Genomic DNA, 55,525 nt, shown 5'->3' with positions numbered 1-55,525 from the left:
CGCCATCATCCTGTCTGCCCTGGCGCTGATCTATGAGGTCATCATGCGCTATGGCTTCAATGCCCCGACCAGTTGGGCGCATGAGACGGTCATTTTCCTGACGGCCATCACCTTTGTTTATGGCGGGCTCTATGGCGTTGCCATGAACAAGCACATTCGCGTCGTGCTGATTTATGACATGCTGTCGCCGAAGCTCCGCCGCATCTTCAATATTGTCATTTCTCTTGCCTGCGCCATTGCCTCGATGCTCTTTTCCTGGGCGGGATGGCTGGTGGTTCAGCGGGCCATCTTTACCCCCGCCGGTGACTTTCGGCTTGAGACATCAGGCTCTGCCTGGGATCCGCCAACGCCGGGTCTTCTGAAGCTTGCCTTGCTTGGCATCCTGATCGTGATGTCCGTGCAATTTCTCATTCTCACTTTCAATTATCTGAGACGGAAATGATGGACCTTCTCGCTCTGTTACCCGACCTCAAGGCGCTGGGCATTGAAACGGCGACGCTTTTGATGTTCGCATCGCTCCTGTTGCTTCTGCTGACCGGGATGCCGCTGGCATTTGTGACCCTGCTTGTGGCGCTGATCTTCGCGCTTGGCTGGTTTGGTCCCATGGCCATTCCGCTGATTGTCAGCCGCATTTTCAGCTTCGTGAATTCATTTGTCTTTGTCTCGGTGCCGATGTTCGTGCTGATGGCGGCTATTCTGGATCGTTCCGGCATCGCGAAAGACCTGTTCGACGCCATGCGCCTGATCGGTGGTCGGCTGCGCGGTGGTGTTGCCATCCAGACGCTCTTGGTGGCAGTGGTTCTGGCCGCCATGTCCGGCATTATTGGCGGCGAGGTGGTCTTGCTGGGCGTGATCGCCCTGCCGCAAATGCTGCGGCTTGGCTATGACAAGCGACTGGCCATTGGCGTTTGCTGCGCCGGTGGCGCATTGGGCACCATGATCCCGCCATCCATCGTGCTGATCATTTATGGTTTGACGGCAAGTGTTTCCATTGGCGATCTGTTCACCGCATCCTTCCTGCCGGGCTTGATGCTGGCCAGTATGTATGCGGTTTATATTCTGGTACGTGCCTATACCAATCCCTCTGTTGCGCCCATTTGTGAGCCGGAAGATATTCCAAGTGCCGAGAAGTTACGTCTTCTCAAAGGGCTGGTTCTGCCCATTCTCGTGGTCATCTTTGTTCTGGGATCGATCTATGGCGGCATTGCCAGCGTGACCGAAGCCTCCGCCCTCGGGGTTCTGGGCGTGGCGCTCTCCACCATGCTGCGCCGCGAATTCTCGCTCGGCCTCTTGATGGGTGCGGCCCGTCAGACCTTGTCGACGGTTGCCATGATTGTCTGGATCGGCATTGGCGCATCGGCTCTGGTTGGCGTCTTCAACCTGATGGGCGGTATTCGCTTCGTTCAGGCCTTGATCACCGGCATCTCGGACAATCCGACCATCGTTATTCTGTTCATGATGCTGATCTTGTTCATTTTGGGCATGTTCCTGGATTGGGTTGGCGTTGCCTTGCTGACCATGCCGATCTTCGTGCCCATCGTGACCAGCCTTGGCTATGATCCGATCTGGTTTGGTGTGTTGTTTGCCATGAATATGCAGGTCAGCTTCCTGTCGCCACCCTTCGGCCCCGCTGCATTCTATTTGAAAAGCGTGGCACCGCCCGATATCAGCCTTGGTGAGATTTTCCGCTCGCTGTTGCCTTTCATCCTGTTGCAAATGCTGGCGGTTGGATTGCTCATCCTCTTCCCAGGTCTTGCTTGGCACTAAGGTCTGCTTTCAAAGTTCCGGGCCAGCCCTCTCCCCCTCCCAAACCACCCGTCATGGTACCCTCGTGGGTGGTTTGGGAGGGGGAGAGGGCCGGTGATGCGGCCAAAAAGATCAAAGCCTTTCCGATGATGGGATATTCATCGGGAAGGCTTTTCTATTGGGCTGGGCAGCTTTTGCGACATGTTCAGGAATTGAAAAATTGTTGCTGATCTTTGAAAAACAATGCCGATAATGTGGTTTACTGTCAAATGCACCACTCCGTCTGAACCACCCAAAGCGCGTTCCTGAAAAGCTGCAGACTTTTCGGATAAGAACTCGTTTCAAAAAAGATAAAGCCTTTTGCGCTGATCAAAAATCACGAGAAAGGCTTTTAGCGCAGGATCGCGACCATGAAGATATTGTTGTATATGGCCCATCCCCGTCTTGATCGGTCCGAGATCAATCGACCGATGTTTGAACTGGCGCAAAGGATGGGAGGCATTACATGCGTGGATCTCTATGCCGATTATCCGCAGCTTTGCATTGATGTCGATAAGGAGCAGTCCCGTCTGTTGGCCCATGATGTGATCATCCTGCAGCATCCGCTTTTTTGGTATTCCTCTCCCGCTATCCTGAAAGAATGGCAGGATAGGGTTCTGGAATATGGGTTTGCCTATGGGCATGACAGCCATGCGCTGGAAGGCAAATATGTCTTCAATGCTGTCAGTTGCGGTGCGATGGAAGAGGCCTATCAGCCCAAAGGGGCCAATGGGGCGGATGTCCGCACTCTGTTGATCCCGTTTGAGAAAAGCTTCGATCTGTGCCGGATGACCTATCTGGCCCCCTTTGCGCTTTTCTCATCCGGCCGGGCGCGGGAGATGGGCAGCGACAAACGCCATATGCAGCAATGGCAAAATCTTCTGATCAGCCTTCGTGATGGCACGCTGGATCTGAAAGCGGCGAAATCTGCGCGCTCGCTCAATCAGATCCTGCCCCGTCCAGCCCTGCAGATGGAGAATGCCTGATGGAATTGCTTGCCGCTGCTTTTGTCTATCTGGTGGCTGCCGTGGTTGCGGTGCCTGTGGCCAACAAGCTGGGCCTTGGCTCTGTGCTTGGCTATCTGATTGCCGGTGTCGCCATCGGACCCGTGCTTGGTCTGGTCGGGGGCGAGACCGCCGATCTGCAGCATTTTGCCGAATTTGGCGTGGTGATGATGTTGTTTCTGGTAGGGCTGGAATTGCAGCCCGCCGTGCTGTGGCGCATGCGCGCGCAATTGCTTGGGCTTGGTGGCCTGCAGGTGGTGGGCACGACAGCTGTCCTTGCTGGCATTGCTCTGGCTTTTGATCTGAGCTGGCAAGTGGCGCTGGCGCTTGGCATGATTTTGGCGTTGTCTTCTACGGCCATTGTTCTGCAAACACTGAATGAAAAAGGCTGGATGAGCAGCACTGGCGGCAATAGCGCCTTCTCGGTTTTGCTGACGCAAGACATTGCCGTGATCCCGATGCTGGCCTTGATGCCGCTTTTGGCGGTGCAGGCAGGGCCGATGATCAATGGCGACGCTTTTGCGCCGCTGTTTGATGCCATCAGTTTGGGTGTGGCCCATGCCGCCGGCGGCGGTTCCGATGGCGCGCCGACCTGGTTCGATAGCTTGCCGGGCTGGGCGCAGGGGCTGTCGGTGCTGGGTGTGATCATTGCCATCATCCTTGGCGGGCGCACCATCATTCGGCCGATTTTTCGCTTCATTGCTCAGTCTCGCTTGCGGGAGATCTTTACCGCTGCGGCTTTGATGCTGGTGATAGGCATTGCACTGGCCATGAATTATGTCGGGTTGTCTCCGGCGCTTGGTACATTTCTGGCCGGGGTGGTGCTGTCTGATAGCGAATATCGCCATGAGCTGGAAGCCGATATCGAGCCTTTCAAGGGTCTGTTGCTGGGGCTCTTCTTCATCACTGTTGGGGCAGGTATTGATTTTCAATTGCTCTTCTCCAACCCACTTGGGCTGGTCGGTCTGGCTGTGGGTTTGATGGTGGTGAAGGCGGCTTTATTGTTTGTCTTGGGCACCATCTTCGGTCTGTATGGGGCGGACCGCTGGATGTTCTCGCTGGCCTTGGCGCAGGCTGGCGAATTTGCCTTCGTTCTGTTTGGCTTTGCCACGACTGCCGGGGTGCTGGATGCCTCCATCGCCAAGCCCATGACTTTGGTTGTGGCGTTGACCATGCTGTTCACGCCAGCCCTGATCATCTTCTATGAGCGGGTGATTGCACCGCGCGCTGTTACCTCTGCCGACAGGGACGCAGATGTCATTGATGAGCAGGGCGAAGTGGTGGTTGCCGGGTTGGGACGTGTCGGGCAGATCATCACCCGTATTCTGGTGACCAATGGTTTCAAGGTGACGGTGCTCGATCATGATGCCGAGACCATCGAGAACCTGACCAAGGTCGGCTTTCGCGCCTATTATGGCGATGCCACGCGACCGGATCTGCTGCATAGCGCCGGGTTGCACAAGGCCGATCTGTTCATTGCGGCACTTGATGATCGCGAGAAGCAGACGGAGATGGTGGAGCATGTCTCCAAGACCTATCCGAACATCAAGATCTTTGCCCGAGCTCGAGATCGCCATCATATTTATGAGTTGGAAAATGCCGGAGCGCATCATGTGGAGCGTGAGACTTTTGAAGCGGGTCTTGCCATGGGCTGCAATGCGCTGGTGTCACTGGGTTATCATCCGTTTCGGGCGGAAATGGCTGGGCGCACTTTCCGTGAACACGATCTGGATGCTGTGGCAAGCCTGCGGCAAAGCTGGAATGAGGATGGGGTCTCGGCATCCTATATCGATGCCATGCGTGCCCATGCCGATACTCTCTATGAGCTGATGAAAGCGGACAGGGATGATGCCTCTGAGCGGTCCGAGCGCGGCTGGACACCCCCGCCAAAAGGGGATGCGAATTCATAGACAAGGTATGGATTGAGGATGGATCACATATTGAGCGAATTACGAAAGGCCAGGAGGCCTTTCGTAACTGTCGCCAGATGATTGAAATCCGTGATGACGGTTCAGACTTGCTTGGCGTCATATGGATATAGATGGCTCAATTTAATCGTGGCAACCATGGTGTTTACAGGGCCAGTCGCTGCAGGACATTGCCCGCGTTTTCCTGCTTTTGAGCGCTCCAAAAAGCGGTGCATGCGTCGGAATGGCTCCATTCCTGCCAGAGGGTGATTTTTTGGTCCTCTCCAAGCAGAACTTTGACACTCAGACAATCTGGTTGCCGGCGTAACGTTGCCAGCAACTGTTTTGTCTCGGTCGAACCTGCTTCAAGCGATATCATGTGATGAACGGGGCCGTTCTGAACCGCGCTTTTGGGGGAGGAAAGCGCGCTTGCAAAGGACATCCTTGCCAGGGTCAGACTGGCAGGAATAGCGCACAGCCCGACCATCAGGTTCCTGCGCGACAGGGTGGCAACAAAGTGCTCTGCCATTACATCACCAGTCTGTTGTAATAGGTAACCTTTGGTGCTCCTTCCATGAAAGAAAGCAGAGTTCCCATCACGCCTTTTTCTTCGATGAACTTGAGATAGGCCTGATGATGTTGCTGACTGGACCATTCCTCCTGGAGCAGGAAGCTACGGCTCGCCTGATCATAATAAAGTGTGACCTGCAAAGCTCCGTCAAAACCGCGAACATTGGGCAAGTTGGCCTTGAGAAACTCGCTTAGCTTGTCAAATGCACCTTCTTTGACGGTCATTTCCAGTGTTACCCAGATACTCATAAAAATCTCCTGATTATCAAAGTCTTGATGATGATCAGTATTGTCGGTTTTTTGAGAGGCCCATAGAAAGTGCAGATTAAAAATAGTGATTTTGGCTCACTAATTCGAGTGTAGTGCGGTTTTGTCGGTCTATTCTGCCAAACTGCGTCTCAGCTGCTTTGGAGTTGCATCATAGCGTGCCTTGAAGGCCTTGATGAAATGAGAGGCATCGGCATATCCGACATGCTGGGCAATTTCCAGAATCGGGGTGGGGCTTTCCAATACCAACTCACGAGCTTCTTCAAGTTTTGCATTTCGCATCCATCTGCTCGGCGATATGCCGAAATCTCGTTTGAAGTCGCGCTTGAAGGTGGAGAGAGAACGTCCGGACAGGCGGGCAAAATCTGATACCGTGAAATTCTTGATGGCATGTTCGCGCATGATCTGACGAATGTTGCGCCGGGTATGTGATGCATTTTGCGTTGCAAGGAAATCCACCAATTGTCCTGTATCATGATGATCAAGCAACATGAGAAGTTCGAGCAATTTCAGCTTTACCAGAGCTGCACTTGACGAGAAGGTGTCATAGACCTGCGGCAATGCATTGATATAGGCGGTGAGATTGACCGATCCACGGAACAGGGCAGGGGAGCTTTTTCCAGAACGTACCTCGGCAGCGGATTTTATCTTCAAGAATTCCTTGATGACGTCATCGCTGAAGCAGAACAGGAATGCTTCCAAAGGACCGTCTGTACTATGGAAATCGGAAATCATATAATGATGACGTGGCAGCAGGAGCGTATCCCCTGCATGAATGATAAATTCCTCATCATCTGCCGAATAGAAGGTTTCCACACCTCGAACGACATAGGCCAGACAGGGCATGTTGGTGAAAAACTCTATTCCCGTCATCTCCCGTGAAATGAGCTTATGGAATATTCCAGAATTTCGATGGGCCATGAGAGGTGTGGCATCAGCAAGACCAAACAATCCGTCCGGCACCAGAAGTACGTTTTCGTCGCAATATTGAGGAAGCGTGGTGACTGTCATGGCTGTTGTCCTTCCTGCATCGATTTCTCAAGTCCTGAATGGATCATCGGTTTGTCTTGATGTGAGGTCATGACAATAACACCTGTTTCAATTCTCGTTTCACAAGAGAGCGGAACCAGATGTCTGCATTGTCGCGCTCGCGTATGCGATGCCACATCATCTTGATCGGGTAGGGTGGCAGATCGATAGGAGGTGCACACATGGAGAGATCAAAATCCTGAACAAACCGGGCCGCCACATAATCGGGAACGGTGGCAATCAGATCCATGGCCTGAAGGAGCGGGGGCAGGGCCATGAAATGCGGCACCACAAAACTGATTTTGCGCATTCTGGATATCTGCTGCAAGGATATGTCGACAATGCCTTGGGCATCGCCGACGACAGAGACAAGCGCATGACGGGCCTGCACAAAATCCTCCAGATCTTGCGGATCTGCCAGAAGGGTTTCTGGCGCGAAAACACAGGCAAAACGCGTGTCTCCTACTATATCAATGCTATGCCAGGATTCTTGTGGTTCTTCATATACGGTGACAGCAAGATCGATTTCATTCTTGTCGATTGCTTCACAAACCGTTTCATAGTCGATGGATTTCACAAGGATCTGGGCGTTTGGTGCTTCTTTTGCAATAGCATTTGAGAGCGAAGGTAAAAGTGCCAGTTCCAGATCATCTGGTAAACCGATGCGAAATTGTCGCTTTGTCTTGCGAGGATCAAAAGAGGGAGCGTGATTCAGGATGACTGACAGACGCTCCAGCATTGGTTTGATTTCCAGCAGCAATTCCTGAGCGCGCGGTGTCGGCACCATATCGCGACCGGAACGTACAAGGACCTCATCTCCCAGCATATCGCGAAGTCTTGCCAACATACCGCTGGTGGCCGACTGTCCTCGCCTCAGCCGATCAGCAGCATAGGTGACGTTGCGCTCTTCCAAAAGCACCACGAATGCCTTGAGAAGATTGAGATCGATTCCTTTGATATCGTTCAAATCAATACCTCCGAGCATAACAATCGATTTTTCCGCATATCTTTTCGATGACATACTACAAGTCTCTCAATCATTCAAAGGAATTATCATGAATTCTTCAGAGCTTGTCATCGCCTGGTATGAAACACGGGATCCCGCTCTTTTTGCTGACACTGTCAGTTTTTCTATTTGCGAGAGTTTCCCCTGTGCAGGGGTCTATCAAGGACCAAAGGATGTCTATGAGAATTTTTTCGCAAAGTTGATGCCCATGTTTTGTGAGTTCCGTGTAGAGCGTGACTTGATCCTGGAAGAGAAAAACAAGGTTGTTGTCATTGGTCGCTATATGGGACGCGTCAAGGCAGAAAATGAGGAATTTGCTGTTCCGTTCACCCATGTTTGGACGCTGGATGGCGGATTGGTCACCAGCGTCAAGCAGCATGCTGAAACCGGTCTTCTGGACAGAGCCTTTGCTGCTGCCTGATCTTTTCATTCACCTATTGATTTTCATGATTGGAAAGGCTGATCATGCCTGAAATGCCAAACAAGATACCTGTGTCTGCATCAGGGCAGGCGAGCATATTTGCAAATCCCTTGAAAGGTAAAATCGCTCTTGTTACGGGTGCATCCCGAAATCTGGGAGCGGGCTTTGCCAGAGCATTGGCGCAAGCAGGTGCAGATGTCATTATTCATTATCATAGCAATGCGTCGAAGGAAGATGCTGCCAATCTGGAGCAAAGCCTTCGGGATTTTGGTGGACGGGTTTCCTCGATACAGGCTGATCTGACGTCGCTGAAGGAAGTCGAGTTGTTATTTGATCATATTGAGGCCGACTATGGTGCTCTTGATATCCTGGTGAATAACGCAGGCAAGATGCATAAAGCACCAATGCATGAGGTGAGTGAAGCACAATATGATGCACTCTTCCAACTCAATACCAAATCTGCCTTCTTTCTGATGCGTGAAGCGGCCAAACGTGTAAGCAATGATGGGCGCATCATCAATATTGGCACCAGCTTGCTTGGTGCTTTCACCGGATATTACAGTGCCTATTCCGGTTCCAAGGCACCTTTGGAGGATTTCTCCAAAGCGTTGGCAAAGGAGGTGGGATCCAGAGGCATTACGGTGAATACGGTGTGTCCGGGTCCATTGGATACGCCATTTCTCAGAGACGCTGAAACAGAAGAAACACTAGCGTGGTTGGCCAGTGCCAGTGTGACCAACCGACTGGGAAAGGTCGAGGACATCACCCCCTGGATTGTCTTTCTTGCCAGTGATGCGGCAGGTTGGGCAACCGGACAGACTTTCTTTGTCAATGGCGGGTTTGTGACGCGATAGATTGATGAAAGCTGCCGGGGCTGTTTGTGCCCCGGCAGCGCTTTGAGAATGCACCATATTTATGAGTTTACGTCCTAACTGATCTGCAAATTGCTGATGAAGGTCTCAGCCTGTTTTATACATTGATCATCCAGAAGATGTCCGTCGGCATTGATGAAACGGATGTCATTGATACCCACCATCTTGAAGGCGGTTTGTAACCAGGGGGTGGCAAAGTCATATTCTGAGCCCACAGGGACGCCGTCGGAGGCAATGATGACCCAGGTAGGCCTGTCCTTGAGTTTGCCAACAGGCCAGCCGTCTTTATATTGGAACGTGCGCCCCGCCATGGCAATCTGATCAAACCAGGCCTTGAAACTGGCTGGCATTCCGAAATTGTAAATTGGCAGGCCGATAACGAGACTATCAGCCCATTCCAACTCGTCAATCAAAGTGTTGCTTGTTTTTCGTGCCAGATCATCATTGTTGATCCAGTCATTGGTTACAAAGGGGATGCCCTCGGCCAGATTGCGGGTAAGCACCTCGGTTTTATGGGCCGTGGTCAGTTGTGCAATCATCTTTTGTGTCAGGGCGCGGGTGATGGAGCCTTCGGAACGGGCCGATGCTTGAATTTCCAATATCTTCATCTTGATTTTTCCGGGATTGAGGGATGAGCGAGGGCGCTGCATCAGGTTTGGAGATCAAGGAAGGATCGAGATTTCGTGCATGGTCTGGCTGTTCAATCTCATGAATTTCATTGAAATGGCAGACAGCAAGACATGGTCTCGATCATTCCTTGCAAGATGCTTGAACAATGGAGCAGATGCTCGAGCCGGGGTAGAAAGTTTGATCCAGAAATATGGATTTTGGATCATCAAATGATCGGCTGGAAAAGAAAGGACAATATTCTTCTTCATCCGATGATGACCATTGGAAATATGCAGCTTTCGAGGTGGTGGTATTATGCTGGCTTATAGATATGGTGGGACTTTCCCAAAGCCCTACCATATTGATTTTGCAGATGAGGTATTAATCGTCGAGAGTGACGATCAGTGGGTCGTCATCATCATAGATGTCGGGATTTGTGATGATGACATCCGGTTCAGATCGTTGGATCACGATGACTTCGTCCGACTCATCATAATAGTCCTCTTCGGGCACCTCAATGATGACGGTGCGACGAGGGGGAGGGGGCGCGACATAGATGGGCTCTTCGTCATAGACATCCAGATATCGGCCGGACACCCAACCGATGCGATGGCGGAAATTGATTTCGCACCAGCCATTGCGCACGCATTCTCTGATATGGACCGGCTCGCCCGGGCCCAAGGTTGCTATTCTGTGAAATCTTGCTCCGGGGCCAGTACGCACATTCAGTGCAGTCACGGCTTCGGCAGGGTCGGCAAGGGTAGCACCCGCGCCCGCAAATAATGACAAGCTGGCTGCCATCACCAGAAGGGTTGATCTTATCAATACAGACATTGTTCTAAACCTTCATGCTCTCATATCAACGAGGGGAAGAATTAAGAAGGCAGTCTGTCCGATCTTTGCGGCAACTTTGGGGTCTTGGAGCCGTAGTTACATCATTTGGTGATGATTAGATTGTCAGGATCTTTGAGGCGATAGAGCATGGCCGGGCGGTGGGCTCCGACAGACTTCTTTTCGCCTGTCTCGATCAGGCATTCAAGCCCGAGCAGCCATTTGCGAAAATTGCGCTTGTCTCGCTCCTGTCCCGAGACAATTTCATAAAGAGATTGCACTTCGGACAAGGTAAAGCTTTGCGGCATGAACATGAGGCCGAGCGTGGAATAGTCCATTTTGGCGGTAAGCCGTTCGCGGGCAAGCTTTATGATCTCGTCGTGGTCGAAGGCCAATTTGGGCAAGGCATCAATATCAAACCATCTGGCATCTGCAGCATCCGATCCCGATTTCAGCTCCACGCCTTGCAGTGGCATCAGGGCATAATAGGCGATGCTTATAACGCGTTCGCGAGGGTCGCGATCAGGTGCGCCAAAGGTGTAGAGCTGTTCGAGGAAGATATCTTCAAGCCCTGTTTCCTCTTTCAACTCTCTTGCGGCGCAGGTGTCGATGCTCTCATCAATATCCAGAAATCCTCCCGGCAAGGCCCAATTCCCCTGATGAGGATCGAGTTTTCGTTGGATGAGGAGAACCCTCAATTTGTTATTTTCTACTGTAAAAACAACGATGTCTGTCGTTACCGCAGGGTGAGGATAGGCGTAGGTATAGCTCATGATAGCTGCTTTTCGAGTAAGTGTATTGACAACGCAAACTAGATAGTGTTATTTCAACACCAATTAAGTTAGTGTTGCTGTGACACTAACATTGGGATAATGCATCGACAAGAGCAAAGTCCTGATGTGGGTGACAATTTGCCAAGGAGTAAGACAATGGCACAGATCAAGACCTATCCGTTTGTAAGACAATTGCGCGCAGATGCATCTTCCTACATCCAGTATTTCCGCAATGGACAGCGGGTTCAGGATGGTCGGGGTCTGGCTTTCTGGTTTGCTCCCGATGGTGCATCCATCACCGAGGTGCCGCTTGATGACCGGCACATGCCGTTCATACTCAGGGGGCAGTCTGAGGACTTTCAGGAATTGACTGTGCAGGGTACTGTTGTTTGGCGGGTTCTGGACCCGCAAATATTGGGTGACCGGGTCGACTTCACCATTGATTTGAAAAAGGGCTTACCCACGCGCAGGCCTCTTGATCAGATCGAGGCCGTGCTGATGGGCTTGGCGCGGCAAGCGATCTTTGCCTACTTGCAAGAGCAGGGCGTGCGGGCGCTGCTAAGTGCCGGTATTGCGCCTTTACAAGAGATGGTGGCAAATAGTCTGGTCAATGAACAAAGTCTGCTCAAGATCGGTCTCGAAGCGGTAAGCGTGACCATATCCAGCCTTGCCCCAAGCAGTGAACTGGCCCGTGCACTGCAAGCGCCCACCTATGAAAGCCTTCAGCAACAAGCTGATGAGGCCTCTTTTGCCCGGCGAGCGCTAGCAGTGGAGAAGGAAAGAGCCATCGCCGAGAACGAACTGACCAACCAGATTGAATTGGCTGCCCAGCAAAAGGATCTGATTGACAGGGAAAGTGCCAATGAGCGTTTCCGGGTGGAGGCTAGCACTGCTACTCGAAAGGTCAGTGCTCTGGCTGATGCAGAGATGAAGACCGTTTTGGCCGAGGCTGAAGCTCAGAGCATTCGGGCGGTGGAAATGGCCAAGGTGGAGGCGGAAGGCGCGCGCATGCAGATCTTTGGTGATGTCCCCTCTGATGTGCTTATGGCCATGGCTGCTCAGGAATTTGCAGGCAGCGTGAAGACCATCGACAATCTGACGGTGACACCCGATATGCTGGCCGGACTGATTGGCCAGTTTGGTGGCTTGCTGAGCAAGGATGCCGTTCCTAAAGACATGCGAGCAAAGTCATGACCAGTCTGGCCCCCCGTGTTGTTCTGGTCACGCGGCCTTCCGAGTTCGAACGCTTTTTGGCGTTGCATGGCACACGAGGGCAGGCGGAGTTCTTTCTCAAACAGAGAGGACAGAACCTTGCCAGATTGGAACAGCAAAGCGAGCAATTGGTAGCGGCATTGACCGCTGCCAAACAAGCGGTACCGGAGGAATGGACGATCACTCATATCATGCGAGATGACCTGGACCGATTTCTGTTTTCGCAGCGTGATATTGTGATTGCAATCGGACAGGATGGACTGGTCGCCAATCTTGCCAAATATCTGTCTGGTCAACCGGTGATAGGAGTTACACCAGCCCCCGGTGAGAGTGAGGGCATCTTGACTTCGCTTGGTGTGGAACGATTAAAGAGCCTGTTGCCCAAAGTGGCCCATCAGGACATTGGTCTGCAGCATCGGGCCATGGTGGAAGCAAAGCTTGATAATGGGCAGTCGCTTGTTGCGCTGAATGAATTGTTTATCGGGCATCAATCGCATCAGTCTGCGCGCTATCTCATGCAGTTTGATGGCAGGGAAGAATATCAATCTTCCTCAGGTGTGATTGTCTCTACTGGCACCGGTCTGACGGGGTGGGCGAAATCGATCCTGACTGCGACCCATCGAACCATCAGCATAGCGCCAGAAGACCAGCGGGCGGTCTATTTTACCCGTGAACCCTGGCCAAGTAGCACAACAGGTAATGATCTGGCCTTTGGGGAAGTGGATGGACAGGGGGGTGTCGCTCTGGTCTCGCGCATGAATGATGGCGGCACCATCTTTGCCGATGGTATCGAACAGGACTTTCTGCATTTTGACTGGGGTGTTCAGGCCCGTATAGGCCTGTCCGATCAGACCCTTAATCTGGTGATGGATGGGTGAGGCGTTGCCCATCCTGAGCCTAACGGCATGGAGTCAATTTGCCGGTGCAGGTCATTTGGCCGCCACGCTGGGTGCATTCATAGGTGCGGATGGTTTCGGTGTTGCGATGCTCCAGATCGCTCAAGGAAAGGCCGCCAGCTTGTTTCTTATACCAGCCATTTGCCTTGTCAGCGCTTTTGGCCCAGCTGTCAAAATGCCGCTGCAGGCACATGGAAGTGTCCTTGACGAAGGGACGACCCTTGCGAGCGAAGATCTCGTTGCGGGCGATATAGAGCTCCCAGCCGGTGAGTGAAATCAGATCCTTTTCTTCGATTGCCCGTTTGTCTGATGCAGGTAGCACGAAACCGCTTTCAGACAGGCGCAGCTCGTCTTCTGGGATTTCGGACAAATAGGTGGGCACATCGTCGGAATAGAGAAAAGGTATGCCCAGTACCAAGCCAAGGCCAAGAATGGCGGCACCGATCATCATGCTTTTTTGACGGCCAGACAGCTTTGGTTTTTGCGGCTGTGGCTGGGCTTCTTGTGAGGTGGTGACTGAGGGCTTTTCCAGCAGGCTCAGCAGCTCCGCTTGCTGATCTTCGGATAAGTTCAACGCATCCAGCACCAATTGAAAGCGTGGATCATCCTTGGATCGAGGGGCGCTTTTGCCATTGCGCCAATTGCTGATGGTGCGGCGCTGGATGGTCAGCTTCGGACCATCTTCCTTTTGGCCTTGCATGGCCTTTCGAACCAGCTGTTCATCTGAGGAAAAGCCACGCTGGCGTATCAGTTTGGTCAGGCAGGCACCAAAAGCTTCATAGCTGGTGGATTGCTTGGAGTTTGAGGGATTGGCCATGCTGGAAAAGGGTCAAGTCTACAATTGGAAAGAATGGAAATTTCCGGAAATTATGCGTCTTTTCCGGTCATTTACAAGCGCAGGTCTGTTAATATGCGTATTTTTACGAGAATGTGATTTCGACTATCCGGTCTGATTATGCTTAGACTTGGGTAATTATGAATATGTCTGTTTTTTTGTTTGAGGTTTGTCTGGACGCCCGATTTAAAAGTCTGCAACTTTTCGGGAACACGCTTTAGGCCCGCATCACCTGCCTCTCCCATCTGTGCCCTGCCTGTGAGGTATCATGACGAGTGGGATGCAGGGGGAGTGGGCTTGGCTCAGGACGTTTAATTCAAACCTTCAAGATCTCGCCGGGGGATAATGTTTATCAAAGCCCATTCTTTCATGGTGCCGGTCCGCACCGTGGCAGCATCCATCGCGACCATCTGTTTGACATTGGGTGCTGGTCATGTGTCCAGCGCCAGGGCACAAGTTCAGCCGAACAATGAAGTCTTGTTTGTGCTGGATGGCTCCAATTCCATGTGGGGTCAGATCAATGGCCAGTCCAAAATTTCCATCGCCAAGGATGTGATGACGGATCTGATTTCTGACTGGGATGCGAAAGTGCCGGTTGGTCTGATGATTTATGGCCATCGGCGCAAAAAGGATTGTCAGGATATCGAGCTGGTGTCGATGCCTGGCAAGGTGGACAGAAAACGCCTGATCAGCAAGGTGCAGTCGATCAAGCCCCAGGGCAAGACGCCGATCAGCCTGTCTCTGACCATGGCTCATGCGCAATTGCTTTTGAAAAATCTTGGCAAATTTCCAAAGCCGAAATCATCGCTGGTTCTTGTCAGCGACGGTCTGGAGACCTGCGGCAGTGATCCATGCGCCAATATCGACAAGCGGGAGGTAAATGATCCGGGCACCGAAGTGCATGTTATCGGCTTTGATCTGACGGATGCGGAATCCAAAGCCTTGCGCTGTATTGCCGATAAATCCGGTGGTAAGTTCTTTCGGGCAAACAACGCCAACGAGCTGCAAAAAGCCCTGCACGAGAGTGTGAAGATTGCTAGTGGTGGTCAGCCCTCTGCTCCGCTGCAACCGGCCCCGCCAGTGCCTGCAGCCACACCTGCCAAGCCAAAGCCAGCGCTGCTGTTGTATGGCAAGCTTTGTGAAAGCTGCAAGCGCCTCGAACCTTTGGATGTGAACTGGACCATTCAGGGAGAGACGGGTAAGCAGATTTATTACGGTCTTGGTGTGTTATATCCGCGCCATCCGAAATTGGCACCGGGCACCTACAAGGTGAAAGCACGCTACAAAAGCAGCGTTTTGGTCCGCGATGCGGAGCTGGTGATTGGCAAGGATGGCAAACAGGTCGGCGCGGTCAATTTGAAAGGCGGTGCCGCCAGCATGTTTGCCTATGCGACCGATGAAAAGACGATTGCTGCCAATCCGATCTTCTATCAATTCCATCCGATGAAGAATGGCAAGGCTTCCGGTAAAGCTCTTGATGAAGCCGTTGTTTCCAAGGAGCCGGTCTGGCTTCCGGCTGGCCGATATAAGGTCGTGGCAAGCCATGACCAGATCAAGGAAAGCACCGAGATCGAGATTTTTCCGGGTGAGACAACAACCTATGACTTCGATATGCGCGTCGGGTATTTTCAGCCGTCAGCGGTGCTGGCTGAGGGTGGCAAGCCGCTGGGGCGCTTCATGGATTATGCGATCTTCAAAACCGAAGCTGACGCCAAAACCAAACGGACCATCGATAATATCGGCTTCATGCTTGGTACATTCAAAAAGAAGAAGCCGCTCAAACCGGGTCGCTATTATGTGAAAGCCATGCTGAGCTATAACCGTGGCACGGTGGTGACTACCAAGATTTTCCCGTTCGATATCAAGACCAATGAGGTGACAAAACCGGTCTTTGATATGCAGGCCGGGGTGCTTGACCACAAGGTGAAAAGCAAAAGCGGCAAGCGGATCAGCAATATCGACTATGTTCGCGAAAGTGATGGCAAACGCCAGGCATTTTATAATCTGGGCAGCTCCTTTGCGACCGCTTTGCCAAAGGGGCGCTATTTCCTGCGTGTTCTGACCTCCAGTGGCGAGAAATACAATACCAAGCCTTTCGAGATCCAAGCGAACAAGAAAACCACTTTGGAGGTGGCAGTCCCATGATGACATTCAATCTTTCAAGATTGGCCCTGTTGGCTGGACTGGTCGTGGCCATGTTTGGTTTTGTTACTGCTCTTCAGGCGGCAGGGGCCAATGAGCTGGACAAGCCGGTGATGGAATATGCCAGCGATGATCTGGACACTTGCGCATTGGGGCAGGTCATGGGCCTGAAAGCTGATGGTGATGGTTTCCTCTCAGTGCGCTCGGGTCCGGGCAGCAATTATACCAAGCTCGATGAATTGCAGAATGGCGACAAGGTCTGGCTGTTCGGGCGAGAAGGCAAATGGATCGGTATCGTCTATGGGGTGGGGGAGCTTTCCTGCAGCCCGATCAGCGAAGATCGCGTGGTTCCACATGATGGCAAAAAGGGATGGGTTCATGAGAATTGGATTGAAATCATTGCCGGGTAAAGGCCTCTTTGTTGTGGCGGCCTTGCTGCTGGGAATGGTGATGCCATTCTCTGATGCAATGGCCGAGACCCTGCCCAAAGTGAGTTGGGAGAACCGTGTCTCCACGGAAACTGCCAATGGCGATATCCTTGATCAGCCACCTTATGTGAGCGTCAATGACATCAGGTTGCGAGCTTTCTCGGATATGCAATCCATCAATCTGCAACATACGCTCACCATTGACCACGGAGATTATGGGCTGGAGACATTGCATGTCTTTACCGTCTGGCAGGGCGGGGCCAGTCAGGGCGAGCAATTGATGCTTTTGAGTGTCACATCAAACGGCATTCTTGTGGTTGGACCGCATGATCAGGATTTTGAAAATGTGCGCGTCAATCAGATCAATTCTGACAGTGCTCCCAGTTTTGATCTGATCGGGGCAGACGCGAGCAAGCCTTTGGCGCGTCTTGATTATTTTGATGGTCGTTTGATCAAACAATAAAATTTAGAGGGTAGGTGACACATGTCTTGCCGAACTTTGAAGTTATTGATGGCCTCGAGCCTGGTGGCCGTTCATCTGGTTAACGGTCTGTCTGCGGCTCCTGTTGAGAAAAGTTCTTTCGAGCTGGCCGAGGACCGATGGCTGAAGGCCAAGACCTATCTGAAGGAAACCGATCAGAAGATCAAAGACTATGATGCCATGACGCCGGGTGTTGCAGCATCGCTGATGAAGCAATGGACGAATAATTGGCGGCTCTATGACAAGAAGCGTGCCTCGCAAGGGGTGGAAGCAGATCTGCTCAATGAGCGTTTGCGTGATCTGCGACGGCATATCGGCCTGACCATGATCGTTGCCGCCTTTGCCGATCAGCAGATCAAGTCCGCCAAACTGGCGCTGGAGATCCTGAAGCGTGAGGACAGCTGGGCTCCGAATGATAAGCAAGATACCGGCCGCGAGGTGCGGAAGGCCAAGAAAAATGCCATCAAATATCGCCTGTCTCTGGCGGGTGAGCAGAAACGCAATGCCAAGGCGCAGCTCGATCAACTGACGCAAAATTATCAGAGTGCTCTTGCCAAGCTGAGGACAAAGGTTCGGCCCATTTCTGTCTTTCATCCCAAATGGGATGAGATGGTCAAAGCTCAGGGCAAGCTGAAGAACGCCATTGCCGCCAGCGCCATTGCCAAGACGGATATGACCTTTGCCGGTGAAAAGGCCATCGCCGCAGAGCGGGTGAATGACGCCAATTATGATTATCTGGTAGAGCTTCTGAATAGCGGGCCCGTGCAATTGGACAAGATTGATGTCCATTTTGATGACAAGCCCTGGTATGTGGTTGAACTGAAGGACAGCAAGGCCGTTGAAGTGGCCAAGGGAGAGATCCCGCCCGACATCCGCATGAAAGCCTATAAAGATGTCTTGAAGCGGCTGGATGAGGATATGCTGTCGCTGGAATTCCAGATCGATGATGCCACCAAGCTGGTCAATGAGCTGGGGACCAAATGGCGGAAAGAGGCCAATATCTCTTTTGATCTGGACAATTCGATCGCGCAGCTCAAGGTCAATGCGCAATGGGTCAATCTTGGCGTAGAAATGAGCTTCATGGCCATTGGCATTCTGGCCTCTGGCGGTCTGTCCGCCGTGCAATATGCTCCCAATGTAGTGGAGTCGGTTGCGACGTCGCTTTCCAAGAAAGTGGTCACAACACCCAATTATGTGGATCCGCTGACCAAGGCGGCCCGGGCGGCCATTGGTGGTGCCGTCAGTCAAGCGCCAAAGGCTGTGCGTGAGCTCTCTTCGCGTGTGCTGGAGGCTTCGGCCAAGGCCATGAATGATCCTTATGTGAAGCTGTCTTCTGACGCGATCAAGCGATTTTATCGCTTCAAGCAAGAGCAGTTCCAAGCGGCAGTCAGGAGAACCGCGAAGGAAGTCTATTTTGTCTCTCTTCCGGCCAAGAATATTGCGTCCGGACTGGGAGATAATGAATATTTTCTGGGGGATTATATCGAATTGTCAGGTGCTCAAGGCATTGTGGTTGCGGATGTGCTGGAAAGTGTCATCACCAATGGCGGGTTTGATGATGCCCGCTATGCTGCCCAATTGGGTCGAGCTGTGGCCACAAACCAATTGAGTGCGCTCAGCGCCGAACAGGTCAAGGGCATGAATGCAGCAGGTCTTGCCATTGCCAGTACGACGGTGAAGGTGGCCAATCAAATGATCACCGATCTTTTGGTCGAGGACTGGCAGAAGGATGCCATTGTTGCCGGGGCAAAGGCCGGGGTCTTCAAGGCTGAATATTTCAAGATCCTGAATGTGCGCAATGCCATGCAGGATGAGCTGGCCGCCAAGAAGACTTTCAAGAAAAGCGTCGAGACATTGCTGGCGCAAGGCCCGCAAGCCCGCGAGTATAAGGTGCTGGCCGACAATGCTTTCTCGCGGGAGGAGTTCGATCAGTTTGGCCGCTATCAGATCAAACTGAGATTTTCCCGCCCCCTGTTATGGCCCCCTGTGCTCAAGGCTGATGGGATGGGTTTCTCGGCTGGAAAGGCTGAGAATTTACCCCACCGGGAGTGGATTTTTTATGTTGATCATGCCCAATTGCCAGAGGATACAAGACAGGTCAAATTGTCCATCGAGCTGGACCGGCGCGAGCCTTATGGATTGCTGGACAGCAACACCAAAACCCCACCGCAATTGGTTCGGATAGAGCGCAATGGCTGGACTGGCTATGAACCGGGAGCAAGCAATCACATTTTGCGTATCAGACCGGATGATGAAAAACCGGGAAATTTGGGACTACCTCAGGATCTCGGGCTACCCCAATTTCCCCGATATTCGCTTCTGAACGTTGTTCTGCATCAGGAATTCATATTCAATCCCAATGGGCCAGCTCGAATTGCTGTCGAATTTCAGGGAAAGAGGTCCGTCTTTGCTACGCAAAAAGCAGCAACAGACTATACCGAAAGCATTCAGCGCAAATATGTTTATCTGCATGACGTTGCCACGAGCGAACCCAAATTGATGCTTCGCAGTGAAGCGGAAAAGATAATACGAGCTGAACATAAACGAGTGAATGCGGCCAATAATGAATTGCAGGGCAAATTTCTTGAACTGCAAGAGCGTGCCCGTCGCTCCGCTGAAAAGTTAAAGGACGTGCTTGGACAAGATGCTCTGCCAAAAGGATTGCCGGGCTTACCTCAATTGCCTGACCTTCAGGATGCCTTGCCTGCTCCGGACACTACTGAGCCAGCGCTTCCCAATATTGATGAGGGTCTCAACCTGATGCCCGATCTGCAGCCGCTGAATGAGAAGCCGATAGGGGAGTGAATTAGTAATATAAGGTTGCACTCGTCAGCGCTGCCTCTAAAAAACGGGATGGCGGGCATTAAGGTCTATTCTTGATGCCCGTTAAAACAGTGCGCAAGTGCTCAGCATGTCTCATTATCGTTGGCATTGGGAGGCTGAAACTGGTCTATCTGATCACGGACACCATCGACGATATCTGCGACGCTGGTCTGCTCCAATGTGGTAGTGAATACTTCTTGTGCAGCAGTTAGCGCGTTTTTCGTGGCCTTGTTGGCGGCGCGCTCCAGTAAGCAGGTCGGCGTGTCATCCGACTGTCCGATGGCAAACAATCTTGGCTGCCCCAATGCGTCATAAACCTGTGCCAGGGTGATCTCTTTCAACGGTCTTACCAGATACCAGCCTCCGCCATGGCCCTTTGTGGAGCTTAGAAATCCGGCATCTCGCAAGCCCGCCATTGTTCTGCGCACCAAGGAGGCATTCATGCCAAGCATCTGGCCGATCTGGTCTGATGTCATGGGGTCTTTGTTGTCCTCAAGATGCAGCAACACATGGAGTACGCGGGGGAGTCTGTTGTCGGTTCTCATTGAGCGCCCTTTCTCCCACGCAGTCTAGCGCAGCAGCGTATATGCAACAAATGAAAGCACGAGATATTGACACAAGAAATTACGTTACTTTATAAGTAACGTGAAATGTCATTATAAATTCAGCAGGTGTATGATGATCTCATCCATGGCGAAATCTGGTGCGCAGAAGGCTCCCTGGCTCATGGCTTCGGTCTTGTTTCTGGCGGCTTTCATGAATTTGCTCGACGCAACCATCGTGAATTTGGCGTTGCCGGAAATTCAACATACGCTGAATGCGAGCTCAGCCCAATTGCAGTGGATCATGGTCGTTTACATTGTGAGCTTTGCGGCAGGGCTGCTCCCCTTTGGACGTTTTGGTGATCTGTTCGGGCGGGATCGCATGTTCCTTTGGGGATTGGTGGTTTTTCTGATCAGCTCAGCTGCGTGCGGCTTTGCCTCAAGCATAGAACTTTTGATTGCCTATCGTGTCTTGCAAGGCTTTGCCTCGGCTATGATGGTGCCGCAAGTGCTGGCGATCATTCATGCGACTTTCCCGGCAGAGAGCAAGGGCAAGGCAATCGGATTCTATGGCATGATCAGTGCGCTTGGTGCTGTGGCTGGGCCACTTGTGGGTGGGTTTTTGATATCAGCCAATTTGCTTGATCTTGGCTGGCGACTGATCTTTCTGATCAATATCCCTCTTGGTTTTGTGGCCATGATTGGAGCATTGTTTCTGGTTCCCAAAGTTCGGGCAACAAACCGTATCTCCCCCGACTGGTTTGGGACTGTTCTCTTCGCATTCATTATCATTGGCCTGATCTTTCCGCTTATCGAGGGAAGTAGCTATGGATGGCCTGTCTGGATGATTGGCTTGATGCTGTGCTCTGCTGGGCTTGCGGTCTGGTTTGTGCAGAGGCAAAAGCAGCTTGAGGGGCAGGGCAGGGTGCAAACCTTGCCAGTCAATCTGATGGCAGATGGTTTTTTTGTCTCTGGACTGGCGGCGGTGACGGCCTTTTCCGCCGGAATTGCGGGTGTCTTTGTCATGATGGCTATTTTATTGCAGTCGGGATTGGATTATTCAGCCGCTGAAACAGGCCTTGCCTTGGTGCCACATCCAGCCAGTGCGATGGTGGCATCCTTGCTGACCGGCAGGCTTGGGCCTCGCTGGTTTGATGCACGTATCGGCACGGGGGCCTTGTCTTTGTTGCTGGGAATGATTTGGCTCTATTCGGTTTTATCCGGCGTAGGGGGTGCCTTGAACAGCGCGGCGTTGGTAGGGCCATTTGTTCTTATCGGGACTGGGATGGGAACCACAATCGTTGCTCTTTTTCAGGTCACCTTGTCCCGTGTTGCCAACAGTGATGCAGGGGCAGGTTCGGGTATTTTGCAGACGTTTCAACAGATCGGCATTGCTTTGAGTATTGCAGTGATCGGGCAGATTTTCTTCTCTCATCTTGGCGTAGATACATCTCAGCTCACCTATGTCAATGCTGCGCAAACCGCGCTGCTGTTGCCGATCCTCATCTATGCCGTGCTCAGTGCGCTCTATCTTTATCGCGCAGTCTTGCACAGGGATGGCGTCATTAGTCTACCCCGTTAGAAGAGGCAATCTTGTCCTGCTCGGCCAGTTCCTTGAAATGACTGGTCAGGGTTTTGGAACCATGGGGTTTTCCGACCATATCCATGCCGAATGCGGTGAGGAACATCAGCGCCGGGCCATGGATATGTTTGGGTGTCACCCAAGGCAGCAGCCATAGAGCCAGTTTGCGTAAACTATCGGGCAAATAGGTGATTTTGGTGGGCTTGGATTGGATGGCGAATGCCAGCTCGGCGATGTCGCGTTGAGAGAAGATATCAGGTCCACCGATTTCGCTCATGTCTTTCTTTTGTGCGATGGCATCGGCGAGTGCGACTGCGAGGTCTTTGCCGTCGATTGGGTTCAGTTTGTGTGATCCATCGCCGAACAACCAAATGCGACCAGACTTGGACATGGCGTAGAAATCGGCCATATCGGAAAAGAAGCCGCTGGGGCAGATCAGGGTTGAGCGAATAGGAGCTGCCTGAAGTTTTTCGGCAAAGGCCTGCTTGGCGTCGACCATTGGTACGCCCTTCATGGCTTTGGCATGCAGCACATGGACATAGGCAAAATGTTCGACATTTGCCTCCAATGCCAGGGTCAGCAGGTTGTCATTTGCCTGAAAATCAACGTCGCGATAGCTGAGATTGTCCCGTTGGCGGGTGATGCCAAGGGCCGAGATGACAAGGTCGATATCCTTCATCAATCCGGTCAAGCTTTGCGGGCGTGTGGCTTCGCCTTCGAACAGATCCGACGCCATGAGGCCTGATGCTTTTGCGCGTGCTGCGTCTCTGACCAGAGCACGCACATGAAAGCCTTTATCCATATAATGTTTGACGATATGGCGCCCCAGATATCCGGTGGCACCTGCAACCAATATTGATTTCATCTTCTATCCTTTCACGATCAACCATTTAAGGCCTGAAGGGTTGTGTGGTCAGGAGTGATTGCTGTATTATGACTGACTGGTTGGTCATATAGGTATTTTATTATGACTGTCAAGTCAGTTTAAATGTTCTGACAAGCTGAGTTTTGGCGAAAAGGTAAGTGCGCATGCCCAAGATTGTCGATAAGGAAGAAATGAAAAACAAGATTATGGATGCCGCCATGATTGTCTATTCGGATGTGGGGTTTCATGTCGCGACCATGGATGCCATTGCCCGGCAATCCGGTCTCGGGAAGGGTACGGTCTATCTCTATTTCAAGAGCAAGGAAACCTTGACCATCGCGCTGGTGGATCGGATTTTTGGTAGAATGGCCGAGGACTTCATTGGTGAAAAGCCTTGCGCAAGCCTTGAGGAATTTCGAAAACAATTGCGCGCGACATTGGATATCTCCAAGGAGCATGCAGCTTTCATTCGGGTCTTCTTCGAGGTGCTGGGGCCAAGCTTTGCCTCGGATGCATTCGTGAAAAAGGTGGCTGGCTTCTTTGATCAGCTTGGTGCGCATTATGCCGAGCAGCTTACCCATCTGCAAAAGGCGGATGCGCTTCGATCAGATATGGATGCAGGGATCACCGGGCGTGCATTGGTGGCAATGATGGATGGCCTGATCCTGCATAAGGGCCTGTTTTCCATTTCAACCAGGAAGCACCGACAGATGATCGATGCATCGCTGGACCTGATGTTTGTTGATCCCAAGGCATAGATCATGAGTATTGATAGAGGGTGCAGTTCTTTGTGAAATGCCTGGTCATTTGATGTGAGGATCTTGAGCAATGGCTGGCGCATGGGATGTTGCCGGGTTTAAGCTTTGTCAAAGTGGTTCGCTGCTTGGATAGCGTCATTTTTGGCAGCATGGGCATGGCTGATATGGAGCGTTTCGATGAGTTTGAAAGCCGTTATTTGGGACTTCGATGGAACGATTGCAGACAGCAATCAGAAAAATTATGCGATCACCAAGGAGCTGTTCTGTCAGGGCATGGGGCTGGATATCAGTCTGATCGCTGCACTGAGTAGCTATGATGATTATACGACGGCTCTCAATCGCTATAGTAACTGGCGCAGTCTCTATGCAGAAGGCTTTGGCATTGCCAGCGAGCGGATCGATGAGGCGGGTGATCTCTGGCACGACTATCAGGTGAAGATGCAGGTGCGCACGCCGGTCTTTCCCGGTCTGAGATCCGTCTTTGACAGAATACATCCCGTTCCGCAGGCCATCGTCTCTCAGAATTCAAAAGACAATATCCAGAACTGCCTCATTGATGAGCAATGCGATCATTATTTCTCAAAGATCATTGGCTATCAGGATGTGCCCTATAGCGCGCAGAAGCCGGATCCGACCGGACTGGTTCTTGCCATAAAAGAACTGCTTGGCAGCGGAATGGGGGAGGATGGCATCGTCATCTATGTCGGGGATCATGCAACAGATCTCGAGACCGCGCAAAATGCGCAAGAATGGGCGCAGAGCGAGCAACTCTCCCTCAAGGTGCATGGTTTCAGGGTTGGCTTTGAACGCACGGCCGACAAGGATGCGGCCCATTGCACCGAACCAGCGCAGCTCGAGCAACTGATTGCCGAGTGCGCTGGCCTTTAGTCATCAATAATCATCTGAGGCTCACTTGCCCTGTGACCATTGCCCGTAATTATTGATTATAATGAATGACAGAGCGGATGCTCTTGCCTTCATGCATCAGATCGAAGGCGTCATTGATGCCATCCAGCCCCATGGTATGAGTGATGAAATCATTGAGCTTGAACTCGCCCTGCAGATAGCGCTCGACATAATCGGGCAGCTCGGAACGACCCTTGACGCCACCAAAGGCGGAACCGCGCCACACACGGCCGGTGACCAGCTGGAAAGGACGGGTGGCGATTTCCTGTCCTGCACCGGCAACGCCGATGATGACGGACTCGCCCCAGCCCTTGTGGCAGCATTCCAGCGCCGAGCGCATGACATCGACATTGCCGATACATTCGAACGAATAGTCGACACCGCCATCGGTCAGCTCGACAATGACTTCCTGAATGGGCTTGTCATGGTCTTTTGGATTGATGCAATCGGTGGCGCCGAGCTGGCGGGCCAGATCAAATTTGCTCTCATTGATGTCGATGGCGATGATGCGGCTGGCCTTGGCCATGGTTGCACCAATGATGGCGGAGAGGCCAATGCCGCCAATGCCGAAAATGGCGACAGTGTCGCCTTCTTCCACCTTGGCGGTGTTCATCACCGCACCCATGCCGGTGGTGACGCCACAGCCGAGCAGGCAGACTTCTTCCAGCGGGGCTTCCGGGTTCACCTTGGCCAGGGAAATTTCCGGCAGCACGGTATATTCGGAGAAGGTCGAGCAGCCCATATAATGATAGATCGGCTCACCATCCTTGAAGAAGCGGGTGGTGCCGTCCGGCATAAGGCCCTTGCCCTGGGTTTCGCGGATTTTCTGGCAGAGATTGGTTTTTCCGGATTTGCAGAATTTGCATTCGCCGCATTCCGGTGTGTAGAGCGGGATAACATGATCGCCAACGGCAACGCTGGTCACGCCTTCACCGATGGATTCCACAATACCGCCTCCCTCATGGCCTAGAACGGCTGGGAAAATGCCTTCCGGGTCATCGCCAGACAAAGTGAAAGCATCGGTGTGGCAGACTCCGGTGGCAATGATGCGGATGCGCACTTCGCCTTTTTGGGGTGGCATCACGTCGATCTCTTCAATGGAGAGAGGCTTGCCGGCAGCCCATGCGATGGCTGCCCTGGATTTGATCATGTCGGTCATCAGGTTCGCTTTGCTCTTGCTAAATGCCCGACTTAAAAGTCTCTGATTGAGACTATTGAGAGCGAGTTCTTATCCGAAAAGTCTGCAACTTTTCGGGAACGTGCTGTAGGCTGCATCGCCAGCTCTCTGCCCTCCCGGCCGCCCCCGAATGTACCAAGTGGGTACCATGACGGGTGGTTTGGGTGGGAGAGAGGGCTTGGCGCAGGACTTTTAAATCAGGGTCCAAAATTTACGCAAATTTGGTCGATCCTAATAGATGTAAACTATTCCTGATGAAAGATAATTGATGATCATGTAAATCACTGTTACCATTTGGTAAAAATGTAACTTGCACAGGAAGAGTGAGAGGGGCCTGTCCATGTCCAATTGGGAAGGGGTGTCAGAGTTCGTTGCCGTGGCAGAAAGCGGTAGCTTTACCGCAGCCGGTGAGCGGCTTGGCATTTCCACCGCGCAGGTCAGTCGCCAGATCGGGGCGCTGGAAGTACGGCTGTCGGTCAAGCTCTTTTATCGCACCACGCGCAAGGTCACGATCACCGAAAGCGGGCAGGTCTATTACAATCATTGTCGGCAGGTGCTGGATGGTCTGATGGAAGCCGAACGGGCGGTGCTGGATCTGGAGCAGAGCCCGAAGGGCAAGCTCAATCTCACCGCGCCGGTGACCTTTGGCGAGAACCGCATCGCGCCGCTGATCAATGACTTTGTCGCCTGCTATCCCGAGCTGGAGGTCAATCTGACCCTGACCAATCGCATTCTGGATCTGGTAGCCGAGAGCTATGACCTTGCCATTCGATTGGGCCAGTTGGAAGACAGCACCATGATGGCACGGCGGCTGGCGTCTCGCTCTCACCATGTCTGTGCCTCGCCCGATTATCTGGCGGAGCATGGTAGGCCCAATAGTCTGTCAGATTTGGACAAACATAATTGTCTGCTGGGCACGCTGGATTTCTGGAAATTTCAGGAAAGGGGTAAGCTGCGTCATATCCGGGTGAGCGGGAATTTACGCTGCAATAGCGGCTCGTCGCTCGTGGATGCCGCCATCAAGGGCATCGGTATCATCCAATTGCCCGACTATTATGTGCAGGAAGCCTTGGCCACCGGGCAGCTGGTCTCCATGCTCGACGCCTACCGCGCCCCGGATGAGGGCATCTGGGCCCTCTATCCGCACAATCGTAACCTCTCGCCCAAAGTGCGCCTGCTGGTGGATCATCTGAGCGGAGCATTAGGGGTCCAGAGGTGAGGGGTGCTTTGCTCACTCCTCGGGGCGCTCATACATGCCTTGCGGTGGCAGGATGGCGAGGACCTGGGTTTCCTGATGCGCAAATCCGCAACGGCGATAGACGCGGCCAGCGGGGCCATCGCTGAGGGCCTGCAGAACGGGGATGGTGTCTGGTGCTTTTGATTTGGCCCAGTCGATGCCAGCCGTGACCAATGCTGCGCAGATGCCTTTCTTGCGGTGGCTTTTACGGGTTTCGACATCCTGAAATCTGGCGACCACTTTATCGGCATAGATGCCAAGATCTGCAACCAGCAGATCACCGTCAAAGGCCCCAAGCCAGATGGCCCAGCCATCCTGGATCTGTTTTCGTCGTGCCAGAAAACGCCCACGGATGAAATGCTCAAAGGATGAGCGTTCATAGCCTTGCTCCTCGCCGACATCGAGCTGCAATTGGATGACTTGTTCCCAATCGGTTTCGCTTGTCACCGGGCGAATGATGATGCCTTTCGGTGCCTCGGATCGGTTCAGCGAGCCGGTGAGGGTGAGAATGTCCAATTGTTCCAGCTCGAAGCCAAGATCGCTCAGGCCCTTATGGTCTGGCCCGATTGTCATGTCGCTCACATCCCATGACAGGGCAATATGGGCCATGGTCGGGAAGTCTTGCTTGAAGCGGGCGACATGCTCCTCAGCCCTGATCTCATCGCCTTTGAAATAGAGCATGTTGCCACCCCAATTATAGGGCTCATCCGGCATGCGCAGGATGATGCGGTCCTCCTGCTGCTCGGTGATGCTCACGCCTTGCGCGACAAGAAGATTGCTACGCACGCCAAGGCTTTGGGCTGACTTATAGGTCATGGACGGTCCTTCAAGGTGAGGTCGATCCAGCAAGGATCACAGGGCGGGGCATGACGATATCATGGCTTTGCTATTGATAGCATAGTGAGGTGGGGTGCCAAGAGGGACTGTGGATTTCAAACATAGAATTGAGGCATGGCGTTTTTGAAAATTTCCGTCATAACTTGTGTTTGGTGAGGCAGCAGGCACTGGCTTACTGGTAGCCAGTGCCGATGTAGTAAGAGCAGCCGTCTGACCATCAGGGCACTATGATTGCCCGCCCGGCTTGCCCCTTTCTGATATGATCGAAGGCTTTTTCTCCATCCTGCAAGGGGACTTCAAGACCAATCTCCAGCTTTGCCCGATCCAGCTTCAAAAGGCGGGTGAGTTCGGTGAGGGTATATCGATTTGGCTGGAAGATTGTCCAGCTGTATTTGTCGACGCCTGATGGTAATGCATTTTGGTGGCTCCGTTTGCGCCATAATGTTTTGGCTGCTCCACCAATCAACCCGTTTTCGTCGAACGTTCGCACCATGGGATGTACTGTGGTTGCGTGTCCCATGGCACCTTTCTTCAAACATCCAAGAAGCTGAAGATCATGGTCCCAGGTTGCAAAATTCAAGGTGGCATCAAATGATCGGTTAAGCTCGGAAAATGGCGTCGATGTCAGATCAATTGTGTGCGTTGCCCCAAGGCTAAGGCATGTTTCATGGGCTGCTGGATATGCAATGGCTGTCACATCGCCCCCCCAATCGGACAGCATCTGGAGTGCCAGTGACCCAAGGCCGCCGGCTGCACCGTGAACAAGGATCTTTTTATCCTTGGCGTTGCGTTTGGTAAGACCGGCTTCGCGCACAGCCAGCCACATGGTTGTGAAACAATAGGGCAGGGCTGCGATGGATTTCAGCGCATGGCCATCTGGTACCTTCGTAATCGTTGCCGGATCAGCCTTCAAGGTTATATGGCTTGCATGGGTCCCGTTGCGCGAGGGTTTTCTTGCGCCGAAGACCCGATCTCCGATCTTGAAGGAATTGATATTGTTGCCGACTGCAGAGATGGTTCCGGCAAAATCATTTCCCAGCACCATGGGGAATTTACCCGCACCCAGCAGTGACAATAATTTGCGTCCGTACCCCGATGCCCGATGCACATCAATCGGATTGACGGATGCGGCCTTGACACAGACTTCCACCTCGTCTGGCTTTGGTGGCGTCCGTGCAAATTCGACGACAGTCAGTTTGCTGGCTGCCGGGTCTTTGCAGGACAATGCAATGCCTTGGCTCATCTCTGACTTCCTTGCTCTTTTTGATTTCCATTTGCTTATACTGGAGCGAATGTCCAAATGGATCGCTCTATCGGGTCCTGTTCCTCAGGTGCTTTCGCGCCAACGCAATAGCAGCAGGCCTCCCATGCCCCCAATCGTGCCGATCAGGTGATTGGTCTCTGCAATCATATTGGGTGCGTGATAGCCCCAGATCGGCCAGGCTGCCCACCATCCAAGATAATAGAATATGGCCATGAAAGTCGTGATGAGCCAGGTCTCGCGCGTGATATTGGTCCCTTTGATTGCGACCCAGATCAATAGCAGATTGACTGCAAAGGCAAGCATGGCTTCGCGAAAGGCGTGATAGTTTGAATGGGTGGGACCTTCTGGAAGATTTGTCGCCTGAAATTCTGGTGTCCAGGTGTATTCCAATGTGTACCAAAAGCTCACGAAGCCCGCGATGATGCCGAATGCCATCAGCAAACGCCCGACCAATATTCTTGATGCCATTATCTCTGTTCCCTTGCAGCAGCGCGCAGGCGCATTGTTGATTGACGAGCTGCACAAATGGCAGCCACAAAGAAAAATGCAGCGCTCGAAGAAAACGCCGCATCCTTATTCGTTTCAGCCTATATGGAGGAGCGAGCTGCCGCCTTTACATTTGTTTAGCCGAGCGCACTTTTTTGCGAATTCTGCTGAGTGAGACCGGGGTGATGCCGAGATAGGAGGCAATGTAATGCAAGGGAACGACCTCGAGGATTTCCGGATCATCCTCGATCAGCGCCCGATACCGCTCTTCAGGAGATTTTGCGATCCGATCTACAAAAAGATCCTGATAATTGACCAGACAATGGACCATGATCGAGTTGAAATAGTCATTCAACCCCGGTGTTTCGGTGGCTTTCTGATGAAGTTCCGACTTGGTGATCGCGCGGACGATGCAAGGTGAGATTGCTTCCAGTTCGTATCTGCTTGGCTCTTCCAGATGCATGCTCTGAAGGGATGCACATAACTCGCCGGGCAGGAAGAACTTTACCGATGTATCCGCGCCGTCATTGTTATGCCAAAGCCGAATGCTTCCTGATAGGATGAAATAGGCATGGCGGCTTATGTCTCCTTCTGCAAGCAAGGTGGTCTTTGGGGACAGTGTTTTTTCCCGACCGAGGGTCAGGAAAGTTTTTTGCAGTTCCGGCGAAATCTTCATAGGCACATTCCATTTCCAACCGCCATTCACCATGATTGACAAGTTCCTGCAGGCAGAGGCTTTATTTGGCGAGACTATCGTAATTTCCCCTATCTCAAAAGAGGTGCCTTGTTTCGTTCATGACAAACGCTTCTTGGTGCCATTCATCCCCAACCAGGCTTCTGAAAGGGCTTGACCCTGACACTAGTGTCAATCTGCTAGATCCCTGTGCTGAAGAAGGTCTGACGCCTTCATGCATAGGAGATGGATATGACACAGAAGAGCATTTGGACGGATCGGGTCGCGATTGTCACCGGTGGCAGTTCGGGTATTGGCAAGGCAACCGCACTGGCATTGGCTGAGCAGGGTGCAAAGGTGCTGATCACCGGTCGCACAGCTGAGACGCTCGATGAGGTCGCGACCGAGAGTGATGGCATCAAGGCATTGCAGATTGATAGTGCAGATGCAGACAGCGGTGAGCGTATCGTTGAGGCGCCGCTCTCTCATTGGGGGCGGCTGGATCTGATCGTCAACAATTCAGGGGCGGGTAAGGTCATGCCATTGCCGGGTTATGATGCGGACAGCATGGCCAATCTGGCGACGGTCAATATTGCCGCGCCGTCATTGCTGATCAAGGCAGGCCATGCGGCTTTGAAGGAGAGCAAAGGCGCCATCGTCAATATCGGCACGGCCGTTGCGCGGAATGCTGCGCCCATGCTGGCCCATTATGCCGCCACCAAAGCGGCGCTGGATCATCTGACCCAATCCTGGGCTGTGGAACTGGCTGGTGATGGCATTCGTGTCAATACCATCGCGCCGGGGCCGGTGAAAAGTGGGGCTCTGACCGGCATGATGGGGCTGTCATCCGAGATGGCGCAACAGGTGGAAGCGCAGGAAGCGGCGGAAATCCCGCTGGGCCGACGTGGTGTGACCGACGATATCGTGCCCTGGATCTTGGGTCTTGGCAGCCCGGAGAATGAATGGCTGACCGGCCAGATCCTCACCGTCGATGGCGGCTGGTCACTTCGGATTTAGAACGTCCTTGATCGGGCAAAGATGCCTTTCCATATATGTCTTATAGAAGAGGTCCCAGCCAAGCCCTCTCCCCCTCCCAACCGCCATAAGGGTACCATGACAGGTGGTTGGGAGGGGGAGAGGGCGGCCTAAACTGGCATCAAGAGGAGATATCATGCAAGCCAAGGAAGCCGCCGAGCGTTTGGGCATCAGCCAGCGCATGCTGCGCCATTATGAAAAAGAAGGCTTGCTGGAGGTCTCCCGCTCAGACAATGGCTATCGCCATTATAGCGAAGCTGATCTGCGCCGCGCTGGCCGCATCCGAGACTTCATCGCCACGGGCTTCTCCACCCGCGAAGTCCGTGCCATGAGTAATTGCCTAAGCGACGAAGGCGCTGCGGGCCCCTGCGAAGACGGCATCGACCGCCTATCTGAAAAGCTGGAGCATATAGACCGCCTCCGCGCCGATCTGGACGAGCGACGGAATGCACTTGTCGAGCGGATTGAGGCTTTGCGGAGGTTAGGTGTTTGATAATGGCTTCGAAGGTTGAAAGAAAATTCAACTTTTCAACGTTATTCACAAAAAATAAAGCTAAAGGTTGTATTTTCTTTTTCCGCTCTTTTTCAATGGTTTGTTCAATATTGCCGTGAGCCAATTGCGGCGACGTATCGACCTGTCTTTCCAAAAAGCAGAAATCTTTAACCGATATGGTTCTCTGGTTCGGTTGCCTGTCATAGTCTTTATTCTGGAATTTGTTTTATTACCAAATTTTTGAAAAGCATCTTCATGTTTTGAAGAGGCGGAGGTTAATATTATGGCTTTTTTTGAAGGGTTTTCGGCGAGTAGAAACCCGTTCATTACTGGGGCTTATCTATTCATTTTGTATGTTGCTGCGATTTATTTTTCCGCTTCCTTGCTGGCAACCCATCAAACTCAGCAAGAATTACAGGCATTAGGAACCAAAGAAGCTCCAGTCTATTTTTGGCTTTTGGAGAAAATTGTCCAGGATACCGAGAAATTGGAAGCACAGGCTGAAAGGGCTGATATCTCAACTTACCAGCATGACCTCAAAAAACTGATGGATGAAAGGATAGAGGAAGACCCCAAATTTGAGACTGCTATGGAAAAATATGTCGGGTTTATGGATCAAACGCTTGGTAATGAAGGGCTCAAGGCTGTCCGGGAGGCAAATGACACGGCTTATGTATGGCCTTCATTGAAATATGACTTTCTACTTGAGAATACTAAAGAATATACAACAGATGTTTTGACTGCAGAGCAAATAGAAGAAAAAGTGAAACAGCTTCGGGCTGTTTATTCCCCGCTCTATGATGAAAGGGAAACTAGAAATGAGATGATCAATAATCTGCAAAAAGTAATTGAGGTTAGTCAGAAGGGTGGTGCTCAATCCATACTTGATGCGGTGCAGGATAAGCTGAAAAGTGTGATGAATGATGAGCCCAGTCGCGAACAAGTGACGATGGCTTATGCCATGGCGATGAAGCTTCATTCATTGAATAGTGGTCTATTTCCCGATTTTTCGACCAAACAGCCAGTTCTTGTCACCTTATTCCTTGTTCTGATCATGGGTGGGCTCGGCGGTCTTATCAGTTTGACGCAAAGCTTTCTGAGCGATAGTGAACCGGATCCTCATCCGTCCTACTATATTTTCAGACCAATTCTGGGCATCCTGGCAGCCTTTGCCGTGTTTATTCTGGTCAAAGCAGGAGTGCTTGTGGCTGCTGGCGCAACTCCGAACGGTACAGATAGTCTGAACCCCTATTTCGTGGCATTCTTGGGCGTCGTTTCCGGTTTGATGGCCCCCAATGCACTCAAACGCATTCAGGTTGCGGGTGAAAGCTTGTTCCGTACATCCACCGACACGGATCATGGTCGATATGCCATTGCAATTCCTGGAACCAGTTTGAGAGAAAAACTGGATGGGCACTCCGATCAGGCTGTTCCAAAGCTTGCTCATCTCTTAGGCGTCGATCAGGACAAGGTTGAAGCGTGGGTCTCGGGCAGCAATCCGGCTCCCTTGAATGCGCAACAAGTCATAGCCGTGTTGCTGGATAAGGAAATCTTTGAGCTGTTTCACGACATCAAGACGCTTACCACTGAGAATTCGTCAGAGAGCTCGGGTGGGGCTTCCGATAAGGGGCAGTCTGATGAGACAGATGACATTGGTGGAAGTGATAAAAAAGATGACCCTGACGCAGGGTGAACTGCGATGAGTCTTGGGTGGTGAAGAATAGTTTTTTGCCTCACTTCTTGGGCATCACGCAGCACCTGTGGTGTTTGTGGGAAAGGGAGGCCTTCTGGGAGATCTCCCGCTCTGATCAATTCCGTTAGCTCATCAAGAAGCGTAGGAAAGCAGAGTTTATTGGGCGCAAGCCTATAAACGGACCGAGTATTCCAGGGGTTGTTATATGCTTGGGGAGATGATATGTTCCTATTTTGTTCTGAATTCAGGCGAGGCGTATAATGTCTTTAAATTATGTGATGATCGGTTCCAACGATGTAACAAAAGCAAGGGCCTATTTTGATGCTGTCCTACCTCTGGTTGGTGGAGCGGTGGTCATGGAATTCATGCCCAATGGTTTTTGCTATGGCCTGCGTGGAGGCGGGCGGATTTGGGTGACGCCTCCGTTCAATAAGGAAGCAGCAACGCCAGGTAATGGTAATATGGTGGGTTTGCTATGTGAAAATGAGGCCGAAGTGCAAGCGGCCTATGCAGCGGCACTCTCTGCTGGTGGCACCAGTGAGGGGGAACCGGGGCCGCGTCCGCAATATGGACCTGATTTTTACGGAGCTTATGTCCGTGATCTTGATGGCAACAAGATGAGTTTTGTTTATTTTGGCGGTGCTGACTGATCGTAGCTTATGGTGCTTGCCGCTGTCCTGTAGAAGATAGCCTCGCCGCTTTGCTGCGCTGAGTCTAAGCTGTAATAGCAACCATTGGCACGATCACCGTGAAGCCGCATTTTGCATGTCTTTGTTCTTCTTATTTGCAGGTGTATTTCATGAAAGGCTGTCCGTCCAGTCCGCTTTCCATCGCAATTGCCACCTGCAACGATTGGCCCTTGCCGGGTGAAGGTTTGCTGGTGGTGATGGAAGCCTTGGAGGTGGAAGGGTATTCCGTGACCGTCTTGCCCTGGCAGGATGGGGTTCAGGCCTTTGCGGATGCCGATCTGATCTTGCCATTGGCGATCTGGGATTATGCCAAATATCCGCAAGTCTTTCGGGATTGGTTGGATGAGGTCAGCGAGGCTGGCGGGCGTTTTGGCAATTGTCCGAAGCTGATGGCCTGGAATATGGAGAAATCCTATTTGCTGGATTTGCAGCAAAGGGGCGTTACTGTTCCAAAGACCATTCTGATCGACAAGACCGAGCAGGTGCTGCCTGTCATGGAAGCGCAAGATTGGCCGCGGGCGGTCATCAAGCCTGCCATTGGGCAAAGCGGCCATGGCGTGCGCATGCTGGAGGGACCGCTGCCGGACGTTCTGGAGATCGACAGGCCACATATCCTGCAAGATTGGGTCCCTGAGATCAAACAGGGTGAGCTGTCGATGATTTTCCTGAATGGTGGCTTTTCTCATGCGGTGACGCGCATGCCATCCGCTGAAGACTGGCGGGCCAATAGCCAATATGGCGTGACGGTGACCCCTGCGGATGCACCTGTCACTGCCATTGGAGCAGCAACTGCCTGTCTATCTGACCTTGCTACCCTACCACTTTATGCGCGGGTTGATGGCGTCATGATGTCTGACGGTGACTTCCTTCTGACAGAGCTGGAGCTGATTGAACCGGCAATGTTTTTCAATATTGTTCCCGGCTCTGCATCAGGTCTGGCGCAGGCGATCTGCTCTTACATGAATAGCCAGGATGCATCAGTCTTGCTCAATGAAAGTGATAGCGCTTAAAGACGTCAAAGCATATTTTGATCTGAAAAATGCGTCTATTTTCAGGGGTTTATTTTGCGATGGAATTTGCCTCCAAAGCCAGAAGCTTCTTGTTCAGGAGCTTGATGGTTGGGCCGTCTGTGGTCAGTGACAAGGCTTTTCGGTAGCAGCGGCTGGCTGCTTCATTTTCATTCAATTGCGCATGCATCTCGGCGCGGGATGCCCATAGGGGCTGGAATGCAGAGCCGACTTGCTGTTCGACTTGTTCCAATGCATCCAGCCCTTGCTTTGGGCCGTGCAATCGTCCGGTAATGGCGGCTTGTGCGACCAGAGCTCCGGCGCTCGGGGCGATTTTTTGAAGCGCGAAATAGAGCTTGTTCAGCGCCGCCCAATCCGTCTTGCCGGTGTCTTTTCTTGCGATATGGGCTGCTTCGATGGCCGCTTCTATCTGAAAGCGTCCGATTGAGCCCAATTGATAGGCTCGTCTCAATTGTCTGGAGCCATATTGGATGAGCTGATTGTTCCAACGGGACGGATCCTGTTCGTGGGTTGGGATCAGCTGATTGTCGATGATTCGTGCATTTGCCCTGGATTGGCTCAGGGCGATCAGCGCTGCCAGCCCAAGGGCTTCGGCATTGCCTGGCATCAGGCGGCATAACAGATCTGCCAAATACAGGGCTTCTTCACCCATGGCATCCTTTGGATCCAGCCAGTCATGGGCATGCAGCGCGTAGATGGCCTCGAAGATGGCCATACTTCGATCGGGCAAGCTGTCATCATCGGGGATCTTGAACGGAATGCCTGCATCGCGAATTTTTGTCTTTGCCCGCACCAATCGCTTGGCCAATGCTGCTGGCGAGACCAGAAACAAGTGAGCAATGGTTTTGGCTTCCATCCCAAGCACGGTTTGCAACATCAAGGGTACATGTATGTCAGGCGCTATGGATGGATGGGCGCAAACCATCAGCAGTGAGAGGCGCTCATCCGGAATGGTCGTGTCTGCATCATGTTCTGACGATCCTTCCGGGATCTCGCTCTGGGTTGGGAAGCGGGTCTGGTGGCGCTGATTGTCAGTCAGCTTGTTGCGGGCTGCGGTCAGGAGCCAGGCGTCCGGGTTTTGAGGAATGCCATGCTCCGGCCAATGGCTGAGTGCTTTGGCAAAGGCATCCGCCAGAGCATCCTCGGCCATGGCGATGTCATGGGTGCGGGATGACAGGAATGCCAGCAGCCGACCATAGGAATCCCGCGCTGCTATTTCTGCTGCGCGGGATGGATTACTCATATGGTCCCCATTGCGGAGGCGCGAATTTCCACCTTACCGGTTTTGGCGGCCGGGCATTTTTCAGCCCAGGCCATGGCCGCATCAAGGTCGGGCACGTCGATGACAAAATAACCGCCCAGAGTTTCCTTGGTGTCGGCAAAAGGGCCATCCTGAACCTGTATGGTGCCACCTTTCAGGGAAAGTGTCGTGGCGGTTTGCACTGGTTGCAGCCAGTCGGTGTCGACAAAAACCCCGGCAGCATTCAGGGCACCAATATAAGCGCCGTAAACCTCTTTTTCGGCCTCCCAATCTTGCTGGGTCATGTCGGCAAGGTCAGCGGGGTCGGTATAGAGCAAAAATGTATAACGCATGAAAGTCTTCCTTTATTTCAAGCCTCAAACTCAAGTAGCGGTGGCCAGATTGTCAAGGCCTTGTTCGAATGTCCTGCCCACCATGCCATCCATGAAGAGGCCAAAGATGCGGGCGATTGGATTGTAGCCAAGGTCCATATCCATGCTCCATGTCACAAGGGAGCCACCTGTCACCGGATTTACTTCGATTGTCTGGGCTGGTTTGCCCATGGGGCCAAGATCAATGGCATAGCGCACTGAATTGGAGGAGAGCTCTGCAACCGTTTGACTGCCTTTTCCATCCTTGCCGTCAAATGTGAAACCTGAGCCGATGCCGGATGAGGGGCCAAAGTGAGAGATTTTCAGATTTGGATCTGCGCTCAGATAGGGATTGAAGCGCTGGTATCCTTCATTGGATGCAGCAAGGGTCAATATTGCTGAGGGTGTTGCAGAAATGGTTGCCTGCCGCTCGACCTTTATTTGTTTTGGCAGCAACAATGTGCCTGCTGCGGCCAGGGCCACGACTGCTATGGTGCTTGCGAGAATTGTCCAGATCGTCATATTTTCCTCTTTCTATCGCTTCAAAGGCGAGATTGCCTTCATAGACATGACGAACGGGCAGGAAGCCGATGGACATTTGGACAAATTTTTTGCAAAAAGAGGTCTCTTCCTACCGATTCCAGTATGACAGCGTCTCTGTCATCGGTCTCCCAAATTCATGATGATGTGAGCGAAGGCATTTTCCATGACCCTATCTGCAAAGAAGATTGCTCTGATCACCGGGGCCAGCAAAGGCATTGGCGCGGCGACTGCACTTACCTTTGCCAAAGATGGATATGATGTCTGCGTGAATTATAAGTCTGATCTGAAAGGCGCGCAGCAGACTGTCGCTCAATGTGAGGCGGAAGGCGTTCGTGCCATTGCCGTGCAAGGCGATGTGGCAGATCAGGATGCCGTGAAAGCGATGTTCGTGACTTGCGATGAAGCCTTGGGGCCAGTCACTTGTCTGGTCAATAATGCTGGCATCATTGGTGGAAGCACGAGCATCACGGATCTGAAGAAAGAGACGCTCTATGCCACCTTCGAGGCCAATCTGTTTGGCTCGATCTATTGCTTGCAGGAAGCGGCAAAGCGCATGCGCGCAGATGAAGGTGGGGCAGGGGGCTGCGTCGTCAATATGTCATCTGTCGCGGCTAGTGTGGGAAGCCCGGGCGAATATATCCATTATGCTGCCTCCAAGGGCGCAGTGGAGACCATGACCATTGGTGCGGGCAAGGAGCTTGGACTGGTTGGTGTGCGGGTCTGCGCCATTCGCGTTGGCACCACACAGACCGATATGCATCAACGTGAAGGCAATCCGGACCGCCCGGCGATGATTGCCGCTGCCACGCCATTGGGGCGAATTGCTCAGCCCACGGACATAGCCGAGGCTGCTGTCTGGCTGGCGTCTGATAAAGCCGGATTTGTCTCCGGCACCATTCTGACCGTTGCTGGCGGGCTGTTGCCGTGAGGCTCTTCCTTTCCTTTCCGCCCTGCACCTTTTCCAACTTTGAGGCCTGAAAATTGACTGAAAGACTTTATGCCATCGGCGACATTCATGGTGCGCCGGACCGGATGCAGGATGCCATTGACAGAATAGAGCAGGATGGCGGACGGGATGCCCGCATTGTCTTTCTGGGCGATTATGTCGATCGCGGACCGCAGAGCCGTGAGGTTATCGAGTTTCTGATGGAAGGCCTTGCCAAGGGGCGTAACTGGATTTGCCTGTTGGGCAATCATGACCGCATGTTCTCCATGTTCATGGAAGATTATCCGCGCACCGACAAGCATTTGCCGGTGGGTTATCACTGGTTTCATGAGCGCATCGGTGGGGTGGAAACTCTGGAATCCTATGGCGTGGCCATTGCCGAGAAAGAGCGGATCGAGAATATTCACCAGCGGGCGCGTGCTGTGGTGCCACAGGAGCATCTGAATTTTCTGGATAGCTTGCACTATTCTCACCAAGAGGGGGACTGTCTGTTCGTTCATGCGGGCATTCGGGCCGGTGTGCCGTTGGAGCAGCAGGATAAGGATGATCTTGTCTGGATCCGGGATGGATTTCTTGATGATAGAACCGAACATCCGTTTCTCGTGGTGCATGGCCACACTCCGGTGGATGAGGCCACGCATTTTGGCAATCGCATAGCGCTGGATACCGGGTGCGGCTATGGTCATCCGCTGATGCCTGCCGTGTTTGAAGGGCGGGATTGCTGGATCTTGACCGACAAAGGCAGAGAACCGCTCTTGCCCATCAAGTGAATGAGCCTGGCTTGCTACGCCCATCGAGAGTCTCATGATGGGTGATTGTTGCCGTGATCAGAAAGACGAATATTGGCGATGTGGAGTTCAGAACACTCGCCAGACCCGAGTCCACATATTGTTGACCCCATGCCAACACGCTCCAGGCCCCAATACTGTTGAAGATTGCCTGTAGAAACAACATCCGCCAGGTCTTGCTATCTCTGGGTAGCTTTTCGGATCGGATTCTCATCACGATGATAAGGAAGACTGCAGCACCGAAGACCCGCAGTGCGATCAGAGTGATGGGCGGGATTTCGGTGACTGCCATTTTGATGAACAAGTAGGATGACCCCCAAAGCAATGCCAATAGTGCCAGCAATGCGAGTTCCATTCTCGGATTTGGCGATGTCATTGCATATGGACCTTCCTCTTGTAGATCGGGTACCCGACGTGCCGTTTTTCAAGATATACAAGAGAGTAAGATATGAATGCTTCGATCATAATCGAACTGTGATTGTTGTTGGCGGTATTAAATTGCTATCACATTGGGTGCGGTGTAGATTTTGGTTCCCGCCATGCCGAGTTGATGAGAGCTGTCTTCATGCCATCCACTGACCTTTTGATCGCATTTTTTCTGGCAACCTGCATCTTTGCCTATATGCCAGGCCCCGCTACGCTCTATACAACGGCTCAGACCATCGCGCGTGGACAACGGGCTGGCTGGTTTGCTGCTTTTGGCATCCATATTGGTGGGTATGTCCATGTTTTGGCGGCGGCTTTCGGTCTGGCCTTGGTTTTCAAGGCTGTGCCGGTTCTTTATCTGGCTCTGAAATTTGGTGGTGCGGTCTATCTGATCTGGCTGGGCTACAAGATGTTTACATCAAGCGCACTTCTGGAAAGTACGGATCTGAAGATAGATCCGAAAAGCCCGCGACGGGCATTTTGGGAAAGTGTCACGGTCGAGGTTCTGAATCCCAAGACTGCGATTTTCTATCTTACATTTCTACCGCAATTTACCGATCCCAATGCAGGATTTGCTATGTGGGTGCAATTGCTCATTCTTGGGACGATCGTGAATATCGTCTTTTCGAGCGCAGATATGCTATGTGTGGTTCTGGCTGACAGGCTGGCGGTGTATTTCAAGAGCTCGGCTTCTGCCAATCGCATCGCGCAGCGATTGGGCGGCGGCATTCTGGTTGCTCTTGGTCTGAATGTCGCGTTCAATCGTCAATGATGCTGTTGCAGCTTTGTCAATTCAGTCGGGATGTCAGGATCTTGATTGCCGCTGCACCGAAAAGAAATCCCAGAACCGCATCAAACGGGCGTCTGAAGGATATATAGAATCTGGTTGCTGTCGGCGTGGAGAATAAAACGGCATATCCGATGAAAATGATCATTGCGACGAGCATACATAGTGTGATCGCCAGAATGAGAAACGGAAATGGTGCTGTTTCGCCCAACCCCACAGAAAGCGTTGCCAACCAGACCAAAGGTGCCTTGGGGTTGGTTAGATGCAGCAGTAACCCCCGGACATAGCTGCGCCCGAGGCTCACACTATCAGATGCTTTCACGGTGAGAGATTGATCTGTTGTCAGAGCAGAGCGCCAGGCCCGAAAAGCCAGATAGAACAAATATATTCCGCCAGCCACTTTCATTGCCGTGAATAAATCTGCGGATGTTTTCATCGCTGCAACAAGTCCGAATGCTGCAACAGTTCCCCAGAAGAATGACCCGGTGACGATCCCAAATGACAGGGCCAGTGCCGAAGCTCGCCCCCGTGACATTGCCGTGCCCAGGATCATCAATGTTGCTGGTCCGGGGCTGGCAACCCCAACGGTGAAGACCGTGAGAATGATCAGTAAATTCGGAAAATACAGCATTAACAATTCAAGCGTCACCGGAAATCTCCTCTGGGAAAGACACAGGCATATGCACTTATTATGTGCCTGCAACATGTCGAACAATCACTGTTCCTGGCTATAGAAGTCAATGGATATCTTGAATTTCTGATGAGAGTGCCTGCCCGCAATTGTCGGTCAGGTGAACGCGCTCTATCGTCTAAGCGAGTTCCTATCCGAAAAGTCTGCAACTTTTCGCAGAACGCGCTCTAGTCACCCGAATCTAAAGTTCGTCACATAGAGCTGCGAGCACCGAACGAACTTCAGATTCAAAAGGATGGTTGGCAAATAATTAGATCATTCGAGGTTAATGCGATTCATCGAGACATGGTCTGGTCTGGTTTTGGGAATTTAACCAGGCAAACATACCAGCTGGATAAATGATATCTATTTCAATTTCACAACACTGGGTTCACGCTTGGTCTCAACTCTCCATCTGTAATCATTTGTATATGATCCAAAATTCTTTTCAGTTCTTTACTCATAGTGCTGCCGATACTAATTGTCGCTATAAACAAGGCGAATTCTGGCCTGGAGCGTTTCTCCGTCCCTGTTTCGCCAATAACAAGGAGGAAAGAAATGTTCAAGGTTTCAACGGTTCTTGGATTTGTGCTTGCTGCGATAATCACTACCTCGGCAGCCCGGGCAAATGAATGTGGTGAAGTGTCCATCATGCAAGGTGATTGGGGGTCTGCGCAGATCGTCACCGCGGTTGCGAAGTTCCTGATGGAGAAAGGGTATGGGTGCGAGGTCACCGCAATGCCGCTCTCGGGCAACCCTGCGCTGGCATCCGTATCCGAGACCGGAGAGCCCGACATTCTGACTGAAATTTGGACAAACGGCGCGCCGGCTTACCAAGGGCTGGTTGATTCAGGTGCAATAATTCCTGTGACCGAAGTTCTATCAGATGGCGGTGTTGAAGGGTTCTTTGTTCCGAACTACCTTGTTGAGGAGCATCCGGAACTGGCAACAATTGAAGGCATCGCAGCCAACCCCGAACTCGTCGGAAATCGCTTTCACAACTGCCCCGAGGGATGGACCTGTCTAAATGTCAGCACCAACCTGATGAAGGCAGGCGGGCTGATTGATGCAGGCATTGAAAACTTCGTGCATGGATCAGGCGAAACCCTTGCGGCTTCGATCGCTGCCGCCTACGAAAACAAAGAACCGTGGTTCGGCTTTTATTGGGCACCGACATCGGTACTGGGCAAATACCCGATGACCCTGGTCGATATGGGCCCCCATGACCCTGAAAAGCATGCCTGCAACATCACAGCGGAATGCGAGACACCAGCAATGAGCGCCTTCCCTCGTAGTGAAGTGGTTACAGTTCTTTCCAAGGAATTCATGGCTGAAAACGCAGAAATCTCTGACCTGATGACAAATCTGTCCTTCACCAACGCACAGATGGGCGAAACGTTGGCATGGGTTGAAGACAACAATGCCTCCTACGATGAAGGCGCGGTGCATTTCCTAACAACCTACAAGGATGTTTGGGGGGCGTGGCTTAACGATGCTGCGCGCAACAAACTTTCCGCATTGCTGCAGTAAACTGCATAGACAGGGGCATCCTCAGCGATGCCCCTAACGCACTGAAACAGATTGGAAAGTGGGATAAATGGCCTTCTATGACAAGTTATTCAGCGCATTGGGTTTGAGCGAATGGTGTGGCACGTCAGACGACAAAGCGCCGCTTTCGCTGGCGGACCTTGCGGCGCAGGCAGGAGGAGAAGAGGCCTCTGGGCGACTATTGCCAATTCCCTCATTTGACAATCTTCATGAAAGTTGCAACCGCATATGGCAGTCGCGCGATGTAACCAACGGGATCGAAGACGGGTTTCTTGCAGCCAAACCGGTCCTGAAAACTGTTCTGGACCCGATCACACAACCACTGAGCTGGATGTTGGATGGCGCACTTTGGCTGTTTGAAGCGACGCCGTGGTTCATCATGGTCCCCTTTCTGGTGATTATTTCCTGGTACGCGTCGCGTTCGCGCCCTGTGACGATCTTGGTGGCCGCCTCTATTATGCTACTGGCCGTCGTAGACCACTATGATGTGGCGATGCAAACCCTGTCGATCATCTTTGTCTGTACGACGATATCGGTGCTTTTGGGCGTGCCCATTGGAATTGCCATGTCGAAATCTGACCGATTACAAAAAAGCGTTGTGCCAATACTTGATCTGCTGCAGACCTTGCCAACCTTCGTGTATCTGATCCCTCTGATTTTCTTGTTCTCGGTCACGGAATCCAAACTTTATGGGATCGCTATCATTCTTTACGCGATCGTACCGGTGATCCGTCTGACCGATCTGGGCATCCGTCTTGTAGACCGAGACGTGATCGAGGCGGCCGATGCCTTTGGTATGAATGATCGCCAGAAACTAATACGAGTACAACTCCCTTTGGCCCTGCCCAATATCATGGCCGGGATCAATCAGACCATCATGATGAGTCTTGCCATGGTCGTGATTGCTTCTCTGGTATCGGCACCAGGTTTGGGTGTGAACGTGTTACGCGGCATTCGAAACCTTGAGTTGGGCGTGGGCATCGTCGCTGGCATGGGTATCGTGCTGCTGGCAGTGATTCTTGATCGCGTATCCAAAGCAGCTCTCACACGGGCCGATAAAACCCAAGTCAAACATTAAGGAGCAGGCTCGATGACACAACCAATGGTCAGCCTTCGCGGCCTCTACAAGATTTTTGGTGCCCGCAATAAGGACGTGTTACACCATGTTCGGGATGGCATGGGTAAAGAGGAGTTGTTGACACGGCACGGGCACGTGCTTGGTCTTAACAACATTAACGTCGATATGCAGGCGGGAGAAATCACAGTGGTCATGGGGCTGTCCGGTTCGGGTAAGTCCACGCTCATCCGCCACCTGAACAGATTGATTGAACCCACTGCGGGTGAAATAATCGTGCAAGGTGAGGACGTGACAGGTCTGTCTGAAGACGGGCTGCGTCATGCCCGTCAGGAAAAGATGTCGATGGTGTTCCAGAAATTTGCGCTTTTGCCACACCAGACTGTGTTGAAGAATGCAGGAATGCCTCTGTCCGTGCGCGGTGTGTCCGAAACAGATTGCGATAAGGAGGCTGCCAGGTGGTTGGATCGTGTGGGGCTGAGTGGCTTTGAAAACCATTATCCAGCGCAGCTTTCCGGGGGCATGCAACAGCGAGTGGGCATTGCCCGAGCGCTGACCGCAAACACACCGATCATGCTGATGGATGAGGCTTTCTCGGCGCTTGATCCATTGATCCGGACTGATATGCAGGATCTGCTGCTGGAGTTGCAAAAAGAGCTGCATAAGACCATAATATTCATCACTCATGATCTCGATGAGGCGTTGAAGTTGGCTGATCATCTTGTAATCCTGAAGGATGGCTTCGTAGTACAACAAGGCGAGCCGCAGCATATCCTGCTGAACCCCAACGATCCTTACATCGAAGACTTCGTGAGTGATATCAATCGTGCACGGGTTCTGAAGGTTCGTTCGATCATGACCCCGCTTGGCGGTGGTAAAGTGCCAAAAGATGCCCACGGCGAAGTGGACGTGAACGACACGCTCGAAAGCATGATCTCGCGGTCTGGCGGGGATACGTCACACGCTTATATCGTAAAGGATGGGGAGCAAACGGTCGGCACCTTGGATATGACGGAACTGGTGCGCGCTCTTGTGCCTCGCGTCGCATCCGAGGCCGGTGCGCGTCAGTCCTGATGTGAGCTGACGGCAGAGCTGGAATTCATCAGATCAGGCTCGAAATAATCGCATGGTCGGGTCGGTCTCGATCTGTTCGAATAGCCAGTCGATAAATGTATCGAGCTTTGGGTTGGGTGCACGCTCTTTTTGCGTCGCCAGATACCAGCGGCCTGGTTCCGGTACCGAAATATCGAACGGTCTGACCAGCCGCCCTCTTTCAAGATCACGTGCGCAAAATGGTGCCCTTGCGACGCTGATGCCGTGATTGTTCAGAACAGCTTCCCGAACAAGTGGATAATTGTCGAATATCGAACCGAATTTCATGGTTTGGCGATCCAAGCCCACCGCATCCAACCAACAATTCCAGTCATCCGGCTCATTCCATGTGCTTGGAACACTCAGCAGCAAGAAATTTTTTAGCTCTTTCAGCGGTATCCCGCCGCTTGCAGAATTTAAGGCCTCCGGAGCGCACACCGGGTAGATATCTGTTTCGAACAAAGGGCTATAGTCAAATCTCTTATCAAACGGTGGCGCGTTAAACACGCCGACATCGAACCGGTGCATATCGTAGTCACCGTCTTCAAAGGTAGAGACTATGCGCACACGCGTGTCCGGATTGTCCTGAAGAAATTCAGCCAATCTGGGCTGAAGCCACATTGTGTTGAAACTTGCATAAGACTGAACGAGCAACACGTCTGGTTCCTCAGGGGTCTGGATGCGCCTTGTGGCTTTAATGATACCTTGAAGGTGTTCACGGATCGGCGGGTAATATTGCTCCCCAGCTGGTGTCAGTTCTACCCAGCGGCTTGTGCGTTCCAATAGCTTGACGCCGATTGAAGTTTCCAGTGCCTTGACCTGGTGGCTGATTGCCGCATGCGTCACACAAATCTCGTCAGCTGCCTTTCGGAAACTCTTGTGACGCGCCACCGCCTCAAAAGCACGCAGTGAAACCAGTGTGGGCATATGAGAGGTCATTGCAATATCTCCTTGATGACACAAAATCTACTTATCCCTGAGCAGAGTTAACCGACTGCAGACAGGATGCTAGCAGTGTTGTCATGCTCTTTCTTATAACTTTTCAAGGGATCACGCGCAAATCGAACTGCGGTGTGATTGGTTAGAAAACCTTGATGAAAGGAAATTTCTTTCAATTCTTCAACCGGGTGAGAAGTGCCAAATTAACGGCTAAAGAAGCTCAAGGATACAACCTTCATGTCACCATTATCATCCTCACCAAATGCATATGGCTATCCATTGCTGATCAAACACTTGTTGACCAGATCGAATATTGCGTCCGCCTGCCAAGAGATTGTCAGCGGTGCCGATATGCGGCTGAGTTATGCGGACTTGGGCAAACGCATATGCCAACTTGCCAATGCTCTAAAGGCAAGTGGGATATGTGAGGGCATGCGCGTCGGTGTCATGGATTGGGATACGCATCGCTATCTGGAATGTTTTTTTGCAGTTCCGATGATGGGGGCGACCCTTTTCACAATCAATGTGCGTTTATCTCCTGCGCAGATTCTTTATACGATCAACCATGGGAAGTCGGACCTGATCATCGTGCACCGCGATTTCATTCCGATCATTGATGATATCAAGTCTGGCTTCAGTCGGGACATTGTCATCGTGCCAATTGGAGACGGTGATGGATATGAAGAGTGGATAGGCGAGGCTCCAACCAGTTTTGACTTCCCGGACTTCGATGAGAACCAAACCGCCACACTATTTTATACGACCGGGACCACCGGAAGTCCTAAAGGAGTGAGCTATTCACATCGGCAATTGGTACTTCACACATTGGGTCTGCTCGCTGGTTTTGGTGGGCGGCCCGGGAATGCCGGATTTCATCGTGGTGACGTTTACATGCCGCTGACGCCCTTGTTTCACGTCCACGGCTGGGGATTTCCATATGCCGCAACGTTGCTAGGGCTGCGTCAGGTTTATCCCGGCCGATATGCGCCTGACATAATCTTGCAACTGATTGCCCAAGAAGGCGTCACTTTTTCCCATTGCGTGCCCACGGTTCTGTCAATGGTGCTCGACCATCCCGACTGTTCGCAAATAGATCTAAGCTGTTGGAAGGTTATAATCGGTGGGGCCGCTTTGCCACGTGGTCTACTGGATCGCACGGCAGCGGCTGGTATATCCTTGCATGCTGCATATGGGATGTCTGAAACCTGCCCATTTCTGACAGTGGCAGATTTATCCAGCAATGATCCGGACGTACAGTCGCAAACCGGCTTTCCCGGCCCGCTTGTGGACCTCCGTGTTGTGACGCCGGATATGAAGGATGTCCCACATGATGGTGAGACAACCGGTGAAGTTGTTGTGCGGGCTCCCTGGTTGACACAAGGGTATCTGGATAACCTACAAGCCTCGAATGAGCTCTGGGCCGGTGGGTATCTTCACACCGGGGATGTTGGCTATATCCGCGAGGATGGATCGCTGCAGATCACTGACCGCCTCAAGGATGTAATCAAGACCGGCGGCGAATGGATTTCCTCGCTGGCATTGGAAAATATTGCATCGTCATGTAGTGGCATCGAAGAAGTCGCCGCGATTGGGCTGCCGCACGAAAAATGGGGTGAAAGGCCGGTGTTGGTGGCTCGGCTTTTAAAGGATGCCGATCTGGATCTTGTCCGTATGAGTGTCATGGAGGCAATCCAGTCGAGTGTTGATGCTGGTGAGCTTTCGAAGTGGGCAGTTCCAGACGATATAATTTTTGTTCCCCGCCTTCCTAAAACCAGTGTCGGCAAGCTTGATAAGAAGCTTGTGCGGCAAGAGGTTTCAACACGCGCGGACTTGAAATCATGACAGACAAGCAACGTCGTATTCAGGCGCTTACCCATTCCATTATCACTTATCTACAGTCTCACAGAACTGCTACGGCTGGCGTTGATCTGACGTTGGGCAAGCTGGCAGCCATGGATCTGTCCGACGAGAGGCTCCTTGATATACCTCCCCAAGGAACCCGGCATGATGAAATTCTAAAGAACGCCATCGCCGGAATTTCTGATCCTGAATTGCACGAAATTGCTGGTTGTCTAAAAGCGGCCAAAGATGATCTGGTCTGGTGCGAAGACAATGCCCAATTCTATCCACCCGGTGCCAATTTGGGGGAGGGATACGCAAAGTGCAACCTGCATACTCTGCTGATTGGGCCGGGCGCATGTGGGCATTACCATCCCGATTTCAGCCTTGGTATTTTCATGCTGGGGCCGCGGACGTTGTATCGGGACCACAACCACGACGCGCCAGAGCTTTATCTGAACCTGTCCGAAAAATCGGGTTGGCGGTTTGGCACCCGCGATTGGCAGGATTTTCCGGCTGGATCACTGATCTGGAACGCCGCAGGCGAACCTCATGCCACTCGTGTCTATGACCAGCCGTTCATCTCGGTCTTTGTCTGGCTCGAGAACGTGCATTCACCCTGCAATGTAATCCATTTCGACGACTGGGCCGAGGTCGAACAGGATCTTGCTAAACAGCCTAATTGAGGTTTCCAAACATGATTTCCATTAAACACACCGAGAATGTCGCTTTCATTGAGCTGAATGCCCCACCGGTGAACGCCCTTGGCCTCAAGATGCGACAGGTACTTTCTTCAGCCATTCACGACCTGGAATCTGATGATCAGGTCAAAGCCATCATTCTGTGTTCGGCCCTGCCGCTCTTTTGTGGCGGCGCTGATATTGTTGAGTTCCGCACCGGGGCAGTTTGGGACAAGCCCGACCTGCCGGACCTGTGTGTCACGATTGAAAACAGCAAGAAGCCGGTTATCGCAGCGATAGCAGGCCCCGCGATGGGGGGCGCGCTGGAGATTGCGCTTGCCTGTGATTACCGTGTCGCGACTCCGGATGCCGTGATGGGCCTACCAGAGATCAAACTGGGACTGCTGCCCGGTGCTGGCGGCACCCAGCGACTACCCCGGATTGCTGGGCTGGAAGCGGCAACGCAGATGATCCTGTCGGGAGATCCCGTGAAAGGCGAATATGCCCTGTCTTGTGGGTTGGTTGATGCACTGTTTGAAAATGACCAGGATTTTCGCGCGCATGTTTTGGGTTTTGCCATCCGTGTCAGCCATGAGGGCGATCCGAAACGCAGTTGTGCCAATATAACTGTCACACACCTTGATCCAAAGGGTTTTCTTGCGGGTTTCCGGGACCGGATAGCACCAAAGTCCAAGAACCTTGTCGCCCCTGAACGATGTCTGGTATCCATCGAGGCCGCATGCAACTTGCCGCTTGCGGAGGGGTTGGCACAAGAGAAGGCAGGTTTCGCTGAACTGCTCGACACACCTCAATCGCGCGCGGGGCGGCATCTGTTCTTTGCAGAGCGTGAATGCACCAAGGTTCCCGGCGTTACCCGTGCTGACCAGCCACGTGACATTTCATCGGTTGCCGTGATTGGTGCCGGAACAATGGGGCGGGGCATTGCTATTGCCTTTCTGCAGGCGGGGTATTCGGTCACGCTTCTTGAAACTACGCAAGGTGCGCTCGAACAGGGGCTGGAAAAGGTCCGGGAGCATTTCCAACGTGCGGCTCAAAAAGGGCGGCTCAGTGCCGATCGGGCAGAGGTAATCGCCGCCAATGTCACCGGAACGCTCAGCTATGCAGATCTTGCGAAGGCTGACCTGATCATTGAAGCTGCATTTGAAAGCATGAATGTTAAACACCAGATTTTCGAAGCGTTAGACCTGCACGCAAAACCTGGCGCGATACTGGCCTCAAACACATCGACGTTGGATCTTGATGAAATTGCCACGGTCACGTCCCGCCCGGAGGATGTGATTGGTCTCCATTTCTTCAGCCCGGCCAATGTCATGCGCTTGCTGGAGGTAGTGCGCGGCGCCAAGACCGCTCCAGATGTCATTGCAACGGCAATCACGGTCGCAAAGAAGCTCCGGAAGATCCCTGTTACGGTTGGTGTGTGCTACGGCTTTGTCGGAAACCGGATGCTGGAGCCATACTTTCGCGAAGGATCTCGTCTGCTTCTTGAAGGGGCAACACCCAAACAGGTCGATGATGTCCTTGAGACATTCGGCATGGCCATGGGTATTCACGCGATGGCGGATCTGGCCGGAGTCGATGTGGGGGCACGCGTGCGTCAGGAGCGGCGAAGTGAAATAGCACATGATCCGACTTATCAAGCTGTGCAGGACAAACTGTTTGAGCTGGGCCGATTGGGACAGAAAACCGGGCAAGGAAGCTATGTCTACGACGGCCGAACACGAGTTGAAGATCCCGAGGTTGTTCAAATCAGCGACCATTTGGCGGACCTGCATGGTGTTAAGCGCAGGGACATCGACGATCAGGAAATCCTTGAACGATGTCTGTTCCCCCTGATCAACGAGGGTTTTCTGATCCTTGAAGAGGGCATCGCAACGCGCCCGGGTGATTGCGACCTGATCTGGGTTAATGGCTATGGTTTCCCAAACTGGCGCGGCGGCCCGATGCACTATGCCGACGAGATTGGATTAAGCCAGATTCTGGAGCGCATGACCCACTATCGACAGTCGCTTGGCGCTTATGGCGAGATGTGGTTCACGCCTGCACCTTTGCTGGAAGAACTCGCAACCTCGGGCGTGACACTTGCCACGCATTTTGATGCCAAAAAGGAAAAATCATGAGAGAAGCCGTTATTGTTTCAACCGCCCGAACCCCTATTGGGGTTGCCTTCAAAGGCGCGCTAAACAACATCAAGTCACCGATCATGATGGGGCACGCCATTCAGCACGCGGTTAAACGTGCAGGCGTGGACCCCGGGTTAATCGAAGATGTTGTCATCGGATCAGCCTTGACTGCTGGAACAGGAGGTCTGAATGTTGGCCGGTTATCTGCACTGGCAGCCGGCCTGCCCAATACGGTGGCGGGACAGACGATTGACAGGCAATGTTCCTCCGGATTGATGGCCATTGCGACTGCTGCAAAGCAGGTTATTCTGGATGGTCAGAACGTTGCCGTTGCAGGCGGACAGGAAAACATTTCCGCCGTTCAGAATTCATATCTGAAATGGGCGGGCGATGAAAAAGATCCAGATGTTGTCGCCCAATCCGAGCATGCCTATATGCCGATGCTGATGACGGCGGAAAATGTAGCCCGAACCTATGGGATCAGTCGTGACGCCCAAGATGAATATGCTGCACTCTCCCAAGGTCGGACGGCTCGGGCGCAGGCCGCTGGCGCCTTTGATGACGAGATCGTTCCAATCTCTGCGATTAAGCGGGTCAAAAACCGCGGAACCGGGGAGGAAACTCTGGAAGAGGTGACCTTGTCGAAAGACGAAGGCAACCGGCCAGGGACGACGGCAGAAACACTTGGTCAGTTGAAACCGGTTGTTGATGGAGGCGTGATCACCGCCGGAAACGCCAGCCAACTTTCTGACGGGGCCTCGGCTTGTGTGCTTATGGAAGGCAAAATGGCAGAGCAACAGGGCCTCACTCCGCTGGGTATTTATCGCGGCATGGCAGTTGCCGGGAATGCACCGGAAGAGATGGGGGTCGGCCCGATCTTTGCAATTCCAAAGCTGCTGAAGAATGCAGGTCTTCGCATCGAAGACATCGGACTTTGGGAGCTTAACGAAGCCTTTGCCTGCCAGGTTCTCTATTGCCGCGATCATCTTGGGATCGATCCCAAAATCTACAACGTGAACGGCGGTGCGATATCGATTGGCCACCCCTACGGCATGACAGGTGCGAGACAAGTCGGGCACGCTCTGCTTGAGGGGAGGCGTCGTGGCGTAAAATACGTAGTGACCTCCATGTGTGTTGGCGGAGGCATGGGGGCCGCAGCGTTGTTTGAAGTTGCCTGATCCCATCGAATAGAGTTCAATCAGAGTGTTATTGAACTGAGACGGTGACAATTTGGCATCTGCGAAAATCACTTTCTGCAGATGCCAGCTATCATGTCGATTGGAAATGTGAGGCAGAGAATCGCGACATGATTTGAGCTTATGCACGCTTGGTGAGGACGCGATCGATCAGGCCCCATTCCACGGCCTCTTCTGCGGTGAGGAAATGGTCGCGATCCATGGCTTTTTCGAATTCCTCATAGCTGCGCCCGCAATGCTCGGCATAGAGATTGGTAAGATGCTTCTTGCTGCGCAGAATATGTTCGGCATGGATCTGAATGTCTGACGCCTGTCCTTTATAACCACCGAGGGGCTGATGGATCAGGATGCTGGCATTGGGCAGGGCCGTACGCTCTCCGGGTTCGCCTGCCATAAGCAGAAATGAGCCCATGGAACAGGCTGTTCCCATGCAAAGCGTATGCACCGGCGCGCTGATATATTGCATGGTGTCATACATGGCGAAGCCAGAACTCACCACACCGCCTGGGGAATTGATGTAAAGCTGGATGGGGCGCTGGCTATTCTCGGCTTCCAGAAACAGAAGCTGGGCGCAGACAAGGGCCGAGATGGTGTCATTCACCTCGCCATTGATGAAGATGATCCGTTCTCGCAACAGGCGGGAATAGATATCGAAAGATCTCTCGCCACGGCTGGATTGTTCCACGACCATAGGGACGAGCTGCATCGCTTCGCGCATGGGCGAACTCCTTCATTGTAAAATATGTTTGGTAAGCTGGCTTGAAGCCGTAGGCTTCTCGCAGAATGCGCTTCTCTCTTTAAGCGAGTTCTTATCCGAAAAGTCTGCAACTTTTCGCAGAACGCGCTCTAAGCCGCCAGCATCATCAATGGGCTGTTGCTGTTTGCTGCCTCTATTGGCTTGGCAGCAAGGCGGGCATCTGTCAGCTGGTGAATGATGGTCAGGATGGTGCCGCCCTCATTGTCCGGGCGGATCTGGAAGCGGACCATGCTTTCAAGATAGGGAGGCGCATCATCGCGTATTTTATAGCGCACTTCCTTGCCTTCCTCACTGGTGGCAGGCTCGGCTTCTGCGAGATCTTTTTCAGGCAGCCAATGCTCGCGAAAGGCTGGGATGGAGATGGCGCGCCAGACTTTTTCCGGCGCTGCATCCAGCGCATATTCTTCTCTGATCTCGGCTTGCTCTGCTTTGTCTGCTTTTCCGTCTGGGGCAATCGTCTCGCTCATTGATCCATGTCCTTCAGCAAGTTCTTCAAGGCATCGACGCGGGTTGGCCAATAGGTGCGATATTTGGTCAGCCATCCAAGGATCAGCGTCATGCCATCGGGGTCGACCTCATAATTGACGAAACGCCCCTGCTTTTCCTTGCGCACCAGCTTGGCATCGCACAAAACCGCCAGATGCTGCGACATGGCGGGCTGGCTGATTTCGATGCCTTCACGCAAACCGCTGGCATTCATGCTGCCGCTGGCCAGTTTTTCAAAAATGGCACGCCGAGTGGGATCGGCCAAAGCCTTGAATATGTCATTCTCTGTCATGACAATACATAATCACATGCTTATGTGATTCGCAAGAGGGAGGCATTCTTTGTTGTATAGGGTGGCCCGCTTCCTTGACGTGGTGCAGCTTTCGGACTATCCCTCTTACAGGTTGTAGACGCCTGCCTCCCGCTGACATTCGTCCTGGTGAAGGTCTATGCTTTCCTTTTCTATCTTCGTCTTTCCGCATCACGCGGATGGCAATGCGGGATCCATCAATATTAGCGTGGTCAGGTTCAAGAGAGACTGGATATGTCTGACAACTCTTTCACCCATGGATCCCTTGGTGGCATCTATGTTCGCACGGCTGTTCCGCTCATCCTGATGATGGGCATGAATGGTCTGTTATCCGTTGCCGATGCCATCTTCCTGGGCATTTATGTCGGCCCGTCAGCGCTCGCGGCCGTCACCTTGATGTTTCCCATCTATATGCTGATCATCGCGCTTTCCACGCTGGTCTCGAACGGCATGTCCAGCCTGTTGGCGCGGTTTTTGGGCGCAGGAAATCTGGACGAAGCCCGTAATGTTTTCACCGGAGCTCATGGCATGGCGCTGGCCATGAGTGTGGTGCTGATTGTGCTGTTCGCTTCCTTTGGGTGGTCCATGGCCTTGTTGCTGGCCAATGGTTCGGAAGAGCTGGCGGAGATGGGCGTGATCTATCTGCGCATCACGGTCTTCTTCTCGCCGCTGGTCTTTGTCCTGTCAGTCAATATTGATGCCTTGCGCAATGAGGGGCGGGTGGGCTTCATGGCGTCCATGAGCTTCTTGGTCAGTGTTGCCAATATTGGCTTCAATTATGTGCTCATCGCCCTGCTGGATATGGGCGTGGCCGGGTCTGCCTATGGCACGGCGGCAGCGCAGGCGCTGGCCTTTGCCATCATTTTTGGCTTTCGCTTCTTTGGTGAGACGGCATTGCGGCCATCCACTTTGCTGCATCATTCCTTGCGCAGCTACTGGAGCCGTATCTTTGCACTGGGCGCACCGCAGAGCCTCAATTTCCTTGGCATTGCCCTTGGCTCGGCTGCCATCATTGCCGCTCTGCAATGGGTGGCCATGCCGGGATATGCCGACACGGTGACGGCCTATGGCATCATCACGCGCATCATCACCTTTGCCATCCTGCCGCTTTTGGGGCTGTCCTTTGCCATGCAGACGATCACAGGCAACAATTATGGGGCGGAGCTCTGGCATCGGTCCGACGCCAGCCTGCGCATTGCCATTTGGGTAGCGTTGATTTATTGCGCCCTGATTGAGACCTTGGTGCTGCTCTTTCCCGGCGAGATTGCGGCTGCCTTTGTCGATGATGCAGCGGTGATTGCGGAAGTTGTTCGCATCCTGCCCATCATGACCATCTTCTTCTTCTTGGCAGGTCCCTTGATGATGGTGGCGACTTATTTTCAGGCGATTGGCTTTGCTGCCAAGGCGGCGATTTTGGGGCTCACCAAGCCCTATGCCTTTTCCATTCCGTTGACCTTTTTGATGCCAATCTGGTTTGGCGAAATCGGCATCTGGTATGCGGGGCCGCTGGCAGAGATCCTGCTACTGGTCCTCACCATATTTGTGCTTTGGCGTGCAGCCCAGGAGACCCAATTGTCATGGGGTATGTTCCACGCGCAAAAGCGTGCTGATTGATCCGGATGATTGTTACTGACTTGCCACTGGCTGCAATTCAACTTGCGGCCAGTCCGGCATTTGTATTGAGCAGGAACTGGCTGAAGATCGGGCTGCTTGCTGCACCAATCCCCCGCGCATTTTCTCCCATGCTGCCAGTTTCCACTATGGGGGCGATCAATCCCCGGATGTCCTGATGGGCCAGATACCGTTGTACCCTGCTTACCAGCTCGTCACGAATTTTTGTCGGAAATGCTCCGTCGATGACAATGGCTTCGAAATCGACGACCGAGCATATGGACAGAGATGCCTTGGCAAGTTCCTGTGCCGTTTCTCCGATCCATGGCTCAACATAGCGCGATAGTGCATCCCAATCCTGGGGTTGTCGCCATAATGAATCAGGGTCCAGTCCTGCTTCTATCAGCCGTGCTTCAAGCAAGTGAATGGACGCCACATCCACAAGCTGCTTGCTTTCGCCCAACGGGCTGGTGGTTCGCATCGAACCTAGCGCACCGGCATTGCCCTGATTGCCGACAAACACGGTATCGTTGATCACGATGCCGCCACCAATGAAGGAGCCGATGAAAAAGTAAGCATAGTCGCGATAGTCTTTATTGCGTCCGAAAAGATGCTCGGCCTTGCAAGCGGCCGTGGCGTCATTGACAACAAAAACCGGAAGTTCACTGAAGCGCCGGATCTCTTCGGTAAAATCTATGTCTTTCCATGATTGGAATTTTTTGGCAGATTCGCCCGATAGATCGTGCCATTTCCAAAGTTCGAATGGTGTAGCGATCCCTATCCCGCACAAGCGTTTTCTCGCCTCAATGCTCATATTGGCGAGTATTGTTTCAAGGCCGGTTTTGACAAAGCCGAAGATTGTTTCAGGCCATGCATAATCATATGTCGTATGGACCTGTTCTCGCACACCACCCGTGATATCCA

The 55,525-nt window shown here is 52.5% G+C and carries 57 protein-coding genes (2 of these 57 running past the window's edge); 32 read left to right on the top strand and 25 right to left on the bottom strand.

Going from position 1 to position 55,525, the window contains the following annotated elements; all coding sequences use genetic code 11:
* The 4 genes from CRO57_RS13420 to CRO57_RS13405 form a co-directional block, all read left to right on the top strand.
* Positions 1-442 carry the 3' portion of a TRAP transporter small permease subunit gene (locus tag CRO57_RS13420; protein ID WP_097153941.1) on the top strand. 128 nt of this gene lie to the left of the window's left edge, so 442 of the gene's 570 nt are visible here — the last part of the coding sequence; the start codon falls outside the window, past its left edge; it ends in the stop codon at positions 440-442.
* A complete protein-coding gene (locus tag CRO57_RS13415) occupies positions 439-1,767 on the top strand; it encodes a TRAP transporter large permease (protein WP_097153940.1) in 1,329 nt (442 codons plus the stop codon). The genes CRO57_RS13420 and CRO57_RS13415 overlap by 4 nt, the downstream gene beginning before the upstream one ends.
* 389 nt (positions 1,768-2,156) lie before the next feature.
* Entirely contained in the window at positions 2,157-2,771 is a 615-nt protein-coding gene (locus CRO57_RS13410; protein WP_210200864.1) for an NAD(P)H-dependent oxidoreductase, read from the top strand.
* Positions 2,771-4,699: a cation:proton antiporter domain-containing protein gene (locus CRO57_RS13405; protein WP_097153938.1), complete on the top strand. Its 1,929-nt coding sequence runs from the start codon at positions 2,771-2,773 to the stop codon at positions 4,697-4,699. The genes CRO57_RS13410 and CRO57_RS13405 overlap by 1 nt, the downstream gene beginning before the upstream one ends.
* A 163-nt stretch (positions 4,700-4,862) precedes the next feature.
* Here the strand turns inward: CRO57_RS13405 and CRO57_RS13400 are convergent, their stop codons facing one another.
* The 4 genes from CRO57_RS13400 to CRO57_RS13385 all read right to left on the bottom strand — a co-directional run bounded on the left by CRO57_RS13400 (position 4,863) and on the right by CRO57_RS13385 (position 7,583).
* Positions 4,863-5,225, bottom strand: a complete 363-nt coding sequence (locus tag CRO57_RS13400) for a hypothetical protein (RefSeq protein WP_097153937.1) — start codon at positions 5,223-5,225, stop codon at positions 4,863-4,865.
* Positions 5,225-5,515: a putative quinol monooxygenase gene (locus tag CRO57_RS13395; RefSeq protein ID WP_097153936.1), complete on the bottom strand. Its 291-nt coding sequence runs from the start codon at positions 5,513-5,515 to the stop codon at positions 5,225-5,227. Before CRO57_RS13395 ends, CRO57_RS13400 begins: the two co-directional genes overlap by 1 nt.
* Before the next feature lie 129 nt (positions 5,516-5,644).
* Complete coding sequence (locus CRO57_RS13390; RefSeq protein WP_097153935.1) at positions 5,645-6,544, bottom strand: helix-turn-helix domain-containing protein; 900 nt, start codon at positions 6,542-6,544, stop codon at positions 5,645-5,647.
* A 67-nt stretch (positions 6,545-6,611) separates the two neighbouring features.
* The gene (locus tag CRO57_RS13385; RefSeq protein ID WP_097153934.1) at positions 6,612-7,583 is read right to left on the bottom strand and encodes a LysR family transcriptional regulator; all 972 of its coding nucleotides are present in this window, start codon (positions 7,581-7,583) and stop codon (positions 6,612-6,614) included.
* A gap of 34 nt (positions 7,584-7,617) precedes the next feature.
* On the opposite strand from CRO57_RS13385, the gene CRO57_RS13380 reads away from it, so the two are divergent.
* Positions 7,618-7,989: a nuclear transport factor 2 family protein gene (locus CRO57_RS13380; protein ID WP_097153933.1), complete on the top strand. Its 372-nt coding sequence runs from the start codon at positions 7,618-7,620 to the stop codon at positions 7,987-7,989.
* A gap of 44 nt (positions 7,990-8,033) precedes the next feature.
* On the top strand, positions 8,034-8,843 hold the full coding sequence (locus tag CRO57_RS13375; RefSeq protein ID WP_210200863.1) for an SDR family oxidoreductase: 810 nt from the start codon (positions 8,034-8,036) through the stop codon (positions 8,841-8,843).
* Positions 8,844-8,917: 74 nt separating this feature from the next.
* On the opposite strand, the gene CRO57_RS13370 is transcribed toward CRO57_RS13375, so the two are convergent.
* The 3 genes from CRO57_RS13370 to CRO57_RS13355 form a co-directional block, all read right to left on the bottom strand.
* Positions 8,918-9,469: an FMN-dependent NADH-azoreductase gene (locus CRO57_RS13370; protein WP_170956094.1), complete on the bottom strand. Its 552-nt coding sequence runs from the start codon at positions 9,467-9,469 to the stop codon at positions 8,918-8,920.
* 382 nt (positions 9,470-9,851) lie between these two features.
* Positions 9,852-10,304, bottom strand: a complete 453-nt coding sequence (locus tag CRO57_RS13360; protein ID WP_097153930.1) for an SH3 domain-containing protein — start codon at positions 10,302-10,304, stop codon at positions 9,852-9,854.
* 101 nt (positions 10,305-10,405) lie between these two features.
* Positions 10,406-11,074, bottom strand: a complete 669-nt coding sequence (locus CRO57_RS13355) for an NUDIX hydrolase (protein WP_097153929.1) — start codon at positions 11,072-11,074, stop codon at positions 10,406-10,408.
* A 156-nt stretch (positions 11,075-11,230) separates the two neighbouring features.
* Between CRO57_RS13355 and CRO57_RS13350 the strand changes: the two genes are divergently transcribed.
* Together CRO57_RS13350 and CRO57_RS13345 are read left to right on the top strand one after the other, a co-directional pair.
* Complete coding sequence (locus CRO57_RS13350; protein ID WP_097153928.1) at positions 11,231-12,268, top strand: SPFH domain-containing protein; 1,038 nt, start codon at positions 11,231-11,233, stop codon at positions 12,266-12,268.
* Positions 12,265-13,164 carry an NAD(+)/NADH kinase gene (locus CRO57_RS13345; RefSeq protein ID WP_097153927.1) on the top strand — a complete coding sequence of 300 codons (900 nt, stop codon included), beginning with the start codon at positions 12,265-12,267 and terminating at the stop codon, positions 13,162-13,164. Before CRO57_RS13350 ends, CRO57_RS13345 begins: the two co-directional genes overlap by 4 nt.
* A gap of 19 nt (positions 13,165-13,183) precedes the next feature.
* Here the strand turns inward: CRO57_RS13345 and CRO57_RS13340 are convergent, their stop codons facing one another.
* On the bottom strand, positions 13,184-13,999 hold the full coding sequence (locus CRO57_RS13340) for a YARHG domain-containing protein (protein ID WP_097153926.1): 816 nt from the start codon (positions 13,997-13,999) through the stop codon (positions 13,184-13,186).
* Positions 14,000-14,362: 363 nt separating this feature from the next.
* On the opposite strand from CRO57_RS13340, the gene CRO57_RS13330 reads away from it, so the two are divergent.
* From CRO57_RS13330 to CRO57_RS13315, 4 genes are read left to right on the top strand one after another with little or no spacing between them, the layout of a single operon-like run.
* On the top strand, positions 14,363-16,162 hold the full coding sequence (locus CRO57_RS13330) for a vWA domain-containing protein (protein WP_097153924.1): 1,800 nt from the start codon (positions 14,363-14,365) through the stop codon (positions 16,160-16,162).
* The gene (locus CRO57_RS13325) at positions 16,159-16,569 is read left to right on the top strand and encodes an SH3 domain-containing protein (RefSeq protein ID WP_244580095.1); all 411 of its coding nucleotides are present in this window, start codon (positions 16,159-16,161) and stop codon (positions 16,567-16,569) included. Before CRO57_RS13330 ends, CRO57_RS13325 begins: the two co-directional genes overlap by 4 nt.
* Positions 16,538-17,050: a hypothetical protein gene (locus CRO57_RS13320; RefSeq protein ID WP_097153923.1), complete on the top strand. Its 513-nt coding sequence runs from the start codon at positions 16,538-16,540 to the stop codon at positions 17,048-17,050. Before CRO57_RS13325 ends, CRO57_RS13320 begins: the two co-directional genes overlap by 32 nt.
* Positions 17,051-17,098: 48 nt before the next feature.
* Positions 17,099-19,873 (top strand): hypothetical protein, encoded by a 2,775-nt coding sequence (locus CRO57_RS13315; RefSeq protein WP_097153922.1) that lies wholly within the window; start codon positions 17,099-17,101, stop codon positions 19,871-19,873.
* Positions 19,874-19,974: 101 nt separating this feature from the next.
* Here CRO57_RS13315 and CRO57_RS13310 read toward each other — a convergent pair whose 3' ends face one another.
* On the bottom strand, positions 19,975-20,436 hold the full coding sequence (locus tag CRO57_RS13310; RefSeq protein ID WP_097153921.1) for an RrF2 family transcriptional regulator: 462 nt from the start codon (positions 20,434-20,436) through the stop codon (positions 19,975-19,977).
* Between the two features lie 145 nt (positions 20,437-20,581).
* Here CRO57_RS13310 and CRO57_RS13305 point away from each other — a divergent pair, with 145 nt between their 5' ends.
* Entirely contained in the window at positions 20,582-22,015 is a 1,434-nt protein-coding gene (locus tag CRO57_RS13305; protein WP_170956093.1) for an MFS transporter, read from the top strand.
* On the opposite strand, the gene CRO57_RS13300 is transcribed toward CRO57_RS13305, so the two are convergent.
* The gene (locus CRO57_RS13300; RefSeq protein ID WP_097153919.1) at positions 21,999-22,880 is read right to left on the bottom strand and encodes an SDR family oxidoreductase; all 882 of its coding nucleotides are present in this window, start codon (positions 22,878-22,880) and stop codon (positions 21,999-22,001) included. The two genes, CRO57_RS13305 and CRO57_RS13300, sit on opposite strands and share 17 nt — an antisense overlap.
* A gap of 164 nt (positions 22,881-23,044) precedes the next feature.
* Between CRO57_RS13300 and CRO57_RS13295 the strand changes: the two genes are divergently transcribed.
* Together CRO57_RS13295 and CRO57_RS13290 are read left to right on the top strand one after the other, a co-directional pair.
* Positions 23,045-23,638: a TetR/AcrR family transcriptional regulator gene (locus tag CRO57_RS13295; protein ID WP_097153918.1), complete on the top strand. Its 594-nt coding sequence runs from the start codon at positions 23,045-23,047 to the stop codon at positions 23,636-23,638.
* 177 nt (positions 23,639-23,815) lie between these two features.
* Positions 23,816-24,526 carry an HAD family hydrolase gene (locus CRO57_RS13290; RefSeq protein WP_097153917.1) on the top strand — a complete coding sequence of 237 codons (711 nt, stop codon included), beginning with the start codon at positions 23,816-23,818 and terminating at the stop codon, positions 24,524-24,526.
* Between the two features lie 49 nt (positions 24,527-24,575).
* Here CRO57_RS13290 and CRO57_RS13285 read toward each other — a convergent pair whose 3' ends face one another.
* The gene (locus CRO57_RS13285; RefSeq protein WP_170956106.1) at positions 24,576-25,691 is read right to left on the bottom strand and encodes an S-(hydroxymethyl)glutathione dehydrogenase/class III alcohol dehydrogenase; all 1,116 of its coding nucleotides are present in this window, start codon (positions 25,689-25,691) and stop codon (positions 24,576-24,578) included.
* 370 nt (positions 25,692-26,061) lie between these two features.
* Here CRO57_RS13285 and CRO57_RS13280 point away from each other — a divergent pair, with 370 nt between their 5' ends.
* Positions 26,062-26,940, top strand: a complete 879-nt coding sequence (locus tag CRO57_RS13280; RefSeq protein WP_097153915.1) for a LysR family transcriptional regulator — start codon at positions 26,062-26,064, stop codon at positions 26,938-26,940.
* A gap of 12 nt (positions 26,941-26,952) precedes the next feature.
* Here CRO57_RS13280 and CRO57_RS13275 read toward each other — a convergent pair whose 3' ends face one another.
* From CRO57_RS13275 to CRO57_RS13260, 4 genes are all read right to left on the bottom strand, one after another.
* Positions 26,953-27,774 (bottom strand): GNAT family N-acetyltransferase, encoded by an 822-nt coding sequence (locus CRO57_RS13275; RefSeq protein ID WP_170956092.1) that lies wholly within the window; start codon positions 27,772-27,774, stop codon positions 26,953-26,955.
* A gap of 238 nt (positions 27,775-28,012) precedes the next feature.
* Positions 28,013-29,038, bottom strand: a complete 1,026-nt coding sequence (locus CRO57_RS13270) for an alcohol dehydrogenase catalytic domain-containing protein (protein ID WP_097153914.1) — start codon at positions 29,036-29,038, stop codon at positions 28,013-28,015.
* Between the two features lie 84 nt (positions 29,039-29,122).
* On the bottom strand, positions 29,123-29,527 hold the full coding sequence (locus CRO57_RS13265) for a hypothetical protein (protein WP_097153913.1): 405 nt from the start codon (positions 29,525-29,527) through the stop codon (positions 29,123-29,125).
* A 145-nt stretch (positions 29,528-29,672) separates the two neighbouring features.
* Positions 29,673-30,254 (bottom strand): Crp/Fnr family transcriptional regulator, encoded by a 582-nt coding sequence (locus tag CRO57_RS13260; protein WP_097153912.1) that lies wholly within the window; start codon positions 30,252-30,254, stop codon positions 29,673-29,675.
* Positions 30,255-30,470: 216 nt separating this feature from the next.
* Between CRO57_RS13260 and CRO57_RS13255 the strand changes: the two genes are divergently transcribed.
* The 5 genes from CRO57_RS13255 to CRO57_RS13235 all read left to right on the top strand — a co-directional run bounded on the left by CRO57_RS13255 (position 30,471) and on the right by CRO57_RS13235 (position 35,138).
* A complete protein-coding gene (locus CRO57_RS13255) occupies positions 30,471-31,235 on the top strand; it encodes an SDR family NAD(P)-dependent oxidoreductase (protein ID WP_097153911.1) in 765 nt (254 codons plus the stop codon).
* 154 nt (positions 31,236-31,389) lie between these two features.
* On the top strand, positions 31,390-31,746 hold the full coding sequence (locus CRO57_RS13250) for a MerR family transcriptional regulator (RefSeq protein WP_097153910.1): 357 nt from the start codon (positions 31,390-31,392) through the stop codon (positions 31,744-31,746).
* A 283-nt stretch (positions 31,747-32,029) separates the two neighbouring features.
* Positions 32,030-33,439: a hypothetical protein gene (locus CRO57_RS13245; protein ID WP_097153909.1), complete on the top strand. Its 1,410-nt coding sequence runs from the start codon at positions 32,030-32,032 to the stop codon at positions 33,437-33,439.
* Between the two features lie 260 nt (positions 33,440-33,699).
* Positions 33,700-34,089: a VOC family protein gene (locus CRO57_RS13240; protein WP_097153908.1), complete on the top strand. Its 390-nt coding sequence runs from the start codon at positions 33,700-33,702 to the stop codon at positions 34,087-34,089.
* A 149-nt stretch (positions 34,090-34,238) separates the two neighbouring features.
* Positions 34,239-35,138, top strand: a complete 900-nt coding sequence (locus CRO57_RS13235; RefSeq protein ID WP_097153907.1) for an ATP-grasp domain-containing protein — start codon at positions 34,239-34,241, stop codon at positions 35,136-35,138.
* 49 nt (positions 35,139-35,187) lie between these two features.
* On the opposite strand, the gene CRO57_RS13230 is transcribed toward CRO57_RS13235, so the two are convergent.
* From CRO57_RS13230 to CRO57_RS13220, 3 genes are read right to left on the bottom strand one after another with little or no spacing between them, the layout of a single operon-like run.
* The gene (locus tag CRO57_RS13230; protein WP_097153906.1) at positions 35,188-36,399 is read right to left on the bottom strand and encodes an RNA polymerase sigma factor; all 1,212 of its coding nucleotides are present in this window, start codon (positions 36,397-36,399) and stop codon (positions 35,188-35,190) included.
* Positions 36,396-36,749 (bottom strand): YciI family protein, encoded by a 354-nt coding sequence (locus CRO57_RS13225; protein WP_097153905.1) that lies wholly within the window; start codon positions 36,747-36,749, stop codon positions 36,396-36,398. Before CRO57_RS13225 ends, CRO57_RS13230 begins: the two co-directional genes overlap by 4 nt.
* A gap of 30 nt (positions 36,750-36,779) precedes the next feature.
* Positions 36,780-37,289, bottom strand: coding sequence for an SRPBCC family protein (locus CRO57_RS13220; RefSeq protein WP_097153904.1), 510 nt, complete (start codon positions 37,287-37,289; stop codon positions 36,780-36,782).
* Positions 37,290-37,473: 184 nt separating this feature from the next.
* On the opposite strand from CRO57_RS13220, the gene CRO57_RS13215 reads away from it, so the two are divergent.
* Both CRO57_RS13215 and CRO57_RS13210 read left to right on the top strand, forming a co-directional pair.
* Entirely contained in the window at positions 37,474-38,238 is a 765-nt protein-coding gene (locus CRO57_RS13215) for an SDR family oxidoreductase (RefSeq protein WP_097153903.1), read from the top strand.
* Positions 38,239-38,291: 53 nt separating this feature from the next.
* Entirely contained in the window at positions 38,292-39,026 is a 735-nt protein-coding gene (locus tag CRO57_RS13210) for a metallophosphoesterase (protein WP_097153902.1), read from the top strand.
* Here the strand turns inward: CRO57_RS13210 and CRO57_RS13205 are convergent.
* Positions 39,019-39,420 carry a DMT family transporter gene (locus CRO57_RS13205; RefSeq protein ID WP_097153901.1) on the bottom strand — a complete coding sequence of 134 codons (402 nt, stop codon included), beginning with the start codon at positions 39,418-39,420 and terminating at the stop codon, positions 39,019-39,021. The two genes, CRO57_RS13210 and CRO57_RS13205, sit on opposite strands and share 8 nt — an antisense overlap.
* 189 nt (positions 39,421-39,609) lie before the next feature.
* On the opposite strand from CRO57_RS13205, the gene CRO57_RS13200 reads away from it, so the two are divergent.
* Positions 39,610-40,242 (top strand): LysE family translocator, encoded by a 633-nt coding sequence (locus CRO57_RS13200; RefSeq protein ID WP_097153900.1) that lies wholly within the window; start codon positions 39,610-39,612, stop codon positions 40,240-40,242.
* A gap of 16 nt (positions 40,243-40,258) precedes the next feature.
* Here CRO57_RS13200 and CRO57_RS13195 read toward each other — a convergent pair whose 3' ends face one another.
* On the bottom strand, positions 40,259-40,906 hold the full coding sequence (locus tag CRO57_RS13195) for a LysE family translocator (protein WP_097153899.1): 648 nt from the start codon (positions 40,904-40,906) through the stop codon (positions 40,259-40,261).
* Positions 40,907-41,485: 579 nt separating this feature from the next.
* On the opposite strand from CRO57_RS13195, the gene CRO57_RS13190 reads away from it, so the two are divergent.
* The 3 genes from CRO57_RS13190 to CRO57_RS13180 all read left to right on the top strand — a co-directional run bounded on the left by CRO57_RS13190 (position 41,486) and on the right by CRO57_RS13180 (position 44,624).
* Complete coding sequence (locus tag CRO57_RS13190; protein ID WP_097153898.1) at positions 41,486-42,457, top strand: ABC transporter substrate-binding protein; 972 nt, start codon at positions 41,486-41,488, stop codon at positions 42,455-42,457.
* Between the two features lie 67 nt (positions 42,458-42,524).
* Complete coding sequence (locus CRO57_RS13185) at positions 42,525-43,553, top strand: ABC transporter permease (protein WP_097153897.1); 1,029 nt, start codon at positions 42,525-42,527, stop codon at positions 43,551-43,553.
* 12 nt (positions 43,554-43,565) lie between these two features.
* Positions 43,566-44,624 carry a quaternary amine ABC transporter ATP-binding protein gene (locus tag CRO57_RS13180; RefSeq protein ID WP_097153896.1) on the top strand — a complete coding sequence of 353 codons (1,059 nt, stop codon included), beginning with the start codon at positions 43,566-43,568 and terminating at the stop codon, positions 44,622-44,624.
* 33 nt (positions 44,625-44,657) lie between these two features.
* Here the strand turns inward: CRO57_RS13180 and CRO57_RS13175 are convergent, their stop codons facing one another.
* On the bottom strand, positions 44,658-45,581 hold the full coding sequence (locus tag CRO57_RS13175) for a LysR substrate-binding domain-containing protein (RefSeq protein ID WP_097153895.1): 924 nt from the start codon (positions 45,579-45,581) through the stop codon (positions 44,658-44,660).
* A 237-nt stretch (positions 45,582-45,818) separates the two neighbouring features.
* On the opposite strand from CRO57_RS13175, the gene CRO57_RS13170 reads away from it, so the two are divergent.
* The 4 genes from CRO57_RS13170 to CRO57_RS13155 are packed head-to-tail and all read left to right on the top strand — an operon-like array spanning position 45,819 to position 51,419.
* Entirely contained in the window at positions 45,819-47,423 is a 1,605-nt protein-coding gene (locus tag CRO57_RS13170; protein WP_097153894.1) for a fatty acid--CoA ligase, read from the top strand.
* Positions 47,420-48,106, top strand: a complete 687-nt coding sequence (locus tag CRO57_RS13165; RefSeq protein ID WP_097153893.1) for a dimethylsulfonioproprionate lyase family protein — start codon at positions 47,420-47,422, stop codon at positions 48,104-48,106. The genes CRO57_RS13170 and CRO57_RS13165 overlap by 4 nt, the downstream gene beginning before the upstream one ends.
* Before the next feature lie 11 nt (positions 48,107-48,117).
* Positions 48,118-50,238, top strand: coding sequence for a 3-hydroxyacyl-CoA dehydrogenase NAD-binding domain-containing protein (locus CRO57_RS13160; protein WP_097153892.1), 2,121 nt, complete (start codon positions 48,118-48,120; stop codon positions 50,236-50,238).
* Complete coding sequence (locus CRO57_RS13155; RefSeq protein WP_097153891.1) at positions 50,235-51,419, top strand: acetyl-CoA C-acyltransferase; 1,185 nt, start codon at positions 50,235-50,237, stop codon at positions 51,417-51,419. The genes CRO57_RS13160 and CRO57_RS13155 overlap by 4 nt, the downstream gene beginning before the upstream one ends.
* Positions 51,420-51,558: 139 nt before the next feature.
* On the opposite strand, the gene CRO57_RS13150 is transcribed toward CRO57_RS13155, so the two are convergent.
* The 3 genes from CRO57_RS13150 to CRO57_RS13140 all read right to left on the bottom strand — a co-directional run bounded on the left by CRO57_RS13150 (position 51,559) and on the right by CRO57_RS13140 (position 52,972).
* Positions 51,559-52,155 carry an ATP-dependent Clp protease proteolytic subunit gene (locus tag CRO57_RS13150; RefSeq protein WP_097153890.1) on the bottom strand — a complete coding sequence of 199 codons (597 nt, stop codon included), beginning with the start codon at positions 52,153-52,155 and terminating at the stop codon, positions 51,559-51,561.
* Between the two features lie 128 nt (positions 52,156-52,283).
* A complete protein-coding gene (locus CRO57_RS13145) occupies positions 52,284-52,661 on the bottom strand; it encodes an SRPBCC family protein (protein ID WP_244580094.1) in 378 nt (125 codons plus the stop codon).
* A complete protein-coding gene (locus CRO57_RS13140; RefSeq protein WP_097153889.1) occupies positions 52,658-52,972 on the bottom strand; it encodes an ArsR/SmtB family transcription factor in 315 nt (104 codons plus the stop codon). Before CRO57_RS13140 ends, CRO57_RS13145 begins: the two co-directional genes overlap by 4 nt.
* Positions 52,973-53,224: 252 nt before the next feature.
* Here CRO57_RS13140 and CRO57_RS13135 point away from each other — a divergent pair, with 252 nt between their 5' ends.
* Positions 53,225-54,604 (top strand): MATE family efflux transporter, encoded by a 1,380-nt coding sequence (locus CRO57_RS13135; RefSeq protein ID WP_097153888.1) that lies wholly within the window; start codon positions 53,225-53,227, stop codon positions 54,602-54,604.
* A gap of 37 nt (positions 54,605-54,641) precedes the next feature.
* Here CRO57_RS13135 and CRO57_RS13130 read toward each other — a convergent pair whose 3' ends face one another.
* On the bottom strand, positions 54,642-55,525 hold the 3' portion of the coding sequence (locus CRO57_RS13130; protein ID WP_097153887.1) for an ROK family transcriptional regulator. 328 nt of this gene lie beyond the right edge of the window; only the last 884 of its 1,212 coding nucleotides appear in the window; its start codon lies beyond the right edge, outside the window — the gene reads right to left on this strand; the stop codon is at positions 54,642-54,644.

It is taken from the genome of Cohaesibacter gelatinilyticus, from assembly GCF_900215605.1.
Lineage (GTDB): Bacteria > Pseudomonadota > Alphaproteobacteria > Rhizobiales > Cohaesibacteraceae > Cohaesibacter > Cohaesibacter gelatinilyticus.
The sequence above is the reverse complement of the archived record's forward strand: the minus strand, read 5'-3'. Positions and strand labels throughout refer to the sequence as shown.

Bases quoted from the DNA above. Each gene is read 5' to 3' on its own strand.
- CRO57_RS13415 (WP_097153940.1), top strand. From the start codon at position 439: ATGATGGACCTTCTCGCTCTGTTACCCGACCTCAAGGCGCTGGGCATT.
- CRO57_RS13410 (WP_210200864.1), top strand. From the start codon at position 2,157: ATGAAGATATTGTTGTATATGGCCCATCCCCGTCTTGATCGGTCCGAG.
- CRO57_RS13405 (WP_097153938.1), top strand. From the start codon at position 2,771: ATGGAATTGCTTGCCGCTGCTTTTGTCTATCTGGTGGCTGCCGTGGTT.
- CRO57_RS13400 (WP_097153937.1), bottom strand. From the start codon at position 5,225: ATGGCAGAGCACTTTGTTGCCACCCTGTCGCGCAGGAACCTGATGGTC.
- CRO57_RS13395 (WP_097153936.1), bottom strand. From the start codon at position 5,515: ATGAGTATCTGGGTAACACTGGAAATGACCGTCAAAGAAGGTGCATTT.
- CRO57_RS13390 (WP_097153935.1), bottom strand. From the start codon at position 6,544: ATGACAGTCACCACGCTTCCTCAATATTGCGACGAAAACGTACTTCTG.
- CRO57_RS13385 (WP_097153934.1), bottom strand. From the start codon at position 7,583: ATGTCATCGAAAAGATATGCGGAAAAATCGATTGTTATGCTCGGAGGT.
- CRO57_RS13380 (WP_097153933.1), top strand. From the start codon at position 7,618: ATGAATTCTTCAGAGCTTGTCATCGCCTGGTATGAAACACGGGATCCC.
- CRO57_RS13375 (WP_210200863.1), top strand. From the start codon at position 8,034: ATGCCTGAAATGCCAAACAAGATACCTGTGTCTGCATCAGGGCAGGCG.
- CRO57_RS13370 (WP_170956094.1), bottom strand. From the start codon at position 9,469: ATGAAGATATTGGAAATTCAAGCATCGGCCCGTTCCGAAGGCTCCATC.
- CRO57_RS13360 (WP_097153930.1), bottom strand. From the start codon at position 10,304: ATGTCTGTATTGATAAGATCAACCCTTCTGGTGATGGCAGCCAGCTTG.
- CRO57_RS13355 (WP_097153929.1), bottom strand. From the start codon at position 11,074: ATGAGCTATACCTACGCCTATCCTCACCCTGCGGTAACGACAGACATC.
- CRO57_RS13350 (WP_097153928.1), top strand. From the start codon at position 11,231: ATGGCACAGATCAAGACCTATCCGTTTGTAAGACAATTGCGCGCAGAT.
- CRO57_RS13345 (WP_097153927.1), top strand. From the start codon at position 12,265: ATGACCAGTCTGGCCCCCCGTGTTGTTCTGGTCACGCGGCCTTCCGAG.
- CRO57_RS13340 (WP_097153926.1), bottom strand. From the start codon at position 13,999: ATGGCCAATCCCTCAAACTCCAAGCAATCCACCAGCTATGAAGCTTTT.
- CRO57_RS13330 (WP_097153924.1), top strand. From the start codon at position 14,363: ATGTTTATCAAAGCCCATTCTTTCATGGTGCCGGTCCGCACCGTGGCA.
- CRO57_RS13325 (WP_244580095.1), top strand. From the start codon at position 16,159: ATGATGACATTCAATCTTTCAAGATTGGCCCTGTTGGCTGGACTGGTC.
- CRO57_RS13320 (WP_097153923.1), top strand. From the start codon at position 16,538: ATGAGAATTGGATTGAAATCATTGCCGGGTAAAGGCCTCTTTGTTGTG.
- CRO57_RS13315 (WP_097153922.1), top strand. From the start codon at position 17,099: ATGGCCTCGAGCCTGGTGGCCGTTCATCTGGTTAACGGTCTGTCTGCG.
- CRO57_RS13310 (WP_097153921.1), bottom strand. From the start codon at position 20,436: ATGAGAACCGACAACAGACTCCCCCGCGTACTCCATGTGTTGCTGCAT.
- CRO57_RS13305 (WP_170956093.1), top strand. From the start codon at position 20,582: ATGGCGAAATCTGGTGCGCAGAAGGCTCCCTGGCTCATGGCTTCGGTC.
- CRO57_RS13300 (WP_097153919.1), bottom strand. From the start codon at position 22,880: ATGAAATCAATATTGGTTGCAGGTGCCACCGGATATCTGGGGCGCCAT.
- CRO57_RS13295 (WP_097153918.1), top strand. From the start codon at position 23,045: ATGCCCAAGATTGTCGATAAGGAAGAAATGAAAAACAAGATTATGGAT.
- CRO57_RS13290 (WP_097153917.1), top strand. From the start codon at position 23,816: ATGAGTTTGAAAGCCGTTATTTGGGACTTCGATGGAACGATTGCAGAC.
- CRO57_RS13280 (WP_097153915.1), top strand. From the start codon at position 26,062: ATGTCCAATTGGGAAGGGGTGTCAGAGTTCGTTGCCGTGGCAGAAAGC.
- CRO57_RS13275 (WP_170956092.1), bottom strand. From the start codon at position 27,774: ATGACCTATAAGTCAGCCCAAAGCCTTGGCGTGCGTAGCAATCTTCTT.
- CRO57_RS13270 (WP_097153914.1), bottom strand. From the start codon at position 29,038: ATGAGCCAAGGCATTGCATTGTCCTGCAAAGACCCGGCAGCCAGCAAA.
- CRO57_RS13265 (WP_097153913.1), bottom strand. From the start codon at position 29,527: ATGGCATCAAGAATATTGGTCGGGCGTTTGCTGATGGCATTCGGCATC.
- CRO57_RS13260 (WP_097153912.1), bottom strand. From the start codon at position 30,254: ATGGTGAATGGCGGTTGGAAATGGAATGTGCCTATGAAGATTTCGCCG.
- CRO57_RS13255 (WP_097153911.1), top strand. From the start codon at position 30,471: ATGACACAGAAGAGCATTTGGACGGATCGGGTCGCGATTGTCACCGGT.
- CRO57_RS13250 (WP_097153910.1), top strand. From the start codon at position 31,390: ATGCAAGCCAAGGAAGCCGCCGAGCGTTTGGGCATCAGCCAGCGCATG.
- CRO57_RS13245 (WP_097153909.1), top strand. From the start codon at position 32,030: ATGGCTTTTTTTGAAGGGTTTTCGGCGAGTAGAAACCCGTTCATTACT.
- CRO57_RS13240 (WP_097153908.1), top strand. From the start codon at position 33,700: ATGTCTTTAAATTATGTGATGATCGGTTCCAACGATGTAACAAAAGCA.
- CRO57_RS13235 (WP_097153907.1), top strand. From the start codon at position 34,239: ATGAAAGGCTGTCCGTCCAGTCCGCTTTCCATCGCAATTGCCACCTGC.
- CRO57_RS13230 (WP_097153906.1), bottom strand. From the start codon at position 36,399: ATGAGTAATCCATCCCGCGCAGCAGAAATAGCAGCGCGGGATTCCTAT.
- CRO57_RS13225 (WP_097153905.1), bottom strand. From the start codon at position 36,749: ATGCGTTATACATTTTTGCTCTATACCGACCCCGCTGACCTTGCCGAC.
- CRO57_RS13220 (WP_097153904.1), bottom strand. From the start codon at position 37,289: ATGACGATCTGGACAATTCTCGCAAGCACCATAGCAGTCGTGGCCCTG.
- CRO57_RS13215 (WP_097153903.1), top strand. From the start codon at position 37,474: ATGACCCTATCTGCAAAGAAGATTGCTCTGATCACCGGGGCCAGCAAA.
- CRO57_RS13205 (WP_097153901.1), bottom strand. From the start codon at position 39,420: ATGACATCGCCAAATCCGAGAATGGAACTCGCATTGCTGGCACTATTG.
- CRO57_RS13200 (WP_097153900.1), top strand. From the start codon at position 39,610: ATGCCATCCACTGACCTTTTGATCGCATTTTTTCTGGCAACCTGCATC.
- CRO57_RS13190 (WP_097153898.1), top strand. From the start codon at position 41,486: ATGTTCAAGGTTTCAACGGTTCTTGGATTTGTGCTTGCTGCGATAATC.
- CRO57_RS13185 (WP_097153897.1), top strand. From the start codon at position 42,525: ATGGCCTTCTATGACAAGTTATTCAGCGCATTGGGTTTGAGCGAATGG.
- CRO57_RS13180 (WP_097153896.1), top strand. From the start codon at position 43,566: ATGACACAACCAATGGTCAGCCTTCGCGGCCTCTACAAGATTTTTGGT.
- CRO57_RS13175 (WP_097153895.1), bottom strand. From the start codon at position 45,581: ATGACCTCTCATATGCCCACACTGGTTTCACTGCGTGCTTTTGAGGCG.
- CRO57_RS13170 (WP_097153894.1), top strand. From the start codon at position 45,819: ATGTCACCATTATCATCCTCACCAAATGCATATGGCTATCCATTGCTG.
- CRO57_RS13165 (WP_097153893.1), top strand. From the start codon at position 47,420: ATGACAGACAAGCAACGTCGTATTCAGGCGCTTACCCATTCCATTATC.
- CRO57_RS13160 (WP_097153892.1), top strand. From the start codon at position 48,118: ATGATTTCCATTAAACACACCGAGAATGTCGCTTTCATTGAGCTGAAT.
- CRO57_RS13155 (WP_097153891.1), top strand. From the start codon at position 50,235: ATGAGAGAAGCCGTTATTGTTTCAACCGCCCGAACCCCTATTGGGGTT.
- CRO57_RS13150 (WP_097153890.1), bottom strand. From the start codon at position 52,155: ATGCGCGAAGCGATGCAGCTCGTCCCTATGGTCGTGGAACAATCCAGC.
- CRO57_RS13145 (WP_244580094.1), bottom strand. From the start codon at position 52,661: ATGAGCGAGACGATTGCCCCAGACGGAAAAGCAGACAAAGCAGAGCAA.
- CRO57_RS13140 (WP_097153889.1), bottom strand. From the start codon at position 52,972: ATGACAGAGAATGACATATTCAAGGCTTTGGCCGATCCCACTCGGCGT.
- CRO57_RS13135 (WP_097153888.1), top strand. From the start codon at position 53,225: ATGTCTGACAACTCTTTCACCCATGGATCCCTTGGTGGCATCTATGTT.